Origin of the sequence: Streptomyces sp. NPDC007095, assembly GCF_040634475.1 — a bacterium.
In the GTDB taxonomy this organism is placed as follows: Bacteria; Actinomycetota; Actinomycetes; order Streptomycetales; family Streptomycetaceae; genus Streptomyces.
In genome coordinates this window covers 56,519-114,189 of record NZ_JBEYFS010000004.1, presented here as the reverse complement: position 1 = coordinate 114,189, position 57,671 = coordinate 56,519, and the positions used below count along the sequence as shown (strand labels likewise).

At 67.9% G+C, this 57,671-nt stretch carries 49 protein-coding genes (2 of these 49 running past the window's edge); 22 read left to right on the top strand and 27 right to left on the bottom strand.

Going from position 1 to position 57,671, the window contains the following annotated elements:
* From gyrA to dnaA, 7 genes are all read right to left on the bottom strand, one after another.
* Positions 1 to 2,263, bottom strand: partial view of a DNA gyrase subunit A gene (gene gyrA, locus ABZ656_RS02915; protein WP_101399104.1) — the 5' portion only. 332 nt of this gene lie to the left of the window's left edge; 2,263 of the gene's 2,595 nt are visible here — the first part of the coding sequence; it begins with the start codon at positions 2,261 to 2,263; its stop codon lies beyond the left edge, outside the window.
* A gap of 42 nt (positions 2,264 to 2,305) precedes the next feature.
* Positions 2,306 to 4,366: a DNA topoisomerase (ATP-hydrolyzing) subunit B gene (gene gyrB, locus ABZ656_RS02910; RefSeq protein WP_180361960.1), complete on the bottom strand. Its 2,061-nt coding sequence runs from the start codon at positions 4,364 to 4,366 to the stop codon at positions 2,306 to 2,308.
* Positions 4,367 to 4,731: 365 nt separating this feature from the next.
* Positions 4,732 to 5,313, bottom strand: coding sequence for a DciA family protein (locus tag ABZ656_RS02905; RefSeq protein WP_101399100.1), 582 nt, complete (start codon positions 5,311 to 5,313; stop codon positions 4,732 to 4,734).
* The gene (gene recF, locus ABZ656_RS02900) at positions 5,310 to 6,431 is read right to left on the bottom strand and encodes a DNA replication/repair protein RecF (protein ID WP_101399098.1); all 1,122 of its coding nucleotides are present in this window, start codon (positions 6,429 to 6,431) and stop codon (positions 5,310 to 5,312) included. The genes ABZ656_RS02905 and recF overlap by 4 nt, the downstream gene beginning before the upstream one ends.
* A 63-nt stretch (positions 6,432 to 6,494) precedes the next feature.
* Positions 6,495 to 7,370: a phosphogluconate dehydrogenase (NAD(+)-dependent, decarboxylating) gene (gene gnd, locus ABZ656_RS02895; RefSeq protein WP_067376663.1), complete on the bottom strand. Its 876-nt coding sequence runs from the start codon at positions 7,368 to 7,370 to the stop codon at positions 6,495 to 6,497.
* 188 nt (positions 7,371 to 7,558) lie between these two features.
* Positions 7,559 to 8,689, bottom strand: a complete 1,131-nt coding sequence (gene dnaN, locus ABZ656_RS02890; RefSeq protein WP_360263875.1) for a DNA polymerase III subunit beta — start codon at positions 8,687 to 8,689, stop codon at positions 7,559 to 7,561.
* Positions 8,690 to 9,747: 1,058 nt separating this feature from the next.
* Complete coding sequence (gene dnaA / locus ABZ656_RS02885) at positions 9,748 to 11,838, bottom strand: chromosomal replication initiator protein DnaA (protein WP_360263872.1); 2,091 nt, start codon at positions 11,836 to 11,838, stop codon at positions 9,748 to 9,750.
* A 399-nt stretch (positions 11,839 to 12,237) separates the two neighbouring features.
* Here dnaA and rpmH point away from each other — a divergent pair, with 399 nt between their 5' ends.
* The 9 genes from rpmH (at position 12,238) to ABZ656_RS02840 (ending at position 19,261) form a co-directional block, all read left to right on the top strand.
* On the top strand, positions 12,238 to 12,375 hold the full coding sequence (gene rpmH / locus ABZ656_RS02880; protein ID WP_006381191.1) for a 50S ribosomal protein L34: 138 nt from the start codon (positions 12,238 to 12,240) through the stop codon (positions 12,373 to 12,375).
* Positions 12,376 to 12,395: 20 nt separating this feature from the next.
* Complete coding sequence (gene rnpA / locus ABZ656_RS02875; RefSeq protein WP_075031495.1) at positions 12,396 to 12,767, top strand: ribonuclease P protein component; 372 nt, start codon at positions 12,396 to 12,398, stop codon at positions 12,765 to 12,767.
* Positions 12,764 to 13,129 (top strand): membrane protein insertion efficiency factor YidD, encoded by a 366-nt coding sequence (gene yidD, locus ABZ656_RS02870; protein WP_054236429.1) that lies wholly within the window; start codon positions 12,764 to 12,766, stop codon positions 13,127 to 13,129. Before rnpA ends, yidD begins: the two co-directional genes overlap by 4 nt.
* 3 nt (positions 13,130 to 13,132) lie before the next feature.
* Positions 13,133 to 14,425, top strand: coding sequence for a membrane protein insertase YidC (gene yidC / locus ABZ656_RS02865; protein ID WP_101399091.1), 1,293 nt, complete (start codon positions 13,133 to 13,135; stop codon positions 14,423 to 14,425).
* 15 nt (positions 14,426 to 14,440) lie between these two features.
* Positions 14,441 to 14,950 carry a R3H domain-containing nucleic acid-binding protein gene (locus tag ABZ656_RS02860; RefSeq protein ID WP_067376675.1) on the top strand — a complete coding sequence of 170 codons (510 nt, stop codon included), beginning with the start codon at positions 14,441 to 14,443 and terminating at the stop codon, positions 14,948 to 14,950.
* Between the two features lie 147 nt (positions 14,951 to 15,097).
* Complete coding sequence (gene rsmG / locus ABZ656_RS02855; protein ID WP_168493562.1) at positions 15,098 to 15,814, top strand: 16S rRNA (guanine(527)-N(7))-methyltransferase RsmG; 717 nt, start codon at positions 15,098 to 15,100, stop codon at positions 15,812 to 15,814.
* Positions 15,815 to 16,153: 339 nt separating this feature from the next.
* On the top strand, positions 16,154 to 17,227 hold the full coding sequence (locus ABZ656_RS02850; RefSeq protein ID WP_075031515.1) for a ParA family protein: 1,074 nt from the start codon (positions 16,154 to 16,156) through the stop codon (positions 17,225 to 17,227).
* Entirely contained in the window at positions 17,224 to 18,318 is a 1,095-nt protein-coding gene (locus ABZ656_RS02845) for a ParB/RepB/Spo0J family partition protein (protein ID WP_101399087.1), read from the top strand. The genes ABZ656_RS02850 and ABZ656_RS02845 overlap by 4 nt, the downstream gene beginning before the upstream one ends.
* Positions 18,319 to 18,643: 325 nt before the next feature.
* Positions 18,644 to 19,261, top strand: a complete 618-nt coding sequence (locus tag ABZ656_RS02840; protein WP_054236435.1) for a GNAT family N-acetyltransferase — start codon at positions 18,644 to 18,646, stop codon at positions 19,259 to 19,261.
* A 117-nt stretch (positions 19,262 to 19,378) separates the two neighbouring features.
* Here ABZ656_RS02840 and trxA read toward each other — a convergent pair whose 3' ends face one another.
* The 7 genes from trxA to ABZ656_RS02805 all read right to left on the bottom strand — a co-directional run bounded on the left by trxA (position 19,379) and on the right by ABZ656_RS02805 (position 29,233).
* The gene (trxA, locus tag ABZ656_RS02835) at positions 19,379 to 19,729 is read right to left on the bottom strand and encodes a thioredoxin (RefSeq protein ID WP_054236436.1); all 351 of its coding nucleotides are present in this window, start codon (positions 19,727 to 19,729) and stop codon (positions 19,379 to 19,381) included.
* Positions 19,730 to 19,771: 42 nt separating this feature from the next.
* Positions 19,772 to 20,734: a thioredoxin-disulfide reductase gene (gene trxB, locus ABZ656_RS02830; protein ID WP_360263866.1), complete on the bottom strand. Its 963-nt coding sequence runs from the start codon at positions 20,732 to 20,734 to the stop codon at positions 19,772 to 19,774.
* Positions 20,735 to 20,918: 184 nt separating this feature from the next.
* A complete protein-coding gene (locus ABZ656_RS02825) occupies positions 20,919 to 21,863 on the bottom strand; it encodes a hypothetical protein (protein WP_360263863.1) in 945 nt (314 codons plus the stop codon).
* Positions 21,860 to 22,591, bottom strand: a complete 732-nt coding sequence (sigM, locus tag ABZ656_RS02820) for an RNA polymerase sigma factor SigM (protein WP_360263860.1) — start codon at positions 22,589 to 22,591, stop codon at positions 21,860 to 21,862. Before sigM ends, ABZ656_RS02825 begins: the two co-directional genes overlap by 4 nt.
* Positions 22,592 to 22,616: 25 nt before the next feature.
* Positions 22,617 to 24,332, bottom strand: coding sequence for a protein kinase family protein (locus ABZ656_RS02815; RefSeq protein ID WP_360263857.1), 1,716 nt, complete (start codon positions 24,330 to 24,332; stop codon positions 22,617 to 22,619).
* A gap of 118 nt (positions 24,333 to 24,450) precedes the next feature.
* A complete protein-coding gene (gene murJ / locus ABZ656_RS02810) occupies positions 24,451 to 26,742 on the bottom strand; it encodes a murein biosynthesis integral membrane protein MurJ (RefSeq protein WP_101399077.1) in 2,292 nt (763 codons plus the stop codon).
* 46 nt (positions 26,743 to 26,788) lie between these two features.
* Entirely contained in the window at positions 26,789 to 29,233 is a 2,445-nt protein-coding gene (locus ABZ656_RS02805; protein WP_360263853.1) for a DUF6049 family protein, read from the bottom strand.
* A gap of 222 nt (positions 29,234 to 29,455) precedes the next feature.
* Here ABZ656_RS02805 and ABZ656_RS02800 point away from each other — a divergent pair, with 222 nt between their 5' ends.
* Positions 29,456 to 30,922, top strand: coding sequence for a CCA tRNA nucleotidyltransferase (locus tag ABZ656_RS02800; protein WP_360263850.1), 1,467 nt, complete (start codon positions 29,456 to 29,458; stop codon positions 30,920 to 30,922).
* Positions 30,923 to 31,047: 125 nt separating this feature from the next.
* Here ABZ656_RS02800 and ABZ656_RS02795 read toward each other — a convergent pair whose 3' ends face one another.
* From ABZ656_RS02795 to ABZ656_RS02780, 4 genes are all read right to left on the bottom strand, one after another.
* Positions 31,048 to 31,593: a hypothetical protein gene (locus ABZ656_RS02795; RefSeq protein WP_360263847.1), complete on the bottom strand. Its 546-nt coding sequence runs from the start codon at positions 31,591 to 31,593 to the stop codon at positions 31,048 to 31,050.
* A 112-nt stretch (positions 31,594 to 31,705) separates the two neighbouring features.
* Positions 31,706 to 32,968 carry an MFS transporter gene (locus tag ABZ656_RS02790; protein ID WP_360263844.1) on the bottom strand — a complete coding sequence of 421 codons (1,263 nt, stop codon included), beginning with the start codon at positions 32,966 to 32,968 and terminating at the stop codon, positions 31,706 to 31,708.
* Positions 32,969 to 33,092: 124 nt separating this feature from the next.
* Complete coding sequence (locus tag ABZ656_RS02785) at positions 33,093 to 34,175, bottom strand: inositol-3-phosphate synthase (protein ID WP_101399067.1); 1,083 nt, start codon at positions 34,173 to 34,175, stop codon at positions 33,093 to 33,095.
* Positions 34,176 to 34,219: 44 nt separating this feature from the next.
* Positions 34,220 to 34,951 carry a PadR family transcriptional regulator gene (locus ABZ656_RS02780; protein WP_075031483.1) on the bottom strand — a complete coding sequence of 244 codons (732 nt, stop codon included), beginning with the start codon at positions 34,949 to 34,951 and terminating at the stop codon, positions 34,220 to 34,222.
* A gap of 374 nt (positions 34,952 to 35,325) precedes the next feature.
* Here ABZ656_RS02780 and ABZ656_RS02775 point away from each other — a divergent pair, with 374 nt between their 5' ends.
* Both ABZ656_RS02775 and ABZ656_RS02770 read left to right on the top strand, forming a co-directional pair.
* Entirely contained in the window at positions 35,326 to 38,001 is a 2,676-nt protein-coding gene (locus tag ABZ656_RS02775; protein ID WP_360263839.1) for a transglycosylase domain-containing protein, read from the top strand.
* A 200-nt stretch (positions 38,002 to 38,201) separates the two neighbouring features.
* Positions 38,202 to 39,713 carry a glycosyltransferase 87 family protein gene (locus ABZ656_RS02770; protein WP_101399059.1) on the top strand — a complete coding sequence of 504 codons (1,512 nt, stop codon included), beginning with the start codon at positions 38,202 to 38,204 and terminating at the stop codon, positions 39,711 to 39,713.
* A gap of 121 nt (positions 39,714 to 39,834) precedes the next feature.
* On the opposite strand, the gene ABZ656_RS02765 is transcribed toward ABZ656_RS02770, so the two are convergent.
* From ABZ656_RS02765 to ABZ656_RS02755, 3 genes are all read right to left on the bottom strand, one after another.
* Positions 39,835 to 40,866 carry an alanine racemase gene (locus ABZ656_RS02765; protein WP_075031480.1) on the bottom strand — a complete coding sequence of 344 codons (1,032 nt, stop codon included), beginning with the start codon at positions 40,864 to 40,866 and terminating at the stop codon, positions 39,835 to 39,837.
* A gap of 169 nt (positions 40,867 to 41,035) precedes the next feature.
* Positions 41,036 to 42,157, bottom strand: coding sequence for a peptidoglycan bridge formation glycyltransferase FemA/FemB family protein (locus ABZ656_RS02760; RefSeq protein ID WP_101399058.1), 1,122 nt, complete (start codon positions 42,155 to 42,157; stop codon positions 41,036 to 41,038).
* Positions 42,158 to 42,393: 236 nt separating this feature from the next.
* On the bottom strand, positions 42,394 to 42,705 hold the full coding sequence (locus ABZ656_RS02755) for a hypothetical protein (protein ID WP_054236452.1): 312 nt from the start codon (positions 42,703 to 42,705) through the stop codon (positions 42,394 to 42,396).
* Between the two features lie 312 nt (positions 42,706 to 43,017).
* On the opposite strand from ABZ656_RS02755, the gene rpsF reads away from it, so the two are divergent.
* The 4 genes from rpsF to rplI all read left to right on the top strand — a co-directional run bounded on the left by rpsF (position 43,018) and on the right by rplI (position 44,744).
* On the top strand, positions 43,018 to 43,308 hold the full coding sequence (gene rpsF, locus ABZ656_RS02750) for a 30S ribosomal protein S6 (protein WP_004950685.1): 291 nt from the start codon (positions 43,018 to 43,020) through the stop codon (positions 43,306 to 43,308).
* Between the two features lie 77 nt (positions 43,309 to 43,385).
* Positions 43,386 to 43,985, top strand: coding sequence for a single-stranded DNA-binding protein (locus ABZ656_RS02745; RefSeq protein ID WP_101399056.1), 600 nt, complete (start codon positions 43,386 to 43,388; stop codon positions 43,983 to 43,985).
* 57 nt (positions 43,986 to 44,042) lie between these two features.
* Positions 44,043 to 44,279, top strand: a complete 237-nt coding sequence (gene rpsR / locus ABZ656_RS02740; protein ID WP_003949403.1) for a 30S ribosomal protein S18 — start codon at positions 44,043 to 44,045, stop codon at positions 44,277 to 44,279.
* Between the two features lie 18 nt (positions 44,280 to 44,297).
* A complete protein-coding gene (gene rplI, locus ABZ656_RS02735; protein ID WP_054236454.1) occupies positions 44,298 to 44,744 on the top strand; it encodes a 50S ribosomal protein L9 in 447 nt (148 codons plus the stop codon).
* Positions 44,745 to 45,002: 258 nt separating this feature from the next.
* Here the strand turns inward: rplI and ABZ656_RS02730 are convergent, their stop codons facing one another.
* On the bottom strand, positions 45,003 to 46,340 hold the full coding sequence (locus ABZ656_RS02730; RefSeq protein ID WP_360263831.1) for an MATE family efflux transporter: 1,338 nt from the start codon (positions 46,338 to 46,340) through the stop codon (positions 45,003 to 45,005).
* Between the two features lie 459 nt (positions 46,341 to 46,799).
* Between ABZ656_RS02730 and dnaB the strand changes: the two genes are divergently transcribed.
* Together dnaB and ABZ656_RS02720 are read left to right on the top strand one after the other, a co-directional pair.
* Entirely contained in the window at positions 46,800 to 48,275 is a 1,476-nt protein-coding gene (dnaB, locus tag ABZ656_RS02725) for a replicative DNA helicase (protein ID WP_054236456.1), read from the top strand.
* A 91-nt stretch (positions 48,276 to 48,366) separates the two neighbouring features.
* Positions 48,367 to 49,752, top strand: coding sequence for a serine hydrolase domain-containing protein (locus ABZ656_RS02720; protein ID WP_360263827.1), 1,386 nt, complete (start codon positions 48,367 to 48,369; stop codon positions 49,750 to 49,752).
* A gap of 61 nt (positions 49,753 to 49,813) precedes the next feature.
* Here ABZ656_RS02720 and ABZ656_RS02715 read toward each other — a convergent pair whose 3' ends face one another.
* Positions 49,814 to 50,266: a GNAT family N-acetyltransferase gene (locus tag ABZ656_RS02715; RefSeq protein WP_101399052.1), complete on the bottom strand. Its 453-nt coding sequence runs from the start codon at positions 50,264 to 50,266 to the stop codon at positions 49,814 to 49,816.
* A gap of 79 nt (positions 50,267 to 50,345) precedes the next feature.
* Complete coding sequence (locus ABZ656_RS02710) at positions 50,346 to 50,804, bottom strand: MarR family transcriptional regulator (protein WP_101399050.1); 459 nt, start codon at positions 50,802 to 50,804, stop codon at positions 50,346 to 50,348.
* Between the two features lie 141 nt (positions 50,805 to 50,945).
* Between ABZ656_RS02710 and ABZ656_RS02705 the strand changes: the two genes are divergently transcribed.
* On the top strand, positions 50,946 to 52,154 hold the full coding sequence (locus ABZ656_RS02705) for an MFS transporter (protein WP_360263822.1): 1,209 nt from the start codon (positions 50,946 to 50,948) through the stop codon (positions 52,152 to 52,154).
* A gap of 95 nt (positions 52,155 to 52,249) precedes the next feature.
* Complete coding sequence (locus ABZ656_RS02700) at positions 52,250 to 52,675, top strand: heme-binding protein (RefSeq protein ID WP_101399046.1); 426 nt, start codon at positions 52,250 to 52,252, stop codon at positions 52,673 to 52,675.
* Positions 52,676 to 52,783: 108 nt separating this feature from the next.
* Here the strand turns inward: ABZ656_RS02700 and ABZ656_RS02695 are convergent, their stop codons facing one another.
* Entirely contained in the window at positions 52,784 to 53,671 is an 888-nt protein-coding gene (locus ABZ656_RS02695; RefSeq protein ID WP_101399044.1) for a GNAT family N-acetyltransferase, read from the bottom strand.
* A gap of 157 nt (positions 53,672 to 53,828) precedes the next feature.
* Between ABZ656_RS02695 and ABZ656_RS02690 the strand changes: the two genes are divergently transcribed.
* The gene (locus tag ABZ656_RS02690) at positions 53,829 to 54,461 is read left to right on the top strand and encodes an HAD-IB family phosphatase (RefSeq protein ID WP_360263817.1); all 633 of its coding nucleotides are present in this window, start codon (positions 53,829 to 53,831) and stop codon (positions 54,459 to 54,461) included.
* Positions 54,462 to 54,858: 397 nt separating this feature from the next.
* Positions 54,859 to 56,682 (top strand): globin domain-containing protein, encoded by a 1,824-nt coding sequence (locus tag ABZ656_RS02685; protein WP_101399041.1) that lies wholly within the window; start codon positions 54,859 to 54,861, stop codon positions 56,680 to 56,682.
* 46 nt (positions 56,683 to 56,728) lie between these two features.
* On the opposite strand, the gene ABZ656_RS02680 is transcribed toward ABZ656_RS02685, so the two are convergent.
* Both ABZ656_RS02680 and ABZ656_RS02675 read right to left on the bottom strand, forming a co-directional pair.
* Positions 56,729 to 57,211: an NUDIX hydrolase gene (locus ABZ656_RS02680; protein WP_054236463.1), complete on the bottom strand. Its 483-nt coding sequence runs from the start codon at positions 57,209 to 57,211 to the stop codon at positions 56,729 to 56,731.
* Between the two features lie 116 nt (positions 57,212 to 57,327).
* On the bottom strand, positions 57,328 to 57,671 hold the 3' end of the coding sequence (locus tag ABZ656_RS02675; RefSeq protein ID WP_101399039.1) for a LysR family transcriptional regulator. The gene runs 562 nt beyond the window's last position; only the last 344 of its 906 coding nucleotides appear in the window; its start codon lies beyond the right edge, outside the window; its stop codon occupies positions 57,328 to 57,330.

The following is a 57,671-nucleotide window of genomic DNA, read 5'->3' as shown; positions in this document are numbered from 1 at the left end:
CACGACCCTGAACGCGGTACTCGTCAACGGCGGTCCGCTTCGCGTACCCGCCGTCCGTAGCAGTGAACACGAACGTACCGGGTCGAACAACATTCATCGAGAGCAGCTCGTCGCCCTCACGGAAACTCATCCCCTTGACGCCCGAGGTCGCACGGCCCATCGGCCGCAGGGCATCGTCCGTCGCCGTGAACCTGATCGACTGCGCCTTCTTACTGATCAGCAGCAGATCGTCCTCGGCCGAGACGAGTTCGGCTCCGATCAGTTCGTCGTCGGAACCGTCCTCCGTCTCACGGAGATTGATCGCGATGACACCGCCGGAGCGCGGGGAATCGTAATCCTTCAGAGGCGTCTTCTTCACGAGGCCGCCCTTGGTGGCCAGCACCAGATAAGGCACCGCCTCGTAGTCACGGATCGCGAGGATCTCGGCGATCGCCTCGTCCGGCTGGAAGGCCAGCAGGTTCGCGACGTGCTGTCCACGCGCGTCACGCCCGGCGTCCGGGAGCTCGTACGCCTTCGCGCGGTAGACGCGGCCCTTGTTGGTGAAGAACAGCAGCCAGTGGTGCGTCGTCGACACGAAGAAGTGGTCGACGATGTCGTCCTGCTTCAGCTTCGCGCCGCGTACGCCCTTGCCGCCCCGCTTCTGCGAGCGGTAGTCCTCGGTCTTGGTCCGCTTGATGTAGCCGCCACGCGTGATGGTGACGACGATGTCCTCTTCGGCGATCAGGTCCTCGATGGACATGTCACCGTCGAAGGGCACCAGCTTGGAGCGACGGTCCTCGCCGAACTTCTCGACGATCGCCGCGAGTTCCTCGCTGATGATGGAGCGCTGGCGCTCCGGCGAGGCGAGGATCGCGTTGTACTCGGTGATCTTCGCCTGGAGCTCGTCGTGCTCCTGGATGATCTTCTGACGCTCCAGGGCGGCCAGTCGGCGCAGCTGCATCTCGAGGATGGCGTTCGCCTGGATCTCGTCGATCTCCAGGAGGCCCATCAGGCCCTCGCGCGCGATCTCGACGGTGTCACTGCGCCGGATCAGCGCGATGACCTCGTCGATGGCGTCCAGGGCCTTCAGGAGGCCACGCAGGATGTGCGCGCGCTCCTCGGCCTTGCGCAGCCTGAAGCGCGTACGCCGGACGATGACCTCGATCTGGTGCGTCACCCAGTGGCGGATGAACGCGTCGAGCGACAGCGTGCGCGGAACGCCGTCCACCAGCGCCAGCATGTTGGCGCCGAAGTTCGACTGCAGATCGGTGTGCTTGTAGAGGTTGTTCAGGACGACCTTGGCGACCGCGTCGCGCTTCAGGACGATGACCAGCCGCTGTCCCGTACGGGACGAGGTCTCGTCGCGGACGTCGGCGATGCCTCCGACCTTGCCGTCCTTCACCAGGTCGGCGATCTTCTGCGCGAGGTTGTCGGGGTTGGTCTGGTACGGGAGCTCGGTGACCACCAGGCACTGGCGGTTCTGGATCTCCTCGACCTCGACGACCGCGCGCATCGTGATGGAGCCACGGCCCGTGCGGTACGCCTCCTCGATGCCCTTTCGGCCCACTACAAGGGCGCCGGTCGGGAAATCGGGGCCCTTGATGCGCTCGATCAGGGCGTCGAGCAGCTCCTCGTGGCTGGCCTCGGGGTTCTCGAGGTACCACTGGGCGCCGGCCGCGACCTCACGGAGGTTGTGCGGCGGGATGTTGGTGGCCATGCCGACCGCGATGCCCGCCGAGCCGTTGATCAGCAGGTTCGGGAACCGGGCCGGCAGAACCGTCGGCTCCTGGTTGCGGCCGTCGTAGTTGTCCGTGAAGTCGACGGTCTCCTCGTCGATGTCACGGACCATCTCCATGGACAGCGGCGCCATCTTGCACTCGGTGTAGCGCATGGCGGCCGCGGGGTCGTTGCCCGGAGAGCCGAAGTTGCCGTTGGAGTCCACCAGCGGCATCCGCATCGACCACGGCTGCGCGAGGCGGACCAGCGCGTCGTAGATCGAGGAGTCGCCGTGCGGGTGGTAGGTGCCCATGACGTCACCGACGACACGGGCGCACTTGTAGAAGCCCTTCTCGGGCCGGTAGCCGCCGTCGTACATGGCGTACAGGACGCGGCGGTGGACGGGCTTGAGGCCGTCCCGGACATCGGGCAGCGCGCGCGACACGATGACGGACATCGCGTAGTCGAGATACGAGCGCTGCATCTCCGTCTCGAGCCCGACGGGCTCGACGCGCAGGGTGATCTCGCCGCCTTCTTCAGGCGTGCTCGGAGTGTTCTCGTCGGCCATTGCTGGTGAAGATCCTTTCTGCTGCGGTCAGCTGAGACCGACTCAGATGTCGAGGAAGCGGACGTCCTTGGCATTGCGCTGGATGAACGCGCGGCGGGCCTCGACGTCCTCGCCCATGAGGACCGAGAACAGGTCGTCGGCCTGGGCGGCGTCGTCGAGCGTGACCTGGCCGAGGACCCGGTGCTCCTGGTCCATGGTCGTGATGCGCAGCTCCTCGGCGTTCATCTCGCCGAGGCCCTTGAAGCGCTGGACCGAGTCGTCGCGGATGCGCTTGCCGGCCTGCTTGCCCAGCTCGATCAGCGCGTCCCGCTCACGGTCCGAGTACGCGTACTCGAAGTCGTCCCGGCCCCACTTGATCTTGTACAGGGGGGGACGCGACAGGAACACGTGCCCGGCCTCGACCAGCGGCCGCATGAAGCGGAAGAGGAAGGTCAGCAGCAGGGTGTTGATGTGCTGGCCGTCGACGTCGGCGTCCGCCATCAGGATGATCTTGTGATAGCGGAGCTTCTCGATGTCGAAGTCCTCGTGGACCCCGGTGCCGAAGGCCGAGATCAGCGCCTGGATCTCCTGGTTCTGCAGGATCTTGTCGATCCGCGCCTTCTCGACGTTGAGGATCTTGCCTCGGATCGGGAGGATCGCCTGGTACTGCGGGTTGCGGCCGGACTTGGCCGAGCCGCCGGCGGAGTCACCCTCGACGATGAAGATCTCGCACTTGGTGGGGTCGTTCGACTGGCAGTCGGACAGCTTGCCCGGCAGGGACGCCGTCTCCAGGAGGCCCTTGCGGCGGGTGAGGTCGCGGGCCTTGCGGGCCGCCACGCGCGCGGTGGCCGCCTGGATGGACTTGCGGACGATGTCCGCGGCCTCGTTCGGGTTGCGGTCCAGCCAGTCGTTGAGGTGCTCGTAGACGGCCTTCTGGACGAAGGTCTTCGCCTCCGTGTTGCCCAGCTTGGTCTTGGTCTGGCCCTCGAACTGGGGCTCACTCAGCTTGACCGAGATGATCGCGGTCAGACCCTCGCGGATGTCGTCACCGGTGAGGTTGTCGTCCTTCTCACGCAGCAGCTTCTTGTCGCGCGCGTACTTGTTGATCAGCGAGGTCAGCGCCGCACGGAAGCCCTCCTCGTGCGTACCGCCCTCGTGGGTGTGGATGATGTTGGCGAAGGAGTACACGCCCTCGCTGTAGCCGCTGTTCCACTGCATCGCGACCTCGAGGGACAGGCTCTTGTCCTTGTCCTCGGCCTCGAGATCGATGACGGTGGGGTGCACCACGTCTCCCTTGCGGGAGTTCAGGTACTTCACGAAGTCGACGATGCCGCCCTCGTAGTGGTACGTGACGGTCTTGACCTCGGCCTTCTCGTCCGCACCCGCCTCGTCCGCACCGGCCGTGGCCTTCGCCGACTCGCGCTCATCAGTGAGTTTGATCGTCAAACCCTTGTTGAGGAACGCCATCTCCTGGAAACGCCGCGAGAGCGTCTCGAAGGAGTACTCGGTCGTCTCGAAGATGTCGCCGTCGGCCCAGAAGGTGACCGAGGTACCGGTCTCGTCGGTGACCTCGTGCTCGACGAGGGGGGCGGTCGGGACGCCCATCTTGTAGTCCTGCGTCCAGCGGCGTCCGTCGGTCTTGACCTCGACGGAGACCTTGCTCGACAGGGCGTTCACGACGGAGACGCCGACGCCGTGCAGACCACCGGAGACCGCGTAGCCGCCGCCACCGAACTTACCGCCCGCGTGCAGGACCGTCAGCACGACCTCAAGGGCCGGCTTCCCTTCGGAGGGGACGATGCCCACGGGGATGCCGCGGCCGTTGTCCACGACACGCACGCCGCCGTCGGCGAGGATCGTGATGTCGATCGTGTCCGCGTGGCCGGCCAGCGCCTCGTCGACGGAGTTGTCGACGACCTCGTACACGAGGTGGTGCAGTCCGCGCTCGCCGGTCGAGCCGATGTACATACCGGGTCGCTTGCGAACCGCGTCCAGACCCTCGAGGACGGTGATGGCGCTGGCGTCGTACGAGGCTGTGACCTCGCCGTTCGAGGTCGTGGCCTCGGCGTTGTCGCCGGCGTCGGTGGACGGGGTGTTCTCGTTGGGGTTGCCGGAATCGGCCACGAAGCGCCCTTTCTGGCACAGCACAAGCCAAGCTCGTCGGCGGGTTGCCGGAGCGGCTGCGGCACGTTGCGTTGGTAAGCCTTGATCAGCGTTGCTCAGCTTTTCCCGGACGGTCCCCGCAAGCGGGGCGGGATTAGCTTCCAGTCTACCGGTAGCGCCGACAGTGATGGGGGTTTGCCGGTACCTGAGTCCGCATGTGCCGCCCTGAACCGGTCTCTCCCGACTCCCCATATGTGGACCCGGGCTCAAAGAGGCTTACAGCGGCACTCAGCGCTTCCGGGTGTCAACCCTTGGCTACCGCGGAGTCAGGTCGGTGTTCGCAACCGCGTGCACTCCCGCGCAGGGGCCGCTCGATGTGGCCTCTGTCACCCGTAGGTGTCGCCGGGACCCGTGCTTCCAGGGGCGCGCAGGGGGCCGAAGCGGCGCGCGGGACCGCCGGGGCCCTGCACCTTGATCAGCCGCACCGTGCCGTGCCCGAGGTCCTGGTTCAGCCGCGCGACCACCTGCGGAGCGAGCAGCCGCAACTGGGTGGCCCAGGCGGTCGAGTCGCACTGCACGGTCAGCACCCGCTCGTCCTCGTCGTACTTCTGCGGGACGCAGTGCTTGGCCAGATCCTCGCCGACGATCTGCGGCCAGCGGCCCATCACACCGCCCACCGCGGCCGGGGTCTCCCAGCCGCGCTCGGTGAGCAGCCGGTTGATCGCGGCGCCGAGCGCCATCGGATCACGCCCGTCGGCGCGCGCGCCGGAACGCAGGCCGCCGCGCCGCGCCTGCTTCTTCTGCTGTGCCGCGTCCCCCCGCGCGCGTGCCTGCTCCTTCGCGGCGCGCAACGCCACGCGCGCGAGGTCGACGCCGGAGTGCTCGGGGGTCTTCTTGGAGGCCGTCTCCAGGCCCTTCTCCGGGGTTCCCTCGGAGGCGGCCGATCCGCCGGATGTGTTCTCCGTCATACCCGCTCCACCGTGCCCTCGGAGACGGCGTACCGCGTCCCCGTCAGTACGTCCGGTACGTCGTCGTCGACCGCGGCCGTCACGAGGACCTGCTCGCCGGGAGCGACGAGTTCCGCGAGGCGCTCTCTTCTGCGGCTGTCCAGTTCGGCGAAGACGTCGTCGAGGACCAGCACCGGTTCATTGCCCTCGGCCCTCAGAAGGTCGTACGAGGCCAGGCGCAGCGCCAGCGCGTACGACCAGGACTCGCCGTGGGAGGCGTATCCCTTGGCGGGCAGTTGACCGAGTTTGAGGACCACATCGTCCCGATGGGGTCCTACGAGGGTCACGCCCCGCTCGATCTCCTGCTTGCGGACCTCGGCGAGCGCCGCCATCACCTGCTCGTACAGGTCCTCGCGGGTGTGCGCCTCGCCGGGCGCGGACGGCTTGTACTCCAGGGCGACGGGTCCGCCGCCGGGGGCCAGCTGCTCGTACGCCTTGTCGGCCAGCGGCTGGATCGCGGCGACCAGGTCGAGCCGCTGGGCGAGCAGTTCGGCGCCCACGCGCGCGAGGTGCTGGTCCCACACGTCGAGCGTGGAGAGGTCCATGGTGCGGCCGCCGTGACGGCGGGCCAGCGCGGCCGACTTCAGGAGAGTGTTGCGCTGCTTGAGGACCCGCTCGTAGTCGGAGCGGACGCCCGCCATCCGCGGGGAGCGGGCCGTGATCAGTTCGTCGAGGAAGCGGCGCCGCTCACCGGGGTCACCCTTGATCAGCGCGAGATCCTCGGGCGCGAACAGCACGGTCCGCACGATGCCGAGCACGTCACGGGGTCTGACCTGCGAGGACCTGTTGATGCGGGCACGGTTGGCCTTGCCGGGGTTCAGCTCGAGCTCGACGAGCTGCTGGCGTTCGCCCTGACGGACATTGGCCCGGATGATCGCCCGGTCCGCGCCCATGCGCACCAGCGGCGCGTCGGAGGAGACGCGGTGGCTGCCGAGGGTCGCGAGATAGCCGACCGCCTCGACCAGATTCGTCTTGCCCTGTCCGTTGGGGCCCACGAACGCGGTGACGCCCGGGTCGAGCGGGACCTCGACCCGGGCGTACGAGCGGAAGTCGGCCAGCGACAGATGCGTGACGTGCATGGTCGTTCGCCGACCTCCCCCAGGGTTGTGGATCCACCGCCGCACGGCGTGTGGATCTGTGGATTACTTCGTCTCGACCGCGTGGCCGCCGAACTGGTTGCGCAGCGCCGCGACCATCTTCATCTGCGGCGAGTCCTCCTGCCGCGAAGCGAACCGCGCGAACAGCGACGCGGTGATCGCGGGCAGCGGCACCGCGTGGTCGATGGCGGCTTCCACGGTCCAGCGGCCCTCGCCGGAGTCCTGTGCGTAACCGCGCAGCTTCTCCAGGTGCTCGTCCTCGTCCAGGGCGTTCACCGCCAGGTCCAGCAGCCAGGAACGGATGACCGTGCCTTCCTGCCAGGAGCGGAAGACCTCTCGCACGTCGGTGACGGAGTGGACCTTCTCCAGGAGCTCCCAGCCCTCGGCGTAGGCCTGCATCATGGCGTACTCGATGCCGTTGTGGACCATCTTGGAGAAGTGGCCCGCGCCGACCTTGCCGGCGTGCACCGCGCCGAAGTCGCCCTCCGGCTTGAGTGCCTCGAAGATCGGCTGCACCTTGGCGATGTTCTCGGCGTCGCCGCCGTACATCAGCGCATAGCCGTTCTCCAGGCCCCAGACGCCGCCGGAGACGCCGCAGTCGACGAAACCGATGCCCTTGGCGGCCAGCTCCTCCGCGTGCTTCTCGTCGTCCGTCCAGCGGGAGTTGCCGCCGTCCACGACGACGTCACCGGGCTCCAGGAGCTCGCCGAGCTGGTCGACGGTGGACTGCGTGGCGGCACCGGCCGGGACCATCACCCAGACCACGCGCGGACCCTTGAGCTTGCCCACAAGCTCTTCCAGGCTGTGGACATCGGCGAGGTCCGGGTTGCGGTCGTATCCGATGACGGTGTGGCCTGCGCGGCGGATCCGCTCGCGCATGTTGCCGCCCATCTTGCCGAGGCCGACGAGACCGAGCTCCATCAGGTTGTTCCTTAGGTTTGCGACGTGGCGTGAGGGCACTTTCGTACCTGTGTCTGAGCCTAAACCCGGACGCTCACGCACACCTGTGGGCATAGCCGCTCAGGCGTACACCCCACCTGTGGAGGCGCCCGCCGGACGACCGGTCCGATCAGACCGACCGTCCGGCGGGCCCGTTGGGCTCACATCGCTCAGCCGCTCAGACGCACCGGCATGATCAGGTACTTGTAGGCCTCGTCCGCCTCGGCGTCCACGGCGGGCTTGCCGCTCAGCAGCGCGGGCTTCGTGGACGTCGTGAAGGAGAGCTGCGCCACCGGTGAGTCGATGGCGCTCAGGCCGTCAAGCAGGAACGTCGGGTTGAAGGCGATCGAGACGTCGTCGCCCTCCAACTGCGCGTCGACCCTTTCCACAGCCTGTGCGTCGTCGCTGGAGCCCGCCTCCAGGATCAGCACGCCCTGCTCGAAGCTCAGACGCACCGGGGTGTTGCGCTCGGCGACCAGGGCCACACGCTTGACGGCCTCCACGAAGGGGGCGGTCTCGATCACGGCGATGGAGTTGAACTCCGTCGGGAACAGCGAGCGGTACTTCGGCAGGTCGCCCTCCAGCAGGCGGGTGGTCGTACGCCGGCCCGCGCCCTCGAAGCCGATCAGGCCCTCGCCGGCGCCCGAGCCGGACAGCGCCAGGATCACGCTGTCGCCGCTCGTGAGGGCCTTGGCGGTGTCCAGGAGCGTCTTGGCGGGCACCAGGGCCACCGCGGACGCCTCGGGGTTCTCCGGCTTCCACAGGAACTCACGGACCGCGAAGCGGTAGCGGTCGGTGGAGGCCAGGGTGACCCTGTCGCCCTCGATCTCGATGCGCACGCCGGTGAGCACGGGCAGCGTGTCGTCACGGCCCGCCGCAATGGCCACCTGGGCGGCCGCCGAGGCGAAGACCTCACCGGGGACGGTGCCGGTCGCCGACGGCATCTGCGGCAGCGCCGGGTACTCCTCCACAGGCAGGGTGTGGAGTGTGAATCGCGAGGAGCCGCAGACCACGGTCGCCCGTACACCGTCTGTGGAAATCTCCACCGGCCTGTTGGGGAGGGCGCGGCAGATGTCCGCGAGCAGGCGGCCGGAGACGAGGACCGTGCCCTCCTCGTCGACCTCCGCGTCCACGGAGACGCGTGCCGAGACCTCGTAGTCGAAGCTGGAGAGGCTCAGGGAGCCCTCCTCGGCCTTCAGAAGGAGGCCGGCGAGCACAGGCGCCGGCGGACGGGCCGGGAGGCTGCGTGCCGCCCAGGCCACTGCCTCCGCGAGTACGTCGCGTTCCACCCGGATCTTCACCGTTGCCGCCTCCGTCTGTTGCCGGCGCTCTCGCCCTGCTGGCCTTCGTCGTCTGACTCGGTGTCGTTCAGCCCTGTGGCGGGAAGGACACCGGGGACCAGTCTGACGCACCGCGCTGACAGTCGGTGCCCCTCGGGGTCAAGTCGTGCCGAGCGGCACCTGAGCCTCCGAGGGCGAGTTGTGCACAGCCCCGTCTTCGAAACGATTCCCAGCCTCTATCTAGTTGGTCTTAGTAGTAGGGCCTGTGGAAACCGTGGATAACCGCGTTTTCGCAGGTCAGCCGGGATTTTTTGTCCACTGACCCTGTGGGCGGAGGCGGTGGACAACCGGGGGTCTCTGTGGACGACGAAAAGTTCTGCACACTCGATGCACAGCCTCGGGCCAGTTCTCCCCAGATCCGTCCCCAGCTTTACCCACGTTCCCCACAGGCCAATCCGGCACCTTGGTGTGACGCCTTTCACTCGACATAGTGATCGGGCGCGTCACGTTGCCGAACAGTGGACAGGGGTGTGGAGAAGCTGGGGACGGCTGGGGACAACCGGCTCCAGCCTGTGGGCCGTCGGTGGACAACTTCGTGCACACCCTGTGGATCTTTTCTTCGTCCACAGTCTGTGGAGAGTCTTCGTCCACGAATCCACAGGGGGTTGACCTGGTCTGATGGTCTTTCGACAGTGGCCCCTGTGGACACGATCGGGAAAACTTTGCGGTCCCCAGGGTGTGGACGCCAGAAAGTCACCGAATCTGTGGAGAGTGGCCGTAACCAGGCCCGTATTCGAACGCCCGATGTCGTTCCGGTAGCGGTGAAACGAGAGCCGACGGCCTCGGAACGGGTCTCAGAAGCTCTCTGAGGCCCCTTGGAACGGGTCTCAGCAGCCCTCGGAGGTCCCTCGGCGCGAGGTCCAGAACCTTCCGGGGCCCTCTCTGAGTGGCTGCCGGAAGGTTCTGGGACGGCTGCCGGAATCCCTCTCGGCGCGCATGCGAGCTCCGCGGGCCGGAACAGCGAAAGGCGCCCTCGGGACGTGTCCCGGGGCGCCCTCGGCGGCGTACCGCCGCGCCTGTCAGCCGTTCTTGATGCGGTTGGTGAGCTCGGTGACCTGGTTGTAGATGGAGCGGCGCTCGGCCATCAGCGCGCGGATCTTGCGGTCGGCGTGCATGACGGTCGTGTGGTCGCGGCCGCCGAACTGCGCGCCGATCTTCGGCAGCGAGAGATCGGTGAGCTCGCGGCACAGGTACATGGCGATCTGCCGCGCGGTCACCAGGACGCGACTGCGTGAGGACCCGCACAGGTCGTCCACCGTGAGGCCGAAGTAGTCCGCGGTGGCCGCCATGATCGCGGTCGCGGTGATCTCCGGCGCGGAGTCCTCGCCGCCCGGGATCAGGTCCTTCAGGACGATCTCCGTCAGCCCGAGATCCACCGGCTGCCGGTTGAGTGACGCGAACGCCGTCACCCGGATCAGCGCGCCCTCCAGCTCGCGGATGTTGCGCGAGATCCGGGACGCGATGAACTCGAGCACCTCCGGCGGAGCGTTGAGCTGCTCCTGTACCGCCTTCTTACGAAGGATGGCGATACGGGTCTCCAGCTCGGGCGGCTGGACGTCCGTGATCAGGCCCCACTCGAAACGGTTCCGCAGCCGGTCCTCCAGGGTCACCAGCTGCTTGGGCGGACGGTCGCTGGAGAGCACGATCTGCTTGTTCGCGTTGTGGAGCGTGTTGAAGGTGTGGAAGAACTCCTCCTGCGTCGACTCCTTGTCCGCCAGGAACTGGATGTCGTCGACGAGCAGGATGTCCATCTCGCGGTACCGCTTGCGGAAGCTGTCGCCCTTGCCGTCGCGGATGGAGTTGATGAACTCGTTGGTGAACTCCTCGGAGCTCACGTACCGCACACGCGTGCCCGGGTAGAGGCTGCGCGCGTAGTGCCCGATCGCGTGCAGCAAGTGTGTCTTGCCGAGACCCGACTCCCCATAGATGAAGAGGGGGTTGTACGCCTTCGCCGGCGCCTCCGCGACGGCGACCGCGGCGGCGTGCGCGAAGCGGTTGGAGGCGCCGATGACGAAGGTGTCGAAGAGGTACTTCGGGTTGAGGCGCGCGGTGGGCTCGCCCGGACCGGACGCCGGCGCGGGCTTCGCGCCCAGTGGGCCGGGCGCGCCACTGGAGGACGGCAGCGAGGAGCCGCCGCGATGCAGCGGCGCACCGCCCGAGGACGGCTCCTGGAGGTCTCGGCGGTCGGGGCGCTCGTATTCGGAGCGCGGCTGGTCGTAGTCCTGGCGCTGTTGCTCGTAGGGCGGGCGCTCCATCGACTGCGGCCGGTAGTCCTGTGAGGGCGAGGCATACGGGTCACGGTCGGGGAAGCCGAGGCGCTGCTGCTGCCAGCCGTAGTCGTCCTGGGCGTGCCGCGGCCAGGCGCCGGGCTCGGGGCGCTGGTAGTCCGGGTAGGCGGGGCGGGCGGTCGGCAGGTGGTCCGCGCGGGACGAGGGCAGCTGGTCGGAGCGGCCGGACGGCAGCTGGTCGCCGGGGGCGCCCGGGAGCTGGTCGGAGCGACCGCCTCGGTGATCACCCCGGTGGTCTTCGGCGCGGTGGCGGCCGTACCCCTCGTATCCGTCGCGGCGCTGTGCGTCATAGGGGTTGCGCTCGTCACGGCCCGGGGAGTCGTAGCCGCCCCGGTCTTCGCGGCTCTGGGAGTCGTAACCGTGGCGCTCGTCACGGCCCTGGCCGCCATAGCTGTTGCGGTCCTCGCCGCCCTGGCCGCCGTAGGGGTTTCGCTCGTCGCCGCCCTGACCGTCGTACGCGTCACGGCCCTGGCCCGATCCTGAGGGGAGCTCGTGCTCCTCGTACCGGGGCTGGGGGGCGGGCGGCGCCGGAGACTGGGGTTCCCCTGCCGAGTCGTCGACGGTGATCGCGATGCGGATCGGGCGGCCGCACTCGCGGCTCAGCGTGTCGCTGACGATCGGTGCGAGACGTCCTTCGAGGACGCCCTTCGCGAATTCGTTCGGAACCGCGAGCAGCGCGGTGTCCGCGACCAGCGCCAGCGGCTGGCAGCGCTTGATCCAGTGCTCGTCCTTCGCCTCCACACCCTGACCGCGGCCCTCACCGAGGAGCTGTTCCAGTACTCGTGGCCACACTGCGGCAAGATCGGCAGGTACGTCAGCCACAGGGCACGCTCTCTCATGGGTCCCACGAACGTGTGGTTCTGGGAACAGGTTGGGAAGTCAGTCGGGTGGGGCGGTGGGAACAAATCCGCTGGGGCGGTGGGAAGGGAACGAATCGGAGTTCAGCCACGGTAGTCAGGGCGACCGCTGCGGTTCAAGTTGTTGTCCCCAGCCTGTGGATAGTGTCTCCCGCCAGGAGCCGGTTTGACCGGATGGCGTAGCCGCGCGTACCGTGACCAGGTCGAGTTGTCGATGGCTGCTGCCGCCTGCCTCCGATGGGCACAGGTCACGTCGAGTGATCGGGAAGCGGTGCACTCGGGCGTAATTACGAGCTACCTCGTGGGCGCACGGTGACAGCCAAGGCGGCACCCCGCCACCACCGATTCTTTCTGGAGCCCCCGAGTGAGCAAGCGCACCTTCCAGCCGAACAACCGTCGTCGCGCCAAGACCCACGGCTTCCGCCTGCGGATGCGCACCCGTGCCGGCCGCGCGATTCTCGCGAACCGCCGTGGCAAGGGTCGCGCCAGCCTGTCCGCCTGATAACAACAGGTCATGATGTCGTGCTGCCTACCGAGCATCGGCTGAGGCGGCGCGAGGACTTCGCGACCGCGGTACGCCGAGGACGCCGGGCCGGACGCCCGCTCCTCGTCGTCCATCTACGTAGCGGTGCAACGGACCCGCACGCGCCTGGGGAGAGCGCTCCCCCGACGCGTGCGGGTTTCGTCGTGAGCAAGGCCGTGGGTGGAGCGGTTGTCCGCAACAAGGTGAAGCGCAGACTTCGCCATCTGATGCGTGACCGAGTCGCCCAGTTGCCCCCCGGTAGCCTGGTAGTCGTACGAGCGCTGCCCGGTGCGGGCGACGCCGACCATGAACAGCTGGCCCGAGACCTGGATGCCGCCCTTCAGCGGCTACTGGGAGGGGGCGCGCGATGAAGTACCCGCTGCTGGCTCTTATCAAGCTGTACCAGTGGACGATCAGCCCGCTGCTCGGGCCGGTGTGCAAGTACTACCCGTCGTGCTCCCACTACGGCTACCAAGCCATCGACCGGCACGGTGCGATCAAGGGAACGGCACTCACCGCCTGGCGCATCCTCCGGTGCAATCCGTGGTCGCTGGGCGGCGTGGACCATGTTCCGCCGCGCAAGCGTCCGCGGTGGCACGAAATGCTGCGTAACGCCTGGCGCGCACGCAAGGGCGGGAACTCCGCCGCCGAACCGGCCATTGAGGGTCATGGAATGTCCGACCATCCCTCGAGCCCGGCCGCCGAGACCCCGTCCCATGCTCAAGGAGCCTGATTAGTGGACACGATTGCCAGTCTTTTCAGCTTCATCACGACACCCGTTTCCTGGGTCATCGTCCAGTTCCACTCTGTGTACGGGAAGATCTTCGGTCCCGATACGGGCTGGGCCTGGGGCCTGTCCATCGTGTCCCTGGTGATCCTGATCCGTATCTGCCTGATCCCGCTCTTCGTGAAGCAGATCAAGGCCACCCGGGCCATGCAGACGCTGCAGCCCGAGATGAAGAAGATCCAGGAGCGCTACAAGAACGACAAGCAGCGCCAGTCCGAAGAGATGATGAAGCTGTACAAGGAGTCGGGCACCAACCCGCTCTCCTCGTGCCTTCCCATCCTGGCGCAGTCGCCGTTCTTCTTTGCTCTGTACCACGTGCTCAACGGCATCGCGACCGGCTCGACGATCGGTGTCATCAACGAATCGCTGCTGGCCAGCGCTCGTAAGGCGCACATCTTCGGCGCCCCGCTGGCCGCGAAGTTCACGGACGGCCAGGCCAAGGTCGAGGCGCTCGGTGCCTCGCTGACCGATGTCCGGGTCGTCACCGCGATCATGATCGTGATGATGTCGGCGTCGCAGTTCTACACGCAGCGCCAGCTGATGACGAAGAACGTCGACACCACGGTGAAGACGCCCTTCATGCAGCAGCAGAAGATGCTGATGTACGTCTTCCCGGTCATGTTCGCCGTCTTCGGCATCAACTTCCCGGTCGGTGTCCTCGTCTACTGGCTGACCACCAACGTGTGGACCATGGGCCAGCAGATGTACGTCATCCGCAACAACCCGACCCCGGGTTCCAAGGCTCAGGCCGCGTACCTCGAGCGCCTGCAGAAGCACGTCACGCACCACGAGAAGACGCGCAGCCGTGGTGAGAAGGCGATCGTCAAGGCGATCGTCTCCAAGGGCCGCGACCGCAACGAGTTCGAGCGCAAGTTCATCAACAGCCTGACCAAGGTGGGCCTGGTGGCCCAGGCCGACGGCACCGTGGTGAAGGGTCAGGCCGAGGTGGCTGTCGAGGCCGAGGACGGCACCACGACCATCTCCGGCGGCGCTCCCAAGCGTCAGCAGCCGAAGCGCCAGTCCAAGTCCCAGCGCCAGTCGGGCACGGCGGCCGGTGGGGCGAAGGCGGCGGGTGAGCCCGAGCCGAAGACCTCGCTGACCAAGTCCGACGAGCCGCAGGACGCCAAGCCCGCCCCCAAACCGGCAGGCGGCGGCAACACGCCGGGCACCGGTACCCGCAGCAAAGCCCAGTCCGGACAGCGCAAGGGTCCGCAGCGGCCCAAGTCCCCGTCCAAGAAGTAAGAAGGAGTCCATCCCGTGACGGAAGGCACCACCTCCGCCGCCGCTGAGGGCGACACCCTGACCCGCCTTGAGCAGGAAGGCGAGATCGCGGCGGACTACCTCGAGGGTCTGCTGGACATCGCCGATCTCGACGGCGACATCGACATGGACGTCGAGGCCGACCGCGCCGCTGTCTCGATCATCAGCGACGCCGGCAGCCGTGACCTGCAGAAGCTGGTCGGTCGCGACGGCGAGGTGCTCGAGGCCCTCCAGGAGCTCACGCGCCTGGCCGTTCACCGGGAAACCGGGGACCGCAGTCGTCTGATGCTGGACATCGCGGGCTACCGGGCCAAGAAGCGCGAGGAGCTCTCCGAGCTGGGCGCCAAGGCCGCGGCCGAGGTGAAGAGCTCCGGCGAGCCGGTGAAGATGAAGCCGATGACGCCCTTCGAGCGCAAGGTCGTCCACGACGCGGTCAAGGCCGCGGGTCTGCGCAGTGAGTCCGAGGGCGAGGAGCCGCAGCGCTTCGTCGTCGTGCTTCCCGCCTGATCGGTACGAAGGTTCCTTCGGCCCCGTCTGTTGAGCAGGCGGGGCCGAACTTTGTCAGCCTGATAGTCCCTCGTAGTTCCTGGTAATCCCTGATAGCCCTGGTGGTCAGCGCTCAGCGCGCTTATGCGGTACGGAAGGACGGTCCCCGTGACGGAGGCAGCGGAGCTTCCCCCTGCGCCCGAGCAGGCGCGCGAGGTATTCGGCGATCGCTTCGCAGACGCGGTCCGGTACGCGGAGCTGTTGGCCGAGACGGGGGTGCAGCGAGGGCTGATCGGCCCCCGCGAGGTGCCCCGGCTGTGGGAGCGGCACCTGCTGAACTGCGCGGTGCTCTCCGAGGTCGTGCCCGAGGGCGTGACCGTGTGCGACGTCGGCTCCGGCGCGGGGCTGCCCGGCATCCCGCTGGCCCTGGTCCGGGAAGACATCAAGATCACTCTGCTGGAACCGCTGCTGCGGCGGACCAACTTTCTCACCGAGGTCGTCGAGCTCCTCGGCCTCCACCATGTGACCGTCGTGCGTGGCCGGGCCGAGGAGGTCATGGGCAAGCTGCCGGCCGTCCACGTGGTGACGGCCCGGGCCGTCGCTCCACTGGACCGGCTGGCGACGTGGGGCATCCCCCTTCTCCGCCCGTACGGCGAGATGCTGGCTCTCAAGGGCGACACCGCTGAGGAGGAGCTGAAGAGCGCCGCGACGGCCCTCAGTAAGCTCGGCGCCGTGGAGACGTCCATCCTGCACGTCGGCGAGGGCATTGTGGACCCGCTGTCGACCGTGGTGCGGGTGGAGGTCGGGGAGAGCCCAGGCGGCGTGCGCTTCGCCGCGAAGAGGGCGAAGGCGGCCCGGACGGGGCGGACGCGCCGACGGCGCTGATCCCGAGCGCGAAATGGATCGTGGACTCCCGGTTCTGCAGGGTGGAGCCGGGAGTTCTTTGTCACTCTGACTGATCCGTCCTGACGACGAGCCGTACTCCACACAAGCTGCCAAACCTACGCATCTCGGAGTGTCGCGCCGCGATGGCCCCGGCCGCTAGGCATCGTGTTTCACGTGAAACGTCGCTCACTGCTGCACGGCATCATCAGTCGCGGCCGCGCCGCGGCCGAACCCCGCGACCGGAAGCCTCTCGGTTCACTCGCGGAGGGTGCGGAGTTGTCCACAGAGGTGGATTTCTCCACAGAAGAACGGGCCTCGCTGGTTCACGACCCCGAAGACATGGGAGGCTCTGTTCATTGCGAGCCTGAAGTCGAGGAGAGTGAATCCTTGCGGTCCGACGCCAACATCGCGGGACCGATGACCGATCCGGTCCCCGGTCCCCGTACCGAGTCGATGGGGGAGGATGTTTCACGTGAAACACCGCCCCCAATGGACGACACTCCTATTGGTCGTGCTGCCCAACTGGCGGTGGAGGCGCTGGGTCGCGCCGGTGAGGGCCTGCCACGGCCCGAACAGACCCGCGTCATGGTGGTCGCCAACCAGAAGGGTGGGGTGGGCAAGACCACGACCACGGTCAACCTTGCCGCCTCGCTTGCCCTGCATGGCGGCCGTGTCCTGGTGATCGACCTCGACCCTCAGGGCAACGCCTCCACCGCGCTGGGTATCGACCACCACGCCGAAGTGCCTTCCATCTACGACGTGCTGATCGACAGTAAACCGCTCTCCGAAGTCGTCCAGCCGGTCCCCGATGTCGAGGGCCTCTTCTGTGCGCCTGCCACGATCGATCTCGCCGGTGCGGAGATCGAGCTGGTGTCCCTCGTGGCACGGGAGAGCCGGCTGGAACGAGCGATTCAGGCGTACGAGCAGCCGCTGGACTACATCCTCATCGACTGCCCACCGTCGCTCGGCCTCCTCACGGTCAACGCGCTGGTCGCCGGTGCGGAGGTCCTCATTCCTATCCAGTGTGAGTACTACGCGCTGGAAGGCCTGGGCCAGCTTCTGCGTAACGTCGACCTGGTGCGAGGGCATCTCAACCCCAACCTCCATGTCTCGACGATCCTGCTCACCATGTACGACGGCCGGACGCGCCTCGCGTCCCAGGTCGCGGACGAGGTGCGCAGCCACTTCGGTGACGAGGTGCTGCGGACGAGCATTCCTCGCTCGGTCCGTATCTCCGAGGCCCCGAGCTACGGCCAGACGGTGCTGACCTACGATCCAGGGTCTAGCGGCGCCCTCTCGTATCTTGAGGCTGCACGAGAAATCGCCCTCCGCGGAGTCGGAGTGGCGTACGACGCGCAGAACGCCCATGTGGGCGTACAGAACAGTCAGAACATGGTGGAGGGGATCCAGTGAGTGAGCGACGACGAGGGCTGGGGCGGGGCCTCGGCGCACTGATCCCCGCGGCTCCGACAGAGAAGACGGTTCCCTCGCCGGCAGGCGGATCATCCGCCTCGTCGGCTGCTGTACCCGTGCTCACGGCGGAGCGCGGTGTGGCTGCGGCGAAGGTGACCACACTGCCGCCTGTTTCACATGAAACAGAGGAGTCGTCGGCGTTCGGAACCCCGGAGGTGGCCTCCGCGCCTGTCGGCGCTCACTTCGCTGAACTGCCCCTCGACTACATCACCCCCAACCCACGTCAGCCCCGTGAGGTGTTCGACGAGGATGCTCTTGCCGAGCTGGTTACCTCCATCAAGGAGGTCGGGCTTCTCCAGCCGGTCGTCGTGCGGCAGGTGGGTCCGGCACGCTACGAGCTCATCATGGGTGAGCGGCGCTTCCGTGCCTGCCGTGAGGCGGGGCTTGAGGCCATTCCTGCGATCGTGCGGGCCACGGAGGACGAAAAGCTTCTCCTGGACGCGCTGCTGGAGAACCTGCATCGGGCCCAGCTGAACCCGCTGGAAGAGGCGGCCGCCTACGACCAGCTGCTCCAGGACTTCAACTGCACGCACGACCAGCTGGCGGACCGTATCGGCCGCTCGCGCCCGCAGGTCTCCAACACCCTGCGGCTGCTGAAGCTCTCGCCCTCGGTTCAGCGTCGTGTCGCCGCCGGAGTGCTCTCCGCAGGTCATGCCCGGGCACTGCTCTCCGTCGCGGACTCGGAGGAACAGGACCGACTGGCCCACCGCATCGTGGCCGAGGGACTGTCGGTGCGGGCCGTCGAGGAGATCGTCACCCTCATGGGATCGCGCCCCCAGACCGCTTCGCGCTCCAAGGGACCGCGGGCCGGCACCCGGCTCTCCCCGGCGCTGAGCGATCTCGCCACCCGCCTCTCGGACCGCTTCGAGACCCGCGTGAAGGTCGACCTGGGGCAGAAGAAGGGAAAGATCACGGTCGAGTTCGCCTCGATGGACGACCTCGAGCGGATCCTCAGCTCTCTCGCCCCGGGTGAGGGAGGAGTTCTCCAGAGGAGCCTCCTGGACGACGACTCCGAGGACACAGAGGCCTGAGTCGCCCGGCGACGGGGCGGTCCCCGTGGCCGACCACAAGAGCGGGCCGTGTCCGGTGTGTACCGGAACACGGCCTGCTCTTTGCTTTCAGGCAGTATCGATGCAATCGCATCGTGGATACGATGCGATCAGGTATGGCGCATCCACCTGGCGGCACCTTCATCGGGGAGGCGGGGGCCATGCAAACCGTGAGCCGTACCGGACTCGTGACCGCGGGCCTGGGACTGGGGGCGGTCGGTGGCTTCATCGGCAGCCTGCTCAGGGAGCGAAGCGCTCTGACAGCCGCTCGCGACGCTGCGGGCGAAGGAAGCGAGGAACATCCTTCATGGGGCGCCGGCTCGTACCGCTCACGCTGGACAACCTTCCGGACCTTCCCAAGCGCTGTCGCGCGTGTGTCTTTTGGGAACTGGATCCCGTCAGTGGGGAAGCCGCGGTAAAGGCGGGAAGGCCCGAACTCGAGAAGGAGGCGTGGATCTCCGCCGTCCTGCTGGAGTGGGGATCCTGCGGCCGCGTCGTCTACGTGGACGACGTACCGGTGGGCTTCGTGCTGTACGCACCCCCCGCCTATGTACCCCGCTCCACGGCGTTCCCCACGAGCCCGGTCTCACCGGACGCCGTCCAGCTGATGACCGCCTTCATCATGCCGGGCTATCAGGGACAGGGACTCGGCCGGGTGATGGTCCAGACGGTCGCCAAGGATCTGCTGCGGCGAGGCTTCAAGGCGATCGAGGCTTTCGGGGACGCACGGTGGAAGGAACCGGCCTGTGTGCTCCCCGCCGACCATCTCCTCGCGGTCGGCTTCAAGACGGTACGCCCCCACCCCAGGTACCCCCGCCTGAGGCTGGAGCTGCGGACGACGCTCTCCTGGAAGGAAGATGTGGAGTTGGCTCTGGACCGCCTCCTGGGAGCGGTACAGAAGGAACCGGCGCTTCGTCCTCTGTAGCCGTGGTGCTGCCTGCCGACGCGCCCCCCTCCGTCACGCGAATGGGCCAGCCCTTCCGGGCTGGCCCATTCGCGTTTCACGTGAAACATCGCCGCCGTTGTAGGACGGCGCTTCCGGTCAGACGGTCTTCTCGGCGCCCTCGGTGATGAAGTCCTCCAGGTCGCGGACGATCGCGGCCTTCGGCTTCGCACCCACGATGGTCTTGGCGACCTCGCCACCCTGGTAGACGTTCAGGGTCGGGATGGACATGACCCCGTACTTGGCAGCAGTACCCGGGTTCTCATCGATGTTGAGCTTGACGACCTCGATCTGGTCGCCGTACTCCGCGGCGATCGCCTCGAGGGACGGCGCGATCTGGCGGCACGGACCGCACCAGGCGGCCCAGAAGTCCACCAGGACGGGCTTGTCGCTCTTGAGGACGTCCTGCTCGAAAGAGTCGTCGGTCACATTCTTCAGGGTGCCGGCCACGGCGGGCTCCTTAACTGGTTGGTGCGGTGGGGCGGACGGGGGTCAGACGGTGGCAGCCGCGGCGGTCTCGCTGTCCGCGAGGGCAGCGAGGTAGCGCTCGGCGTCGAGGGCGGCGGAGCAGCCGGTGCCGGCTGCGGTGATCGCCTGGCGGTACGTGTGGTCGACGACATCACCGGCGCCGAAGACACCGGTCAGGTTCGTCCGGGTCGAAGGCGCCTCGACCTCGAGGTAGCCCTCCTCGTCCAGATCGAGCTGGCCCTTGAAGAGCTCGGTGCGCGGGTCGTGGCCGATCGCGATGAACAGGCCGGTCACCCCCAGGTCGGAGATCTCACCGGTCTTGAGGTTGCGCAGCTTCAGGCCGGCAAGCTTGGGGTCGCCCTCGATCGAGGCGATCTCACTGTCCCAGACGAAGTTGATCTTCGGGTCGGCGAAGGCACGCTCCTGCATCGCCTTGGAGGCGCGCAGGGTGTCACGGCGGTGCACGATCGTCACGGACTTGGCGAAGCGGGAGAGGAAGGTGGCTTCCTCCATCGCGGTGTCGCCACCGCCGATCACGGCGATGTCCTGGTCCTTGAAGAAGAAGCCGTCACAGGTCGCGCACCACGAGACGCCGCGTCCGGAGAGGGCGTCCTCGTTGGGCAGACCGAGCTTGCGGTGCTGCGAGCCCGTCGTGACGATGACGGCCTTGGCACGGTGCACGGTGCCCGCGGTGTCCGTGACGGTCTTGATCTCGCTCGTCAGGTCGACGGCGACGACGTCGTCCGGGATCAGCTCAGCACCGAAGCGCTCGGCCTGGGCGCGCATGTTGTCCATGAGCTCGGGGCCCATGATGCCGTCCTGGAAACCGGGGAAGTTCTCCACCTCCGTGGTGTTCATCAGCGCACCACCGGCGGTGACGGCGCCTTCGAAGACCAGCGGCTTCAGCGACGCGCGCGCGGTGTAGAGCGCTGCCGTGTAGCCGGCAGGCCCGGATCCGATGATGATCACGTTACGGACGTCGCTCACGGCTTGATTCCTCGTCTCTGGAGACTGCTACGTACTACCGGTGGGAGCCTCTCTCAGAACTCTCACCCCACCCAACGGATCCTAAGGGGCTTGCATTCCCTGTGTGTCCGGGCACGCGGAGACGAGACACCGCACAGAGATGCCATGGGGTTACTGGGGAGGCGGCCGGTCGAGGCGGAGGCGCTCAGGAACGGGCGTACGAGTGCGTCAGCAGGAGCTTGCCAGGGGACGCCGAAGCCTGCTTTACGCACGCGGCTTCGACGATGTACGCCGTTACCTTCGTGCTGTCGGAGGCGTCCGGCACTACCACGAGATACACCGTCGTCCCCTTGTACGTGCCTTGTTGCGCCGCGAGGATCGCTGCGCTGCTCCCGGTCCCCTTCTGAATGCAGTCGGGGACCTGCACGGTCGGTGTGATCAAGGTGTCGACCCCGGCGGACCCGTTGCCCGCGTCGTTGGACTGGACTCCCCAGGGATGCTTCGGGCTGGCGGAGGGGGTGGTCGCGTTCCTGTTCTTCGCGAGGAGATCCGCCACCTGAGTCTTCAGCTCCCCCTCGGAAAAAGTGTCCTTCGCTCCCTGCTGCGTCACCGTCTGTGGGCTCTTGCCGGAGCCGTCGCCCAGCGACTGCACGAGGATCGCGCCCAGCCCGAGAGCGGCGGCCGTGAACACGGTGCCGAGAACGACCACCCTGCGGCGCCCACGGCGGCCCCGACGCGAGCGGCCGGGGCCGGTGGCAGCGTGGGGACGTCCCGAGGGACGGTCCGTCAGGGAAGCAGGGCTCGGTTCGCCCGAGGTGTGTGAAACACCGGCGACCGATGTTTCACGTGAAACACTCGCGCGGTCGTCCTCGGCCGCTTCGCGGTCGGGCGCCGTGGCACTCAGCAGAGCTTCCGCGGCAAGGGCGGCATCGATACGGCCGGCCACATCATCGGGCATGCGCGTGGGTCCCGGCAGAGTGCCGAGCAGCCCCCGGATCTCCTCCAGGGAGTCGTACACGTCGGCGCAGAGCACGCACTCGTCGAGGTGTCGCCGTACGTCCGCGGTGCGGGAAGCCGGGAGCAGCCCCTCGGAGAGGTCGGAGATCTCCGCGACATCCGGGTGCCCGGCCATATCCGTCGTGGATGTCACGCTCGCCCACCTCCGCCCTTCACAGCAGCTGAATCGCTTGGTCCTGCATCGCGTGGGCCTGCATCGTGCGGTCCCGCTGCCGGTGGGACGGATGCCCCCGACGTCCGGTTCCTTCCGCCGCCCGACTTGTTGCCGCCCCCGCCGCTTCCGTCGTCCGCACGGAGATGGGCGAGCAGCGGGAGCAGTCTGGCTCTGCCCCTTGCGCAACGGCTCTTCACCGTGCCGACGGGTACATCGAGGACGCGGGCTGCCTCCGCCACTGGGTAGCCCTGCATGTCCACCAGGACGAGAGCGGCGCGCTGGTCGGCCGGGAGCGTACTCAGTGCCGTCAGCAGCTCGCGGTGCAGATCGTTGCGCTCGGCCGGGGCGGAGGCGGACTCGTGCGGTTCGAGGAGCTGTTCCAGGCGTTCGGTGTCCTCGACGGGAGACGTCTTCCTGGACGCGGCTTTGCGGGCGCGGTCCAGACAGGCGTTCACCGTGATGCGGTGCAGCCAGGTCGTGACGGCCGACTGGCCGCGGAAGGTGTGAGCGGCCCGGTAGGCGGAGACCAGTGCGTCCTGGACGGCGTCAGCGGCCTCCTCGCGGTCTCCCAGCGTCCGCAGGGCGACTGCCCAGAGCCGGTCGCGATGACGCCGCACGATCTCGCCGAAGGCCTCGAGGTCGCCCGCTACGTGACGGGCGAGGAGGTCCTGATCGCTTGCGTCGCCGTATTCGGTTTCATCGGCCATCGGACCCCCCCTTCGTCGACGAACGTCAGCCGGTGAACTTCACGTCCGTGATGGCTTGCTTGTAGCCGGCGCCGCTGTACTGATCACCGGACGCGTAGGGCATTGCCGTGATCCAGAGCAGCACGTACTGGGTCTTCGCCTTCTTGCTGACCGTGATCTTCGCGCTGGTGCCGGTCGTCGTGATGGTCCCGATCTTCGTCATCGAATCCACCGACGTCGAGGGACTCATCGAGTCAGTCCCATAGAGGGTGATCGTCGTGTGATCACCGGGGTACCGGAGCCCTATCGAAGCCGCTGTGACGGTCTGCTGCGCACCGAGGTCGTAGACGATGCCGACGCCGGGCTTGAAGGCCGGCTTCATCTCCGGACCGTCCACGAAGCTCTTGCTCCGCCAATACGTCGAGCTGTCGCCGTCGTACGTCTTGTCCACGTCCCTGGGCGCCTGGGCGTCACCCTTCGCGACGTACTCCTGCGCGCCCTTGATGGCGATCGGCGCGGCCGGCTTGGTCTTGTCGGTGCCCTTGCCGTTGCCGTCCGTCGTCTTGGTCTTCTGCGTGTCGTCGGACTTCTTGTGGTCCATCAGGGCATCCGCGAGCTGCCAGCTGCCGAGGCCCAGGGCGGCGATCAGGAGGGCCGACACGGCCCACTTGAGGGCCTTGCCGGTGCGGCTCTGCAGCGGGGGCGGCGGGGCCGGTACGGGCTGCGTGGCGCCCATGTGGGGCGCGGGGCGGCCGTAGCCCTGCTGGTACGAGGTGCGCTGGTACTCCGGCGGGGCCGTGAACGTGGGCTCCGGCGGGCGGATGCGGGGCATCTCGGCGATCGCCTTCACCAGTTCCTCCGGCGTGGTGCACGGAGTCTCGTGGCGGGAGGCGGTCGCGCCGTCGTTGGCGAGCGCGCGCATGGCGAGCTCCGACAGGCCGCGGTGGACGCCGGCGCGTACCTGGTCGGGGGCGATCAGGCCGACCCCCTTGGGCAGCCCGGACAGACCGTAGGCGTCGTTGTCGTAGGGCCAGCGCTGGGTGAGCGTGGCGTAGAGGAGCGCCCCGATCGCCTCCGTGTCGGTGCGCTGCGGGGTGTCCGAGCTGATGCCGCGCAGCGCGGCATTCACGGCGAGCCCACGGATACGCCACTGGCCGGTCGAGGTGCGCAGCACGGCGCTGGGCGTCAGCCGCAGATGCGCGAGGCCCTCACGGTGCGCGGCGGCCATGGCCTGGGAGACCTGGCTGACCATCTGGTAGGCCTCGTGCACCTCCAGCGGGCCCGAGGCCAGCAGCGCGGTCAGCTCCGTGGCGTCCGGCAGCCATTCGTGCACTACATAGACGAGGTCGTTCTCCTCGACCGCGTCCAGGACCTGGACGAACCGGGGATCGCCCAGCAGGGCCGAGGAACGGGCCGCCGCCAGTACGGAGCGGGCCCGTGGATGGTCGGCGGGCAGGAGATGCACACCGACGGCGCGGCGGAGTTTCTCGTCCACCGCACGCCAACTGCTGAAACCGTCCAGACGGGTGACACACTCCTCGAGGCGGTAACGCCCGGCGAGTTTGTGACCACTGTGCAGTTCGGGCGGTGAGGCCTTTCCGGGACTCTCGGTCCCGCCGCTCCCCTGTGCCTCTTCGCTGTCCGTCTCCCGCTCCCGGTTCTGGGCCACCCCGTCGGACGTGGACTGGCCCGCCTTGGCGGTCAGCGGCTCGTCGCCGCTGTTGTCTGCCACGTCGACGGCAGCCGTGCTCCGTTCCGCCACCGTCGTTCCCGCCTCCCCATTCGTTGCGCGCTGTCCGACGCAGAAACCAATTGTGCCCACAGTCCGGCGCTATGCACGACACACGGCGACGGACGATGGTTGTGCGCGTACCCCCGCCTCAGCGCCCCAGGCGCCCGCGGACCATTCCGACCATTGAGTTGAGTTCTTCGATGCGCATCTTCCGCGCGGCGACGTAGAAGACGCCGAGCAGGGCGATGCCGCCCGCGAGGAGGGCTGCCAGGGATCCCCCGACGCCCTGTCCGAGGGTGTGGCCGATGCCGTAGCAGGCCGCGCCGCTCAGCAGGGCTGCGGGCACCGAGGCGATGCCGAGACGGGCGTACGTCCGCAGGACGCGATTGCCGTCCAGGTCCCCGCCGAGCCGCTTGCGCAGCCGGCTCCAGGCGACACCGACGCCGATCGCGTAGGCGAGACCGTATGAGGCCGCCATGCCTGCCACGGCCCAGCGGGAGGGCAGAGCGAAGTAGCAGAGTGCCGAGGCGCCGGCGTTGACGGCGGCCACGATGACCGTGTTGTAGAAGGGCGTGCGGGTGTCCTCGTACGCGTAGAAGGCACGCAGGACGACGTACTGCACGGAGTAGGGGATCAGGCCGAGGCCGAAGGCCATCAGCATGTAGCCCATGTTCGTGGCTTCGCTGGTGCCCGAGGAACCGAAGATCAGGGTGCACATCGGGATGCCGAGCGAGACGAAGCCGAAGGAGACGGGCACGATCGCCACGGCCGTGGTGCGCAGACCCTGGGAGATGTCGTCGCGGACGGCTCCGGCGTCGCCCTCGTGGGCCGAGCGTGCGAGGCGCGGCAGCAGGGCGGCCATCAGGGACACGGTGATGATGGCCTGTGGCAGGCCCCAGATGAGCTGGGCGTTGGCGTAGGCCGCGAAGCCGGTGCCGTCGACGGGTGAGTCCTTGCCGGCTGCGGTGGACAACTGCGAGACCACGATCGCGCCGGCCTGGTTGGCGAGGACGAAGAGCACGGTCCACTTGGCGAGCATCGCCGCCTTGCCCAGCCCGTGGCCCTTCCAGTCGAAGCGCAGTCGCAGTCGGAATCCGGTCTCCCGCAGGTACGGGATCATCGCGAGGGACTGGACGACGAGGCCGAGCAGAACACCGACGCCGAGGAGCCGCTCGCCCTCCGGCGGGATGGTCGTGACCTTCATGCCGGAGCTCGCCGCAGAGCCGTACACCCAGATGAACATGCCGAGCGTCACGATGATGACGATGTTGTTGAGGACCGGGGTCCACATCATCGCGCCGAACTTGCCGCGCGCGTTGAGGATCTGGCCCATCACCACGTGGATGCCCATGAAGAAGATCGAGGGCAGGAAGTAGCGGACGAAGGTGATGCCGACCTGGTTGGCCGCCGGGTCGCTGGCGACCGGGTTCGACAGCAGCCGGATCAGGAGAGGCGCGGCGAGGATGCCAAGCGCGGTCAGTGCGCCGAGGGCCACCATCACGACGGTGAGCAGCCGGTTGGCGTAGGCCTCGCCGCCGTCGTCGTCCTCCTTCATGGCACGCACGAGCTGCGGTACGAAGACGGAGTTGAGGCCACCGCCGACGGTCAGGATGTAGATCATCGTCGGAAGCTGGTACGCAACCTGGAAGGTGTCGCCGAGGAGGCCGACGCCGAGGGCCGAGACGATCAGCGCGGAGCGGATGAAGCCGGTGAGCCGGGACACCAGCGTGCCCGCCGCCATCACCGCGCTCGACTTCAGCAGGCCCGACGCGCGTCCGCCGGACTTCTTCGCGGCGGGCGCCGGTTCGGGCGCGGGGGTCTGCGGGGCGGCCGGAGCCGGCTCGTGGGCCGGCGACGGTACACCGGGCGCGGCGACGGACGTACGGGTGCCTGCCTGGCCCTGGTCGCGGAAGAGGTGGGCGAAGGCGTCAGGCTCGTGCTGCTGCTCGCCGGCCTGGGTCACGAGGTCGTCCACGCCGACGAACTGGGTCGTGCGGGCGTCCTCGCCGTAGGGGAGGTGCCGCGTCGGGCCCGCGGGCTCCGGCGGGGGCGTCTGGGCCCACACACGGGGGTCGGGGGTGTATTGCGAGGTGGGCGGCTGGGCGTAGAGCGGCTGCTGCGGGTAGTAGGAGCCCGGGGGCGGCGGGGGGTGTGCCGCCCGGTCGTAGAGCGCCTCGGTCACCGGATCCTGGGCGGCGAGGTCCTGCGCCCGGTACGGGTCCTGGGTGTAGGCGTCCTGGAAGTACATGTCCTGGTACTGCCCCTGCAGCTGCTGGGCGGGGTCGGCCGGTGGCCCCTCCGGGTACCCCTCGGGGTAGCCGGCGTCGGCCATGCCCCGGTCCGGGTAGCCCGAGCCGCCCGCGGCCTGGTCCGGGTAGCCCTCGGGGTAGCCCGAGTTGCCCGCGCCCTGGCCGCGGTCACCGTCGTACGGCGCGTTCATGGTTACCCCACCTCATCGTCCCCGGGCCCACCGGCCACGACATCGCTCAACGGTCCACTCTCTCACCCGTGCCGGACGGGTCGGTGCTTTCCGGTGCGGTGTCCGGTGTCGGGTCACTCGGGTGCTCCGGGTCGTCTGCCCCGGACTCCGTCGTGGACTCCCCGTCGGGACCGTCCTTGGAGCGCTCGGTGTCCTCAGTAGTGTCTACGGCGCCCTCGGCGTCCTTGTTCACGCCGTTCAGGGCCTCGGCCCCGCCCTCGGTGTCGGGGCTGTCCTCCTGCTCTTCCTCGGCCTGGCGGGCTGCCGCGCGCTTGCGCTGGGTGTACATCCGGAATCCGGCGAGCACGAGCAGCAGGACGCCACCGCCGATCACCAGCATCACCGTGGGAGTGATCTCGGTGACCTTCACTTCGAACTTGACGGGGGGACCGTACGCCTGGCCGTCGTCCGTGAACAACTGCGCGACGACCGTCACCGGACCGTTGGCCTTGGCGGAGGTGGTGAACTTCACCGACTGGCTGTGCTCGCCCGCGACCTGGATCGGCCGCTCGTCGAAGGCGTCGTCGCCGATCTTGAGCCGGGTCGGCTGCTGTGAGGTGAGACGCAGCACCAGGTGGTGGACGCCTTGTACGAGGTTGTTCTGCACCGTCACGGGGATCGTGGCGCTGCGGCCCGACAGCTTCGCGTCGGACTTGTCGATCAGCCTGACGAGACCGGTGAGGTCGTCGAGGTAGGACTCGACGCCTTCGCGGAAGGTCGCCGCCTGGTCGGCACGGCCGCGCCAGGACGTCGACATCCCCCGGTCTATGGCCCGACCGAAGGGGGTGACCACGCGGGACTTGTCGGTGAGGATGACCTTGAAGTTGTCGAGCATGCCCTGCGTGCGCTGGATCTGCTCGAAGGCCGACCGCGGCAGCTCCTGCTTGCGCAGCGAGGAGGGGTACGAGGACGCCGGGGGCACCTTCGTCGTGGCGCTCGGGTCCGGCTTGGCCTTGGCCGCCGCGGAGAGGTTCTGGGAGTCGGACCAGTTCCCGCCCTGGAGGGCCCTCACCGCCGTCGCCATGGTCTGGGCCTGGCTCACGGAAGGCGTGCGCTGCGGGGCGACGACGATGCTCCGCTGCCTGCTCGGCTCCTGCAGATCGACCATCAGGCTCTGGGCCAGGAATTCCTGCACGGCGAGCGTCGAGTTGTCGGCCTTCGCCATGTCGCCCTCGAACGCGGTCGACAGCCTGGAGTCCGCGACCACCGCCGTCGTGCCGCCCCCGATGGGGCGGGCGGCGGTGGGCGTGTAGGTCAGCCCGCCGGTCTCGCGCAGGCTGTCGCTGCGGGCGATCACCTTGTCGGCACCGGCGGAGGTGGCGACCTTGACGATCGACGGATCGACGGCGCCCTCGGCGGGCCAGGCGAAGTCCGTGTTCGGCTTCACATGGAGGATCGTCTGCACCGTGCTGGAGGCCACGTCCGTGGCGTCCTTGAGGTGGCTCAGGGAGCCCGTGACGTCCTTGCCGTTGTGCGCCAGCGACGCGAGGTCGGGGTCGGCGAAGGGGAGAGCGACGACTTCCTTTTCCTTGTCCGCGACGGTCTTCTCGAGCTTGTCGAGCCACGCCTTGGCGACGGCCTGGTTCTTGCCTGCCGTCGTGGTGTCGCCGTTCTTGATCTGGTAGCTGCGCGTCATGGCATCGACGGAGGCCAGCAGGTCCGGGTCGAGGACCCAGGTGACGTCGAGGTCGCTGCCCAGGGACAGGAGCTGGTCCAGGCGGCCGCCGGGGGAGATCTCCTTGGCCAGGTCGTCGTTCTGGAAGACGGGCGTCTGCTGCGCGTCCGAGCCGGTCTCCGCCCGCAGGTGGACCGTCGAGATCAGCGGCCAGAGGTACGTCGTCTTCGTCTTCGTGTCGGCGCCGGCGGGCTGCCAGGGCAGGAACGTCCGCTCGATGCCGAGCACCTGGTCCCACGGCTGCGCGGCGGTCTGGCCGGTGAGGGAGACGCCGAGCTGGTACACGCCGTCGGAGTCGAGGTTCAGGTCCTTGACGGGCACCGAGATGCTGAAGTGCTGCGAGACGCCCGCGGCGAGCTTGGAGAACTTCTCGACGTATTTGCCGCCGACCTCCAGGGGGTCCGGACCCAGCTGGAACCCGGTGCGCTGCTCCGCGTCGTCGATGGCGACCCGGCCCTGGAGGGTCGGGCCCACCCGGAGGCCCACGTGTGCGCCCGTGACCGTCTGCTTGCCCTTGTTGGTGACCGAACCGGAGACGGTGATCGTGTCGCCGTCCGTGGGCGCGCTGGGGGTCAGTGAGTCGAGGGAGACGTCCACCGTGCCGGACCCGGTGGCATCGGCCACAGCGGCCGTCTGAGCGGCGTGTGCGGCCGGGGAAGCGGGCAGCTGGAGCACGCCCGCCAGCAGGGGCGCACCGGCCAGCAGTGTGCCGGTGCGCCGCAGCCACCGGCGGGCAGGTGAGGGACTCATCCCCTGGAAGTCTGCCGCCTCGGCCACGCGCTCGCCCGTCCCTCGTCATTGTCAGTGGTCGTCGGAATGTGCGTCCACGCATGGTAACGATGCGCGCTGAGGGTAAGTGCCGCGGACCGCTTCACAAGATCAGGAGACAGGGTCGAGTGTCCTGTATGCGTAAGTATTGATCCCCCCATGAGAAGGGGATGGCTGTGCACGTTTTATGGAGGCGCCCGCGAGTGCCTCGGCCACGTACCCTTTTCTGTTGTGCCGAACGCCAACGAAGACAACCCCAGTGCCCTGAGTCAGGTGCAGCGCCGCGCGGTGAGTGAATTGCTGCGGGTGTCCCCTGTCGCCGACGACCTCGCCCGCCGTTTCCAGGAGGCGGGGTTCTCACTCGCCCTGGTCGGTGGCTCGGTCCGGGACGCGCTCCTTGGCCGGCTCGGCAATGATCTGGACTTCACGACCGACGCTCGCCCGGATGACGTACTGAAGATCATGCGGCCCTGGGCGGATGCCGTCTGGGAGGTCGGGATCGCCTTCGGCACCGTCGGCGCGCAGAAGGAAGCTCGCGTGGACGACGTGCAGCAGTCCTTCCAGATCGAGATCACGACGTACCGCTCCGAGGCGTACGACCGGACCTCGCGCAAGCCCGAGGTGTCCTACGGCGACTCGATCGAGGAAGATCTCGTGCGCCGTGACTTCACCGTGAACGCGATGGCCGTGGCGCTGCCGGAGAAGGCGTTCATCGATCCGTACGGCGGTCTGGACGATCTGTCCGCGCGGGCGCTGCGCACTCCGGGTACGCCCGAGGAGTCCTTCTCCGACGATCCGCTGCGGATGATGCGGGCCGCGCGGTTCGCCGCGCAGCTCGACTTCGAGGTGGCCCCCGACGTCGTCGCCGCGATGACGGACATGGCCGGGCGCATCGAGATCGTCTCGGCGGAGCGGGTGCGGGACGAGCTGAACAAGCTGATCCTCTCCGCTCACCCGCGCAAGGGTCTGACGCTGCTCGTGGACACCGGTCTCGCCGACCATGTGCTGCCGGAGCTTCCCGCGCTGCGGCTGGAGCGTGATGAGCACCACCGGCACAAGGACGTCTACGACCACACGCTGATCGTCCTGGAACAGGCCATGGCGCTCGAAGAGAATGGTCCGGACCTGACGCTCCGGCTCGCCGCGCTGCTTCACGACATCGGCAAGCCGAGGACGCGGCGCTTCGAGAAGGACGGGCGGGTCTCCTTCCATCACCACGAGATGGTGGGCGCGAAGATGACCAAGAAGCGGATGACGGCGCTCAAGTACTCGAACGACCTCGTGAAGGACGTCTCGCGTCTGGTCGAACTTCATCTGCGTTTTCATGGATACGGCACCGGCGAGTGGACGGACTCCGCGGTCCGTCGCTATGTACGTGACGCGGGTCCGCTCCTCGACCGCCTCCACAAGCTGACCCGCTCCGACTGCACTACGCGCAACAAGCGCAAGGCGACAGCGCTCTCTCAGGCGTATGACGGCCTGGAGAAGCGCATCGCCGAGCTCCAGGAGCAGGAGGAACTGGACGCGATCCGTCCCGACCTCGACGGCAACCAGATCATGGAGATCCTGGGCGTCGGCCCCGGCCCGGCGATCGGCCAGGCGTACAAGTACATGCTGGAGCTGAGGCTGGAGAACGGGCCGATGGAGCACGACGCGGCCGTGACGGCACTCAAGGAGTGGTGGGCCGAGCAGGGCTGAGGCTCACAGAACGGGCCGTGGGGGGTCATGTTTCACGTGAAACATGACCCCGGGGTCTGTACCGGAGAACGCCGAGGGGCGGTGTTTCACGTGAAACACCGCCCCTTCGAGCATGGCTGAGCCGCTTACTTGGCGGAGTATTCCGACAGGCAGAGGGTGAAGTCGTCCTTACCGGTCTCGGTGTACTCGGCGTACTTGGTCCGGTCGCAGCCGGAGTTGTCGCTCTTCTTCTCGGCGACCTTGTACTTGGCCTTGGAGCTGGTGCAGTCCACGACCTTGAGGCCGGGGTCCGTGGAGTTGTTCGGGTTGCTGATGCTCATGCAGTCGCCGACCTTGGCGGTGTCGGGGTCGTGGCGGCTCGTTATGTAGCCGATGCCCGCAGCTACGAGGGCACAGACCACGACGACGATGCGCAGGTACCACTTGACGCCGCGCTTCGGCCGCTGCGGTGCGACCGGAGCGTAGGGAATCGTTCCCTGCTGCGGGAAGCCGGGCTGGCCGGGCTGCTGGGGGTACCCCGGCTGCTGCGGGTAACCCTGTGGCGGCTGCTGTCCGTAGGGCGCCTGCCCCTGCGGCGGCGGTCCGTACGGAGCCTGGCCCTGGGGCGGCTGTCCGTAGGGCTGCTGGCCCTGGGCGAACGGGTTCTGGCCCTGGGGCGGCGGAGTAGTCACTTAGGGGTCCCCCTGGAACGTAAGCGCGTGGCGTGAATAAGACGCACGTAAGTTATCGGGACCGACTGACAACGCAGTAGCCCAGAGAGGCTCTGTGGCCCTGATGTGACACTTACTGCATCTCAAAGCGGGCCATAGCAACAGCAATTGCCGCGTAGAGCGCGGCCAGCGTGACGACGAGGAGAGCTGAACGCCCGTCAGGAGGCAGCATCAGGGCGGCTACTGCGGCCGCGCCGACGAAGGCGACGTTGAACAGGACGTCGTAGACGGAGAAGATCCGGCCGCGGTAGCCGTCGTCGACCGAGGACTGCACGATCGTGTCGGTGGCGATCTTCGCGCCCTGTGTGGTCAGGCCGAGAACGAAGGCGGCGGCCAGCATGGGCGCCGCCTCGAAGGGGAGGCCGAGCGCGGGTTCCAGGACCGCCGCTGTGGCCGCGCACGCGGCGATCCAGCCGCCGGGGCCCAGTCGTCCCACCGCCCAAGGCGTCACCACGGCCGCGACGAAGAAGCCCGCCCCGGAGATGCCCACCGCCAGGCCCAGCAGGGCGATCCCGCCGTCGGAGCCGGACGACCAGGCGTACCGGCACAGCATCAGCACCATGACGGTGAGGGCGCCGTAACAGAAGCGCATCAGGGTCATCGACAGGAGCGCCCAGGCCGCCTCCCGCCGCGCGGGCTCGGCGAGATGGCGCACACCGGCCGCGAGGCCGCGCGCGGTGCCGGTGAGCGCCGTGCGCAAGCTCGGATGCACCAACTCCTGGTCGGGGCCGAGCAGTTCCGGTGCCATGCGCAGTGAGGCGAGTGCCGCGCACAGGTAGAGGGCCGCGCCGAGAAGGACGACCGCCGCGTCCGAGTCCGAGGCGACCAGTCGTACGACGAACGCGAGACCGCCGCCCGCGGTCGCGGCGAGTGTTCCGGCGGTGGGCGACAGGGCGTTGGCCATGACCAGTCGGTGGGAGTCGACGACGCGGGGCAGGGCGGCCGAGAGCCCTGCGAGGACGAACCGGTTGACCGCGGTGACGCACAGCGCGGAGGCGTAGAAGAGCCAGTCGGGGACCTGGCTCAGCATCAGCACGGCCGTCACACAGGCCAGCGCGGTCCGCAGCAGATTGCCGTACAGGAGGACCTGGCGCCGCCGCCAGCGGTCCAGCAGGACTCCGGCGAAAGGGCCGACCAGGGAGTACGGCAGGAGCAGTACCGCCATCGCGGAGGCGATCGAGGCCGCTGAGGTCTGCTTCTCCGGTGAGAAGACGACGTACGTGGCGAGCGCGACCTGGTAGACGCCGTCGGCGCCCTGGGACAGCAACCGGACACCGAGCAGGCGTCTGAAGCCCTGGAAGTGCAGGAGGACGCGCAGGTCACGCACGACAGCCATGGGGCACAGCCTCACATACGAGGAGGGTCCCCGAGTCAAAGACCCAGGGACCCTCGACGGGCAGGAGCGAAAAGCCCCTCGGCGCTCCGCGCCGTGTCTCGCCGGCGCTCGGAGGCCTGTCTCGTTAGCGCTCGACCTCGCCCTTGATGAACTTCTCGACGTTGGCGAAGGCCTCGTCGTCGAAGTACTGGACCGGCGGGGACTTCATGAAGTACGAGGACGCCGACAGGATCGGGCCGCCGATGCCGCGGTCCTTGGCGATCTTCGCGGCGCGCAGGGCGTCGATGATGACACCCGCGGAGTTCGGGGAGTCCCAGACCTCGAGCTTGTACTCCAGGTTCAGCGGGACGTCACCGAAGGCGCGGCCCTCGAGACGGACGTACGCCCACTTGCGGTCGTCGAGCCAGGCCACGTAGTCCGAGGGACCGATGTGGACGTTCTTCTCGCCCAGGTCGCGGTCGGGGATCTGCGAGGTGACGGCCTGCGTCTTCGAGATCTTCTTCGACTCGAGGCGGTCGCGCTCCAGCATGTTCTTGAAGTCCATGTTGCCGCCCACGTTGAGCTGCATCGTGCGCTCAAGACGGACACCGCGGTCCTCGAACAGCTTCGCCATCACACGGTGCGTGATGGTGGCGCCGACCTGCGACTTGATGTCGTCGCCGACGATCGGGACGCCCGCCTCGGTGAACTTGTCCGCCCACTCCTTGGTGCCGGCGATGAAGACCGGGAGAGCGTTGACGAAGGCGACCTTGGCGTCGATGGCGCACTGGGCGTAGAACTTCGCCGCGTCCTCGGAACCGACGGGCAGGTAGCAGACGAGGACGTCGACCTGCTTGTCCTTGAGGATCTGGACGACGTCGACCGGCGTCTCGGCGGACTCCTCGATGGTCATGCGGTAGTACTTGCCGAGACCGTCGAGGGTGTGGCCGCGCTGGACCGTGACGCCCTTGTTCGGGACGTCGCAGATCTTGATGGTGTTGTTCTCGCTGGCACCGATGGCGTCGGAGAGGTCGAGGCCGACCTTCTTCGCGTCGACGTCGAAGGCGGCGACGAACTCGACGTCACCGACGTGGTAGTCGCCGAACTGGACGTGCATCAGACCCGGGACCTTGGCCGCCGGGTCGGCGTCCTTGTAGTACTCGACGCCCTGCACCAGCGAGGCGGCGCAGTTGCCCACGCCGACGATGGCTACGCGAACCGAACCCATTCCGGTTGCTCCCTGTGTGTACGAGGTGAAGCCCCGACTGGACCTCACGTGGTGGTGTCGTCGGACGGATCCGGCCGGGACTGGTCCCGGTGCCGGGGCAGGCCGCCCGTCTCTCCAGATGTGCTGTTCTGCTGAGCGGAGCCTTCGAAGGCGCCCGGGGAGCTGCCTTCGGGGACACCTCGGGAGGTGCCTTCGGAGGCGGAATCCTTGACGTCCCGTCCCGCTCGCTCGCTCTCGATGAGCTCGTTCAGCCAGCGCACTTCGCGCTCCACGGACTCCATTCCGTGGCGCTGGAGCTCAAGGGTGTAGTCGTCGAGGCGCTCCCTGGTACGTGCCAGAGAGGCACGCATCTTCTCCAGGCGCTCCTCGAGCCGACTGCGGCGGCCCTCCAGTACGCGCATGCGCACGTCGCGTGACGTCTGCCCGAAGAACGCGAACCGAGCCGCGAAGTGCTCGTCCTCGTACGCGTCGGGTCCCGTCTGCGAGAGCAGCTCCTCGAAGTGCTCTTTACCTTCTGCCGTCAACCGATAGACGATCTTGGCGCGGCGCCCCGCGAGCGGAGCGGCGAGGGCGTCCTCGGTGGTGCTCCCCGATTCCTCGATCAACCAGCCGCTCGCGACCAGCGTCTTGAGGCAGGGGTAGAGCGTCCCGTAGCTGAACGCACGGAACACACCCAGTGACGTATTGAGTCGTTTGCGCAGCTCGTAGCCGTGCATCGGAGACTCGCGAAGCAGGCCGAGGACGGCGAACTCGAGGATCCCGGAACGCCGGCTCATATCGCCTCCTCGCTGTCGCGGCCTCCTCGGCACGTTCTTTATGCCGAGCTGATGTATCGACTCGATACATCAGCACGATAGATCGGCCGTCCGTCTGCGACAAGGGGGGCCATGGTGAACGGCGTCACATCACCGATTCATACGAAGCAAGTTGCCTGATTTGGGGTGAACTTCAGAGATAGGGGGGTTTTGACGGTGCGTAGTCTGTGCGCCATGCAAAACCACCGGGAACCGAGTGACGCCTGAGGGCGTCCTCGTCCCTGGTGCAGTACGGGTGAATGCGCAAACGACCGCATCCGTACTTCGGGGGGACCGGAAACCAGCTGCCGTTTCCAGGCGCGCACGGGTGCGCCTGCCCGAGGAGTAATCGTTCGATGAGCGAGCACCGTCGCAAACCGTCGCAGCCACAGGGCGGCGGACGTGCCGCGGCCCGACGCGGCCAGACCGGCCCGTCCTCCGGCCGCCGTGCGGCACCGCGAGGCGCCACCGGGTCCCCTTCCGACTCCTATGAGTCGGGAGGTGAGGAGGAGCGCCCGTACACCGGCCGCGCCGAGGCCCGGCGTGCGGCCCAGAGAAGCAGCGGTGGCGGCCGGCGCAGAGGCGCCGACGCCACAGGGCCCGGCGGCCGCCGCGGCGGTCCTGACGGACCCGGGCGCGCGCGGGCCTCTGGGCCTGTAAAGAAGCGTTTCATCGACTACCCGCGCGCGGGCAAGTCCGGGGCCCGGCGTTGGATGCCCTCCTGGAAGCTGGTGACGGGACTGTTCATCGGCTTCTGCGGGAGCCTGGTGGCCGTGGCCGGTATCGGGTACGCGATGGTGAGTGTCCCGAACATCGCGGATACCGCCACGGCGCAGAACAACGTCTACTACTGGGCGGACGGCAGCCAGATGGTCGCCACCGGTGGTGAGACGAACCGCCAGATCATCAACTACGAGCAGATTCCCCCGGCGATGCGGTACGCCGTCATCTCACAGGAGAACAAGACCTTTGAGACCGACAGCGGCGTCGACCCGAGGGGTATTGCGCGCGCCTTCTTGAATATGGCCAAGGGCGGCCAGACGCAGGGTGGCTCCACCATCACCCAGCAGTACGTCAAGAACGCGATGCTGGACGACCAGTCGCAGACGATCTCCCGGAAGTTCAAGGAGATCTTCGTCGCGATCAAGGTTGGCGCCACGGTCGACAAGAAAAAGATCATGGCTGGCTACCTGAACTCCGCGTACTACGGTCGCGGGGCCTACGGGATCCAGGCGGCCGCGCGCGCGTACTTCAACAAGGACGCCGAGTACCTCGACCCGAGCCAGTGCGCCTTCCTGGCGGCGATGCTCAAGGGCGCCACGTACTACGACCCGGCGGGTGCAACATCGCTCGACGCTGCCGCCACTCCCGAGGCCAACACGAGGCGGGCCACGGCCCAGTGGTCGGACACTCTGAACAAAGAGGTCAAGTACGGCCACCTGAGCGCCACGGAGCGGGCCAAGTACAAGACGCTCCCCAAGGCTCAGAACCCGCGGTCGAACACTCGACTCAGCGGCCAGATCGGCTATCTCGTCGATCTCGCCAAGGCGTACGTCATCAACAACACCAAGATCACCGCGAACCAACTTCAGCGGGGCGGCTACTCGATCAAAACGACCTTCGACAAGAAGAAGGTCAATGCGCTCGAAAAGGCCGTGGAGGAAGTCCGCAAGAAGAAGATAGACCCCAAGTTGCGGCCGAAGACGGACACGTACGTCCAGTTCGGCGGGGCCTCCGTCGACCCATCCACGGGCGCGATCAAGGCCATCTACGGCGGTGAGGACGCGACCAAGCACTTCACGAACAACGCCGACCAGACCGGTGCCCAGGTGGGTTCGACGTTCAAGCCGTTCGTGCTCGCGGCCGCCATGCAGTGGGGTGTGAAGGATCCCGACCTGGGGCCGTCGCAGTCGCAGGACGAACGCACGGTGGTCTCTCCGAAGAGCCTGTACAGCGGCAAGAACAAGCTCAAGATCAAGAACTACGATCACTCCGTCTGGACCGACAAGGACGGCAAGGAGTGGCTCCAGACCAACGACGGAAACGAGTCGTACAACCCGCCGAGTTACAAGATCGATCTCCGCGAGGCGATGAGGGAGTCCGTGAACTCCGCCTACGTGCAACTCGGTATGGACGTGGGCCTGGACAAGGTCGAGCAGGCCGTGCTGAACGCGGGCATCCTCAAGACCAGTCTGGCGAGCTCCAACTTTCCCTCGTTCTCCATTGGTACCTCCGACCCCAGTGCGATCCGTATGGCCGGCGCGTACGCCACCTTCGCGGACAGCGGCCAGCAGCACGATCCGTACTCGGTCGAGAAGATCACCAGCAAGGACGGCACGGTGTTCGAGCACAGTAGTGTCGCCAAGGCGAAGGACGCCTTCTCTTCGCAGGTCGCGGACAACGTCACCGACGTGCTGAAGACGGTTGTCGATAAGGGAACCGGCACCGCCGCCCAGCTGACAGGCCGTGAGGTGGCCGGCAAGACCGGTACGACCGACGGCAACAAGTCGGCGTGGTTCGTCGGATACACCCCGCAGTTGTCGACCTCGATCGGCATGTACCGCTTGGACGACGACGCGTCCAACAAGAGCCGCACGTTCCTGGAGATGTACGGCACGGGCGGCGAGAAGAAGATCCACGGCGCCTCGTTCCCGGCTCAGATCTGGCACGACTACATGGAGCAGGCGCTCAAGGGCACGAAGGCGGAGCCCTTCCCGACGCCCGAGCCCATCGGAAAGGTCCTCAACGACACCCCGAGTCCGTCCGCGATCCCGTCGACCACACCGTCGCCGTCGGCGAGCCCGACGCCGAGTACCTCGCCCAGCCCGTCCCTCAGCAGCTCTCCCACGGCCTCGCCGACCGACACCTGCGGCAACTTCGGTTGGAACTGTGGGAACAACGGCGGGACGAACGCGGGGAGCACCGGCGGTGCGACCGGAACCACCTCACCCACACCGACGGTGACCAATACCAGCGGGAACACCAGAGGTAATAGCAACGGCGGCATCTTCGCCGGACAGAATGGCGGATAGATAGACGCGAAGCCCGATGAACAGGGGCCGTCAGCTGTGGCTGACGGCCCCTGTTCTGTGCGTGCGGGTCGAACGTTCTGCGCGTGCGGGTCGAAATGCGCAGCCGCGCCTCGCTCACCCGGCGGCATCGTGGGCGCCGGACGGTAAGAGCTTCACTGCCCCTGCGGCCATTCTCAGACGCGTACGGCAGGATGTGCGCCATGCCCAGTGCAGAGACGACGCGAACGAGCGTGCGCGAGCCGGAGCCGGTGCGGCCGACCAAGGACGACGAGGTCGCCGCGGCCGGAAGTGAGCTGATCGGCGGCCCCATCGGACGGAGAGCGCTGCTGGGGGCGTCCTGGTGGACCCCGGTACGGGTGATCGCGCTCGTCGCGATCGGCATGTTCGCCCTCGGTATGGTGCAGAAACTGCCCTGCTACGACAGCGGCTGGTTCTTCGGGGCCAGCACGCAGTACACGCACGCGTGCTACTCGGACATCCCGCACCTCTACCAGGGACGCGGTTTCGCCGACGGGCTCGTGCCGTACTTCGACAAGCTCCCCGGCGACATGGACTACCTCGAGTATCCGGTCCTGACCGGTCTGTTCATGGAGGTCGCGGCCTGGCTCACGCCGGGCGGCGGCAGCATCCAGCACCAGGAGCAGATCTACTGGATGGTCAACGCCGGGATGCTCATGGTGTGCGCGGCGGTCATCGCCGTATGCACCGCGCGCACCCACCGCCTGCGCCCCTGGGACGGCCTCCTGGTCGCCCTCGCGCCCGCCTTCGCGCTCACGGCCACCATCAACTGGGACCTCCTCGCGGTGGCCCTGCTGGCCGCCGCGATGCTCATGTGGTCGCGTGGCCGCTCCCTCGCCTTCGGCATCCTGCTCGGGCTCGCCACGGCCGCCAAGTTCTACCCGTTCCTGCTCATGGGACCGCTGCTCGTGCTGTGCTGGCGGGCGGGCAAGTGGCGGGAGTTCGGGAACGCGCTCATGGGCGCGGTCGGAGCCTGGCTCGTGGTGAACCTTCCCGTGATGTACCTCGCGCCGGAAGGCTGGGCGAAGTTCTACAGCTTCAGCCAGACCAGGGGGATCGACTTCGGTTCGGTCTTCCTGTTCATCTCCACCTGGTGGAAGGTCCCGATCAGCTATCAGACGGCGAACGCGTGGGCGCTGGTCATGATGCTGCTCGTCTGCGTGGCCATGGCCGTGCTCGCGCTCACCGCCCCGCGCCGCCCCCGCTTCGCCCAGCTGGCCTTCCTGATCGTCGCGGCCTTCATCCTCACCAACAAGGTCTACTCGCCCCAGTACGTGCTGTGGCTGATCCCCCTGGCCGCGCTGGCCCGGCCGAAGTGGCGGGACTTCCTGATCTGGCAGGCGTGCGAGGTCGCGTACTTCCTGGGGATCTGGATGTACCTCGCGTACACGACCAGTGGGGAGGCCCACAAGGGCCTCTCCTCCCACGGGTACCAGTTCGCGATCGCCGCGCACCTCGTGGGCACGCTGTACCTGTGCGCCGTGGTCGTACGCGACATCCTCATGCCGGAGCGGGACGTCGTGCGCAGGGCGGGCGAGGACGATCCCTCGGGAGGCGTCCTGAACGGCGCGGAGGACGTCTTCGTGCTCGGCGCGGCGGCCCATCCACCGCGGCACGCGGCCCACTTCGAGGGGCCCCAGGTGGAATGGGGCGGCAACGGCGGAGGGCCGGCCCCGGAGGACAGTTCGCTCTGAGCGAACAGAGCTCGGCCCGGCTCCGACGGGCAACGCGAAAGGCCGTACACGGTGTGTGTGTACGGCCTTTCGCGTTGTGTCCCCAGGGGCAGGAGCGCGGGCAGGTGCTCGTTTGCCGGGATCAGCGTTCCACGATGCGGTCGAACTGCGTGGTGGTGTGCCGCAGATGGGCCACCAGCTCGTCGCCGACCTGAGGCTCCGTGGCGTCCGACGGTACGAAGAGGATCGACACCTGCATGTGCGGCGGCTCGGCGAACCAGCGCTGCTTGCCGGCCCAGACGAACGGAGAAAGGTTCCGGTTGACCGTCGCCAGGCCGGCCCGGGCGACGCCCTTGGCGCGCGGCATGACGCCGTGCAGAGCCTTCGGGGCCTCCAGGCCCACTCCGTGCGACGTACCGCCCGCCACGACGACCAGCCAGCCGTCGGAGGCCGTCTTCTGCTGCCGGTAGCCGAAGCGGTCGCCCTTGGAGACACGGGTGACGTCCAGGACGGCTCCGCGGTACTCGGTCGCCTCGTGGTCCCCCAGCCACAGCCGGGTGCCGATACGGGCGCGGAAGCGGGTCTGCGGGAACTGCTGCTGCAGCCGCGCGAGCTCATCGGCCTTGAGGTGGCTGACGAACATCGTGTGCAGCGGCAGCCGGGCCGCGCGCAGACGGTCCATCCAGCCGATGACCTCCTCGACGGCGTCCGACCCGTCGGTGCGGTCCAGCGGCAGGTGGATGGCGAAGCCCTCCAGTCGGACGTTCTCTATGGCGGAGTGCAGATGCGGCAGATCCTGCTCGCTGACACCGTGCCGCTTCATCGAGGACATCACCTCGATGACGACACGGGCGCCCACGAGGCCGTACACGCCGTCGATGGACGACACCGAGCGGATGACACGGTCGGGCAGCGGTACGGGCTCCTCGCCACGCCTGAACGGCGTCAGGACCAGCAGATCGCCGCCGAACCAGTCCTTGATCCGGGCGGCCTCGTACGTGGTGCCGACGGCCAGGATGTCCGAGCCGAGGCGGGTGGCCTCGTCGGCGAGCCGCTCGTGGCCGAAGCCGTAGCCGTTGCCCTTGCAGACGGGGACGAGCCCCGGAAACTGCTCGGACACCTGCTTGTGGTGTGCCCGCCAGCGCGCGGTGTCGACGTAGAGCGTGAGCGCCATGGCCGGTCCCGGAACCTTTCTCGTGGCTGCGGTGAATCAGAGGTAGGGAAATTGTGGCGGATCCGCCGGACCGACGGGGCGACGCCGGGCCGGACGGGGGCTCGGCATGCGCTCCGGACTGACTCAGCGGCGCGACGTGTACAGGCTCAGTGTCGCGGCATGTACTGGCTCAGCGTCGCGACATGTAGATGTCGAGTGCCTTGTGGAGCAGCTTGTTGAGCGGGAAGTCCCACTCGCCGAGGTACTCGGCGGCCTGCCCGCCCGTACCCACCTTGAACTGGATCAGACCGAAGAGGTGGTCCGTCTCGTCCAGAGAGTCGGAGATGCCGCGCAGGTCGTAGACGGTCGCGCCCAAGGCGTACGAGTCGCGCAGCATCCGCCACTGCATCGCGTTCGAGGGCCGGAACTCACGCCCGATGTTGTCCGATGCGCCGTACGAGTACCAGACGTGCCCGCCGACGACCAGCATCGTGGCCGCGGACAGGTTCACGCCGCCGCGCCGGGCGAAGTAGAGCCGCATCCGGTTGGGGTCCTCGGTGTTGAGGGCCGACCACATGCGCTGGAAGTACGACAGCGGGCGCGGCCGGAAGTGGTCGCGGATCGCCGTGATCTCGTACAGCCGCTGCCACTCCTCGAGGTCGTGGTAGCCGCCCTGGACGACCTCGACGCCCTCCTTCTCGGCCTTCTTGATGTTGCGCCGCCACAACTGGTTGAAGTTCTTGTGGACCTCTTCCAGGGAGCGGTTGGCCAGCGGCACCTGGAAGACGTAGCGGGGCTGTACGTCGCCGAAGCCGGCGCCTCCGTCCTCACCCTGCTGCCAGCCCATGCGGCGCAGCTTGTCGGCGACCTCGAAGGCGCGCGGCTCGATGAAGTCCGGCTCGATGTCACGCAGGCGCTTCACGTCCGGGTTCTGGATGCCGCCCTTGATGGACGTGGCCTCCCAGCGCCGGATGATCACCGGCGGGCCCATCTTCACGGAGAAGGCGCCCTGCTGCTTGAGGTGCGCGAGCATCGGCTGCAGCCACTCGTCGAGGTTCGGCGCGTACCAGTTGATGACCGGGCCCTCGGGGAGGTACGCGAGGTAGCGCTTGATCTTGGGCAGCTGGCGGTACAGCACCAGCCCGGCGCCCACCATCCCGCCGGTCCGCTCGTCGAACCAGCCGAGGCTCTCGGAGCGCCACTCCGCCTTGACATCGGCCCATGCCGGAACCTGCATGTGGCTCGCCGCGGGCAGGCTCTGGATGTAGGCCAGATGCTGCTCTCGGCTGATGGTCCTCAGGGTCAGGCTCATTCGGGGCGCTCCTCGGGCTGGTGTGTCCCCATGGGTACAGGGGCTCCGGCTCTCGCGCCGAAGCCTACTGCGCCCTGGGAGCGCCCCGACTGGCCGCACTGAACCTGCGTCCCGACCGAAGCGTGGTCAGGACGTTCTGGGGTGATGTGTCCGGCTGTTTCGGCAGGAGGTGGTGCCTCCGGCCGTCCGGACGAGGTTGTGTCGGCTGCCCGGCCCGCGGAACGGGTCCGGGTGCCTCAGCCGATGATGCCGCCGAAGAGGCCGCCGTGCGCCATGCCGAGGAAGAAGCCGACGGCCGAGGCACCGAGACCCAGGATCAGGCCGAAGCGTTCCCGGGTCGTCTCCGAGATGAACTGCCCGGAGGCGCCGGTGATGATCCCGATCAGACCTGCCCACGAGCTGATGAGATGCAGGCTGTTGAAGGCTGCCGTGATGAGAGCGGTGACTCCGAGCACCAGAGTCACCGCGAGCAGCGTGTCTTGGAGGGGGTGGGGCTTGTGGTCCGTCGCGAACAGAGAGCCGGCAACGGTGGGTCGCGTCTGTGCCATAGGGCACCTCCTGCGGAAGGCGGCGCATCGTAGCGCCATACACACCCGATGTGTACAGATTGACGGTGACCCCGGCCGGATTTCAACCGGAAGCGGGTGTGCAGGTACTCTGTACCCTCTGCACCGGTGTCTGCCCAGGCCATGGCCAGGTCACGACAAGGATTCCCCGTCGGTTCACCGATCACTCGGTACATCGACGGACTCTTCTTGTCCGTGGCGTTGTCAGTGGCGGCGGATACCGTTGCGAACGCATCACAACCCTCCTGCCACGGAACCGCCGTGGCCGTTGAGTCCAAAGGAGGTGGGTTCCACATGCGTCACTACGAGGTGATGGTCATCCTCGACCCCGATCTCGAGGAGCGCGCTGTCTCCCCGCTGATCGAGAACTTCCTCTCCGTCGTCCGTGAGGGCAACGGAAAGGTCGAGAAGGTCGACACCTGGGGCCGTCGTCGTCTCGCGTACGAGATCAAGAAGAAGCCCGAGGGCATCTACTCGGTCATCGACCTGCAGGCCGAGCCTGCGGTCGTCAAGGAGCTCGACCGCCAGATGAACCTGAACGAGTCGGTCCTCCGGACCAAGGTCCTCCGTCCCGAGACCCACTGAGCTCTGCAGCTCAGCTGATCTCGGGCATCGAGTAGCAGCACTAGCAGCCAGCAGCAAACCCGCCGAGAGGTTCCCCCATGGCAGGCGAGACCGTCATCACGGTCGTCGGCAATCTTGTCGACGACCCCGAGCTGCGCTTCACCCCTTCCGGTGCGGCGGTCGCGAAGTTCCGTGTCGCGTCCACCCCCCGCACCTTCGACCGTCAGACCAATGAGTGGAAGGACGGCGAGAGCCTGTTCCTGACCTGCTCGGTCTGGCGTCAGGCGGCGGAGAACGTCGCCGAGTCGCTCCAGCGAGGCATGCGCGTCATCGTGCAGGGCCGACTGAAGCAGCGGTCCTACGAGGACCGTGAGGGCGTCAAGCGCACGGTCTACGAGCTGGACGTCGAGGAAGTCGGCGCCAGCCTGAAGAACGCCACGGCCAAGGTCACCAAGACCACCGGTCGCGGTGGCCAGGGCGGTTACGGCGGCGGCTCCGGCGGCGGCCAGCAGGGCGGCGGCTGGGGCGGAGGCTCCGGCGGCGGCCAGCAGGGCGGCGGCGGAGCTCCCGCGGAGGACCCCTGGGCGACCAGCGCTCCTGCCGGTGGCAATCAGGGCGGCGGCGGTGGCGGCTGGGGTGGAAACTCCGGCGGCTCCGGCGGCTCTGGCGGCGGCTACTCGGACGAGCCCCCCTTCTAGGCCCCCGGGCCGAGGGTGGGCCGTACCCCCACTTCTTGATCACACAGGAGATACACCATGGCGAAGCCGCCTGTGCGCAAGCCGAAGAAGAAGGTCTGCGCTTTCTGCAAGGACAAGGTCACGTACGTGGACTACAAGGACACGAACATGCTGCGGAAGTTCATTTCCGACCGCGGCAAGATCCGTGCCCGCCGCGTGACCGGCAACTGCACGCAGCACCAGCGTGACGTCGCCACGGCCGTGAAGAACAGCCGTGAGATGGCGCTGCTGCCCTACACCTCCACCGCGCGATAAGGGAAGGGTGACCGACTAATGAAGATCATCCTCACCCACGAGGTCTCCGGCCTCGGTGCCGCGGGCGACGTCGTCGACGTCAAGGACGGTTACGCTCGCAACTACCTGATCCCGCGGAACTTTGCGATCCGCTGGACCAAGGGCGGCGAGAAGGACGTCGAGCAGATCCGTCGTGCTCGCAAGATCCACGAGATCGCGACCATCGAGCAGGCCAACGAGATCAAGGCCCGCCTCGAAGGCGTGAAGGTCCGTCTGGCCGTCCGCTCCGGCGACGCCGGTCGTCTCTTCGGTTCCGTCACCCCGGCCGACATCGCTTCGGCGATCAAGGCTTCCGGTGGCCCCGAGGTCGACAAGCGCCGCATCGAGCTGGGCTCGCCGATCAAGACCCTGGGCGCCCACGAGACGTCCGTGCGTCTTCACCCCGAGGTTGCCGCCAAGGTCAACATCGAGGTCGTCGCGGCCTGACCGCTGCGCTCGGCATAGCTGAGAGAAGGGCCGTACCCGCTGGGGTACGGCCCTTTTTCGTTCTGTAGGGGCGAGCTGTCCTGTGTTTCACGTGAAACGGGGGTTTCACGTGAAACAGGTCTGAGGGCTAGGGCTAGGGCTAGGGCGGGGGTGGGGGTGGGGACGGGGCGACGGCCAGGGAGAGGGGCAGGGGGGCAGGACCAGGTCGGGTTGGCCGGCTGTACCGGCCGTTTCACGTGAAACGGCCGGTGTGCTGGTTCAGCGTGTCGCGCCCGTGACGATCCAGCGTCCCGAGCGGGAGCGCAGCCACAGGGTCAGCATCCGCACCGTCATCATCAGCGTCATCGCTCCCCAGAGCGCGGTGAGCCCACCCCCGAGCGTGGGCACCAGCAGCGCCACGGGAGTGAAGAGCGCCAGGGTGAGCAGCATGGCCCACGCCAGGTAGGGTCCGTCTCCCGCGCCCATCAAAACTCCGTCCAGGACGAAGACGACTCCGCTGATCGGTTGCGAGACGGCCACCAGAACCAGGGCGGGAAGCGCCGTGCTCTGGACGGCCGAGTCGCTGGTGAACAGGGGAAGGAAGATCGGGCGGGCGGCGATCACCAGCAGGCCGAGGACGACGCCGGAAGTGATGCCCCACTGGATCATGCGGCCGCAGGCCTCGCGAGCACCCTGAGCGTCGTTCGCACCGAGATAGCGTCCGATGATGGCCTGTCCGGCGATGGCGATCGCGTCGAGCGCGAAGGCGAGCAGACTCCAGAGGGACAGGATGATCTGATGTGCGGCCATGTCGGCGTCCCCGAGCCGTGCGGCGACAGCCGTGGCGATCATGAGGATCGTCCTCAGCGACAACGTGCGCACGAGCAGGGGCGCACCGGCCTGAGCGCAGGCCCGTATCCCGGCGGTGTCCGGGCGTAGTGAGGCCCCGTGCTTTCGGGCCCCGCGGACGACGACGAAGAGATACACCGCGGCCATACCGAACTGGGCGATGACGGTGCCCCAGGCGGAGCCGGCGATACCCAGTCCGGCGCCGTAGACGAGGCCCGCGTTGAGCGCGGCGTTGGCGACGAAGCCCCCGACGGCGACATAGAGAGGGGTCTTCGTGTCCTGCAGTCCGCGCAGGACCCCGGTGGACGCGAGCACGATGAGCATGGCGGGGATGCCGAGCGAAGAGATGCGCAGATAGGTCGTCGCGTACGGGGCCGCGGTGTGCGAGGCGCCGAAGAGTTCCACAAGAGCGGGTGCCGTGGGCAGGACGGCGGCTATGACGACCGCGCCGAGTAGCAGCGCGAGCCAGATGCCGTCCATGCCCTGGCGTATCGCGGCCCGCAGATCACCGGCGCCGACCCGTCGGGCGACGGCGGCGGTGGTGGCGTACGCGAGAAAGACGAAAACACTGACGGCGGTCGTGAGGAGGGCGGAAGCGACACCTAGGCCGGCCAGTTGCGCGGTGCCGAGGTGTCCGACGATGGCGCTGTCGGCCATCACGAAAAGAGGCTCGGCGACGAGTGCGCCGAAGGCCGGAACGGCCAGCGCGACGATCTCTCGGTCGTGCCGACGTCGGGCGGCCTCGGGTGCCGGGGGAGCCTGTGTCATGGGCACCAATCTAATCTTCCACAGGTAAGAGATGCAACGTGATAGTGACCATTACCCGTGCTCTCGTCGGGCGTGTCGCCGTGTACCGTTTGCAGCGATCTTGGTCCTGTCGGGAAAGTTTTTCTTCTGCACAGCCGGTGGATGGTAAACGAGCAGGTCAGGGCGGTTTCTGTCGAGTGGTTGAGGGCTTGTTCACAGGCCTGTCCACCGGGTCGTGCACAGGTTTTGTGGAGTTCTCCACAGCATCGGGGCCGTCGTCCACATGGCCTGTGGATAACCAGATTGGCTGACGGTGCCCGCGGGCCTAACGTGGTGCGGCGCCCGCTCTCTTCTCTGCCCTCGGAAACCTCGCAAAACCGACGTGTCAGAACCGGAGTTGGGCCTCTTAGTTGTCAGTGCCGTGCCGTAGAAATGAAGGGCACGGTTAGGTCCGCTCGGCGGACGGGAGGAGGTGGCTCGGTGAGTATTTCCGAGCCCTTGGACGACCCGTGGGCCGACAGCGGTCCCAGTGATCGTCTGCCCGCTTCCCGCCGAGGCCGCGAGGGTGGCCGGGGCCGCGACGAACAGCACGACCGCGACCGGGACAACGGGCCGTGGGAAGGCGGAGGTTCGTCCTTCGAGCGCGTACCTCCCCAGGACCTCGACGCCGAGCAGTCCGTTCTCGGTGGCATGCTCCTGTCCAAGGACGCCATCGCCGACGTCGTCGAGGTCATCAAGGGCCACGACTTCTACCGGCCCGCGCACGAGACCATCTACACCGCGATCCTCGATCTGTACGCGAAGGGTGAGCCGGCCGACCCGATCACGGTCGCAGCCGAGCTCACCAAGCGAGGTGAGATCACCAAGGTCGGTGGTGCCTCCTATCTGCACACCCTCGTCCAGACGGTCCCCACGGCGGCGAACGCCGAGTACTACGCGGAGATCGTCCATGAGCGCGCGGTCCTGCGCCGCCTGGTCGAGGCCGGTACGCGCATCACACAGATGGGATACGCGGCCGACGGCGACGTGGACGAGATCGTCAACACCGCCCAGGCTGAGATCTACGCGGTCACTGAGCAGCGCACGACAGAGGATTACCTGCCGCTCGGCGACATCATGGAAGGCGCGCTCGACGAGATCGAGGCGATCGGTTCACGGTCGGGCGAGATGACCGGTGTGCCGACCGGCTTCACCGACCTCGACTCCCTCACGAACGGTCTGCACCCGGGCCAGATGATCATCATCGCGGCTCGTCCCGCCATGGGTAAGTCGACGCTGGCGCTGGACTTCGCACGGGCCTGTTCGATCAAGCACAACATGCCCAGCGTGATCTTCTCGCTCGAAATGGGGCGCAACGAGATCGCGATGCGTCTGCTGTCAGCCGAGGCCCGTGTCGCCCTGCACCACATGCGATCCGGCACGATGACCGACGAGGACTGGACGCGGCTCGCGCGCCGGATGCCCGACGTCTCGGCCGCGCCGCTCTACATCGACGACTCCCCGAACCTGTCCATGATGGAGATCCGCGCCAAGTGCCGGCGCCTCAAGCAGCGCGCCGATCTGAAGCTCGTCGTCATCGACTATCTCCAACTGATGCAGTCGGGCGGCAAGCGGTCCGAGAGCCGGCAGCAGGAGGTCTCGGACATGTCGCGAAACCTGAAGCTGCTGGCCAAGGAGCTGGAGCTGCCGGTGATCGCGCTCTCGCAGCTCAACCGTGGTCCCGAACAGCGCACGGACAAGAAGCCCATGGTCTCCGACCTGCGTGAATCCGGATCGATCGAGCAGGACGCGGACATGGTGATCCTGCTGCACCGTGAGGATGCCTACGAGAAGGAGTCGCCGCGCGCGGGCGAGGCGGACATCATCGTCGGCAAGCACCGTAACGGCCCGACGGCCACGATCACCGTGGCCTTCCAGGGCCACTACTCGCGCTTCGTGGACATGGCACAGACCTGATCCGCCCTCTTGGGCGCGGTGTGGAAGACATGTGCCCGGTCTTCGGGGAAATGCACTCGACGTGCGGTGCCCGGCCGGGTGGACTGAGGGCATGACGACACCTCAGGAAAAGCTCCTTCCCGGCACGCGCCGGGCTCTGTTGCGCCGTATCGCCGCCGCTCAGGCCGAGGGGCGGGCGCCGTCGCTGGTCGCGGCGGTCGTCCGTGGTGGGGAGCCGGTGTGGCACGGGTCGCGCACCTCGGTGGACGGGCACGGACCGGACGAGAACGTGCAGTACCGGATCGGTTCGATCACCAAGACCTTCACGGCCGTGCTGGTGCTGCGGCTGCGCGACGAGGGACTGCTCGACCTGGGCGACCCGCTGGAGAAGCATCTGCCGGGCACCGGTGCGGGGGAGGCCACCATCGCCCAGCTTCTTGCGCACACCGGCGGGCTGGCGGCCGAGACGCCCGGCCCCTGGTGGGAACGCACACCTGGTTCGCTGCGTCCCGAGCTCTCCGACGTGCTTGGTGAGCAGCCCTTCCTGCACCCGGCCGGGCGGCTGCACCACTATTCGAACCCCGGCTACACCCTGCTGGGCGCACTGATCGAGGAACTGCGGGGAGTCCCCTGGGAAGAGGCCCTGCGGCGCGAGGTGCTCGACCCGCTCGGCCTGCACCGCACGAGTGGGCAGCCGCAGGCACCCCACGCGGGTGGCTGGGCCGTGCATCCGTGGGCGGACGTCATGATGCCGGAGCCTGCCGAGGACCTCGGCCGGATGGCTCCGGCCGGGCAACTGTGGTCCACCACGGGGGACTTGGCCCGTTTCGCCGTCTTCCTGGCCGCGGGGCACGCGGCGGTGCTCAGCGCGGAGTCCCTGCGGGAGATGCGTACGCCCGCGGCCCCCCTGGAAGCCGACCAGCTCGCCTCGGGAGACTCCTACGGGCTGGGACTACAGGTGCTGCATCGGTCGGGCCGGATCCTGGTGGGTCACTCAGGGTCTCTGCCCGGCTTCCTCGCGGCGCTCGCGATCGGTGTGGAGGACGACGTGGCGGCGGTGGTGCTGACCAACTGCACCTCCGGTCCGCGAGCGCTGACCGTGGCCACCGATCTCGTACGGATCGTCGCCGAGGCCGAGCCGCGGATTCCCGCGCCATGGCGTCCGGCCGCCGAAGTCGATCAGTCCGTCCTGGAGTTGGCCGGCCCCTGGTACTGGGGTACCCAGGCGTGCGCGCTGCGTCTGAGGGCCGACGGCATGGTCGAGCTGGGCCCGCTGGCCGGGGGTGGCCGCGGGTCGCGCTTCCGGGCGAACGGTGACGGGACCTGGACGGGGCTCGACGGCTACTACACGGGGGAGCCGCTACGGGCCGTACGGCGCCCGGACGGGTCCCTGAGTCACCTCGACCTCGGGTCGTTCGTCTTCACGCGTCAGCCGTACGACGAGGGCGCCCCTGTGCCGGGAGGAGTGGACCCAGAGGGCTGGCGAGGGATTCAGTAGCCGCTGTCCTGCTGCAGGGGTCTGTTTCACGTGAAACAGACCCCTGGCGCACACAGGTGGCTCAGAGCGCCAGCTTGAAGCCCACGTGTGAGGCCGTGAAGCCGAGCCGCTCGTAGAAGCGGTGGGCGTCAGTGCGGGTGGCGTCGGAGGTCAGCTCGACCAACTGGCATCCCTGGTTCCGGGATTCTTCGATCGCCCACTCGATGAACCGGGAGCCGAGGCCGCTGCCGCGCTCGTCGGAGTGGATGCGCACGCCCTCGATGAGGGAGCGGGTCGAGCCCTTGCGGGACAGCCCGGGTATGACCGTGAGCTGCAGGGTGCCGACGACGCGTCCCTCACGCACCGCGACCACCAGGTGCTGATTCGGGTCGGCACTCAGCCGCTCGAGCGCGGCCAGGTAAGGGGTCAGGTCGTCGGGTGACTCCCGCTGGGCGCCGAGCGGATCATCGGCGAGCATCGCGACGATGGCGGGGACATCGTCCGAAGCTGCCGGTCGAATCTCAAGATCTCCCATGGCCACAGCGTATCCAGGCCCTGTGCGGGCTGTGCGGGCTGTGCGGGCGCCCGGCGGGGGACGGGAGGTCATCTCGCGCCTAGGCGGACACGCTCGCCGATTCCACTACATGGACCAGTGGGGCCAGTTCGGGGGACTTGGCCGCTTCGTCGAGCGCCTCGCGCAGGGCGCTGTCATTGGTGGGCCGCGCCTCTTCGAGGAGCTTGAGGCCGGCCTCGCTGACATTCGTGTAGATGCCGCGGCGGTCGGTCGGGCACAGATAGCGGGCGAGCAGACCACGGTCCTCGAGCCGGGTGACGAGCCGTGTGGTGGCGCTCTGACTGAGCACGACCGCGTCCGCGACCTGCTTCATCTGCAAGTGACCACCCTCGCCGTCGTGCTGTCGGCTGAGCACGTCGAGCAGGGAGTACTCCCGCACGCTGAGGTCGTGCTTGGTCTGCAGGGCGCGCTCGATGTGGGCCTCGATCCTCCCGTGCAGCAGGGAGAGGGCGCACCACCCCTGGGCAAGGGCGGTGAGCGCGGGGTCCGTGGCTGTCATGGCGTGTTCCTCCGTCCCGGAGCAGCTGACACCAGGGTAGAGCACGAGCGCAATAGTCCGCCCTTGCATATAGCCCGCGTGTGCAACTATTGTGAACGCACGCAAAGCGCTCCTGCAATCGTTTGGGAAGGTGTCCCCACCATGCCTCTCGCGCTTCTGGCCCTCGCGATCGGGGCCTTCGGAATCGGAACCACCGAGTTCGTGATCATGGGTGTGCTGCCCGAGGTCGCCGGTGCCTTCGGTGTCTCCATCCCCATGGCCGGACTGCTGGTGACCGGCTACGCCCTCGGCGTGGTGATCGGCGCCCCGATCATGACCGCGCTCGGCACGAAGGTGTCCCGCAAGCGGATGCTGATGCTGCTGATGGGGCTGTTCGTCGTCGGCAACCTGCTCTCCGCCGTCGCTCCGGCCTTCGGGCTGATGCTGGCGGGCCGAGTCGTCGCATCTCTCGCCCACGGCGCCTTCTTCGGTATCGGATCCGTCGTCGCCGCCGAGCTTGTCGCGCCGGAGAAGAAGGCCGGGGCGATCGCCATGATGTTCAGCGGTCTCACCATCGCCAATGTGGTCGGTGTCCCCCTGGGCACGTTGATCGGGCAGTCCGTGGGCTGGCGGGTCACCTTCGCCGGAGTCGCCGCGCTCGGAGTGATCGGTCTGCTCGGTATCGCGAAGCTGGTCCCCGAGATGCCGAAGCCCGAGGGCGTACATCTCCGCCACGAGCTCGCCGCCTTCAAGAACGTCCAGGTCCTGCTCGCCATGGCGATGACCGTGCTCGGCTTCGGCGGCGTCTTCGCGGCCATCACCTACATCGCGCCGATGATGACCCACGTCGCCGGCTTCGCCGATACCTCCGTCACCTGGCTGCTGGTTCTCTTCGGCCTCGGCATGGTCGGCGGAAACCTCATCGGCGGCAGGTTCGCCGACCGCGCCCTGATGCCGATGCTGTACGTGTCCCTGGGCGGCCTCGCCATCGTGCTCGCCCTGTTCACCGTGACCGCGCACAACAAGATCCTGGCGGCCCTCACGATCGCGCTGATCGGCGCCCTCGGGTTCGCGACCGTGCCGCCGCTGCAGAAGCGCGTCCTCGACCAGGCGCACGGTGCCCCCACCCTGGCCTCGGCCGTGAACATCGGTGCCTTCAACCTCGGCAACGCCCTTTCGGCCTGGCTCGGTGGCCTCGTCATCGCAGCCGGCCTCGGCTACACCGCCCCCAACTGGGTCGGTGCGGTGCTCGCCGCGGGGGCCCTGGTCCTCGCCGTCGTCTCGGCAGCCCTGGAGCGCCGAGCCGATACCGCCGGCACCATCGCGGACGCGAGCGCGCCCGTCGAGCAGCGGACCGCCGTCCACCACTGAGCCAGTGAGCCACCGAGTAGCAGTCGGCCCCTCACGGCTGAGCCCAGCCCCCTGATCGGCCACAGCCGAACAGCACCTCAAGGAGAAAGTCCCTCATGACCACCACCACCGTCGCCGTTGCTCCGCTGACCATCCAGGACGCCGAGGTCCTCGTCTCTGCGGCCCGTCGCGCCGCCGAGGCCGCCGGGGTCACGGTCAGCGTCACCGTTCTCGACGCCGGCGGCCATCTGCTCGCCTTCCGGCGTGACGACCGCGCCGTACTGATTTCCGGCGAGACCAGCACGCGCAAGGCCTACACGGCCCTCCAGCTGGACTCCGCCACCAGGGAACTGGTCGACGCAGTCCAGCCCGGCGGCCTTTTCCACACCCTGCCCACCGCGCTCGACCGTCCGCTCCTGTTCATCGCGGGCGGTGTTCCGGTCCGTCGCGACGGTCGTCTGATCGGGGCGATCGGGGTCGGTGGCGGAGCGCCCGACCAGGACCACGACTTCGCCACGGCGGCGGTGGAGGCGCTCGTCTGACCGCACCCTCCTGGACAAGCGCCGGTCCCCCACAGACATCGGGACCGGCGCTTCTCTACGCGGTGAGCGACTCTCTGCGCGATGGACGCGACTGCACCCCGGCGGCTCTCAGCCCGCTGCCACCGTGAGCGGAGCGAAACGTCGCGTCCAGTCCCCGGGCAACTCCGAGATCCCGTATGTCATCACCGCGTTGAAGCCCGTGGGCTCCAGGCCGTGTTCCTTCGCCCAGGACAGCAGCTCTTCGTGCCGTACGTCGATGTCGGTGCGCAGCGTGCGGTCGGTGTGGGCTGCGAGCGAAGTGATGAGTGCCTTCGCCGTCTCGGTGTCACGGGCGAGCAGCGGACCCACCACATGGGTGTCCATGTTGGGCCAGGCCGCCGCGTAGCCGATGATCCGGCCGTTCTCCACAGCGACGCGCAGCTGGTCGGAGAAGGCGGGCAGCCGCGTGATCACATGGGTGCGGTCGGAGCCGAAGACTTCCGCGTCGAGCCGAAGAATCGTGGTGAGGTCCTCGGCAGTGGCCGGGCGCGTGGCCACCTTCGGGTCCGGCCGGCCAGGGACGAAGTGTCCACGGACCATCTCGGCGCGGCCCGTGACCTTGAAGCCCAGCTCCTCGTAGAGCGGTCGGCCATAAGGAGTCGCGTGCAGGGTCAGCGGGGTGGTGCCCATCTCTGCCACGACGTGCCGCATCAGGCGCCGGCCGACACCCTGGCGGGCATGCCGCTCGGCGACCAGCACCATTCCGATCGCTCCCAGTTCGCGCCTCTCCGGCGTTCCGTACTCGGTCACGACACAGGCGGTGACAAGACCGCCGTCGGGGTCGTCGATGCCGTAGCCCGTCCCGGCGGTGAGGAGCAGACCCCACTTGTGTTCCTCGCGGGGCCACCCCCGGTTCTCTGACAAATCGGCGCAGGCGGTGAGATCGCGAAGCGTCAGTCGGCGGATGGGCAGAACGGCGGGGGAAAGTGTCGACACGCAGGTCAGGCTGTCTGACATACACCACTGACGTCCACCCGTTTGCCCAGGGACCTATGCGCTTTTGGCCATGTCATACCCCATGTGTGGCATGGGGACAGCGACGCTTCCCACAGCACACGGACAGATGTTTCACGTGAAACGGCGAAGAGTGCCCGGACCGCTAACCTCGGCTTCCATGCCACGCCTTCATCTCTTCGACCTTGACGGAACGCTGCTGTACGGGAGTTCCGCGCCCCAGGAGATCTCGCGGCAGATCGGTCTGGAGGCCGAGACCGTTGCGCTTGACCAAGCGATCTCAGCAGGACGGATCGGTCCGCCGGAGTACGCCACACAGGTGCACGCCTTGTGGGCGGATCTCAGGGAGGAACATGTGGCGGCGGCCTTCGAGGGCGCGCCGTGGCTGTCCGGCATCGAGGATGTCTGGGCGGAGATCAGAGACAACGGCGACTACTGCGCCGTCGTCTCCCTCTCGCCCTCGTTCTTCGTCGAGCGACTGACGGCGTGGGGTGCGCATGCGGCATACGGTTCGCGTTTTCCCGCTCTGCCGTTCGGTGAGCCCGTTGATCTCGCGGGCATTCTCAGTGCCGCGGCGAAGGTGCAGATCGCGGACCGGCTCTGTGAAGAGTTCGGGGTGATGGGGGTCGATTGCGTCGCCTATGGCGACTCGCTGTCCGACAAGGACCTGTTCGAGACGGTGCCGGTATCCGTCGCGGTCAATGCGGATCGGCATCTGGCGGGCCTTGCCACGCACTCCTACATGGGACGGGACCTGTGGGATGCCTATGAATTGGTCCGACGCGCCTTGTAATTACTGCAGTTGAGAGTGGGCCCTCGCTTCTTCGGGCGGAAGGAAGGGGGTACTTGTGTGTGGGACAGCTGCCGGTATGGTCGACTCCGGTTCGCGTCCGTCGTGATGTACGCACGTCTCGTGGGGCACGAACGCAGGCCAATGCAGCGTAACGGGACGGAGAGATCGAAGACCCGTATTTTCCGTTATGCGGCCGGGTGTTGACTCGGAGTGGGATGCTGCGGTGAGAGCGGTGCGGCCAATGTCACATTCTCGCCTTACTTGTCCGTACAGAGCGGGAATCCGGGTTGAATGTGGCCGCATTGGCCGGTGGGGACTGAACGGGGCAGGAGAGCAAGTCGTCTACGGGGGAAAGTAGGCATCTTCCGACCGCGGAAGTGCGCAGACCGACCGAAAGATGTTCGAGGCGAGGCACACCATGGACGCTCCGACCACCACGTCGGCCGACAACGGCACTTCCGGAGGCAATGGCGGAGGCGGCTGGTTCACGCCGCGCAAGGAACCACTGCCGTCCGGTGGGGAGAGAGAGCCCGCCGACGGCCGCCGTCTGGCAGCGATGCGCCCGGTCGGCCGACCCGCCGCGGGTCGGGGAACGACAGAGCAGGAGCGAATATCCTCCGCCGTGGAGGCGGAGGCGACTTCCCAGCAGGCCGCGCCCGCTGAGGCCCCACGTCCCGAGCCGGAGCCCGCCCACGCATCCGCTCGGCCGCTGTCAGGTCCGGCCGGGCCCGACCACGGCGCTGCGCAGTCCGATGCCGGCCCGGAGCAGTCCGTGTCCGGACGGGAGTGGACGGATCCCGGGAGTGAGCAGTCCGGCCCCGGCCCGCAGCCGCGTGTACCCGTCCAGGAGCAGCGCCTTGCCGAGCCTCGGGTCCCGGTCCAGGAGCAGCGGTTCCGCGAGCCTTCCGAGCCCTTCGACAGGCCACGGTTGCCTGAACCTCCCGCTCCCTTTGACAGGCCGCGGTTGCCCGAGCCTCCCGAGCCCTTTCAGAAGCCGCTGTCGCCCGAGCCTCCCGCGTTCCGTCAGACGCCCCCGCTGCCCGCGTCGGGACCGTCCGGCCCGGAGCCGCGGATGCCCGCCCGGAGGTCCGCTCCCACTCCGCAGCCGTCTCCGGACGCCGTGCTCATCCGCCGGACCATGGCCGAGGTCGGCCCCGTCGCCGACAAGGTCACTTCTTACTTCTACGCACTGCTCTTCGTGCGCCACCCGGATCTGCGGCCGCTGTTCCCCGCGGCGATGGACACCCAGCGAGACCGACTGCTCAAGGCGCTGCTGACCGCCGCCGAACACATCGACAACACCCCGGTTCTCGTCGACTACCTGCAGAACCTCGGCCGTGGCCATCGCAAGTACGGCACCCGGCCCGAGCACTACCCGGCCGTCGGTGAGTGCCTCATCGGCTCGCTCAGCCGGTTTGCCTCGGCGATCTGGGACTCCGAGACCGAGGCGGCCTGGGTGCGCGCGTACACGACGATCTCCCAGGTGATGATCGACGCGGCGGCCGCGGACGAGCTGCGCGCCCCGGCCTGGTGGTACGCCGAGGTCGTCGCGCACGACCTCAGGACGCCGGACATCGCTGTCATCACGGTCCGCCCCGACCAGCCGTACCCCTTCCTCGCCGGGCAGTACACGAGCCTGGAGACGCCGTGGTGGCCGCGCATATGGCGGCACTACTCCTTCGCTTCGGCGCCGCGGTCAGACGGACTGCTGTCGTTCCATGTGAAGGCGGTTCCGGCGGGCTGGGTTTCCAACGCGCTGGTGCACCGTGCCCGTCCCGGCGACATCATCCGGCTCGGCCCGCCGGCCGGATCGATGACCGTCGACCACACCACCGACAACGGACTGCTCTGCCTCGGCGGCGGCACCGGCATCGCGCCCATCAAGGCACTGGTCGAGGACGTCGCCGAGCACGGGGAGCGGCGGCCGGTCGAGGTCTTCTACGGCGCCCGCACCGATCACGACCTGTACGACATCGACACCATGCTGCGGCTGCAGCAGAGCCACCCATGGCTTGCCGTGCGCCCGGTCGTCGACCAGCGGGCGCATCTCCATCTGCCCGACGCCGTACGCGAGTACGGGCCGTGGAACGAGTACGACGCCTATCTCTCGGGGCCACCCGGCATGATCCGCAGCGGGGTGGACGCTCTGAGGGAAGCGGGCATCCCGTCGGACCGCATACGCCACGACTCGGTCGAGGAACTCGTCGCGGCCGGGGACTGACCGGGCTCACCCGGCAGAGGGGGCCAGGACCCCGGCCTGAAGAGCCTCAGCCCAGGTCCGGTGCGTGCATCGCCCGTACGCCTTCGATGTTCCCGTCGAGGTAGTGCCGCAGGGACAGCGGTACGAGGTGGACGGAGGCGATGCCGACCCGGGTGAACGGCACCCGCACGATCTCGTACTCGCCGCAGGGCTCGTCCACCTCGGGGCCGTGCCGCTGGGACGGATCCATGGACTCCAGACGGCAGACGAAGAAGTGCTGCACTTTTACGCCGGTCGCGCCGCCGTCATCGCCGATGTGCTCGACGGTGTCGACGAAGCAGGGCACCACATCGGTGATCTTGGCGCCGAGTTCCTCGTGCACCTCACGATGGAGTGCGTCGACGACAGTCGTGTCCTCCGGTTCGACCCCTCCACCCGGTGTGAGCCAGTAGGGGTCGACGCCGGGTTTGGTGCGCTTGATCAAGATCAGGTCGTTGCCATCGAGCAGGATGGCGCGGGCGGTGCGCTTGACCACGGGTCGGACGGTCATGGGAGAAATGTGGCCCGGCTGGTTCCACGTGAAACATCGCGGAGCCCCGAGGGGCTCAGGAAGGGCTCAGAAACCCCCCTGGGAGGCTCAGGGAGCCCGGGAAGGCTCAGGGGGCATCAGGACCAGTCGGCCGCGGCGTGGAGCAGCCAGTCGTGCGCTCGTGCGATGTGCGGCATGGCCAGCGTGCCGGTGCGGACCACCAGGAAGTACGTACGCAGCGGAGGCACCGCCGGGTCGAGAAGCGCGACCACGTCACCCCGTTCCAGGGCTTGGGCGCACAGATACCGGGGCAGCACCGCGAGGCCCGCGCCCGTGGCGGCGCAGGCGAGCACGGCGCGCAGATCGGGGACGACGACGGTGCCCGAAGTGGCCGGGTGGGAGTCGAAGACGGACGCCCAGTAGCGGGCGACGAGCGGTAGCGACTCGTGCACTTCGACCACGGGGAAGTTCTCCAGCGCCG

Bases quoted from the DNA above. Each gene is read 5' to 3' on its own strand.
- ABZ656_RS02680 (WP_054236463.1), bottom strand. From the start codon at position 57,211: ATGACCGTCCGACCCGTGGTCAAGCGCACCGCCCGCGCCATCCTGCTC.
- ABZ656_RS02790 (WP_360263844.1), bottom strand. From the start codon at position 32,968: ATGGCTGTCGTGCGTGACCTGCGCGTCCTCCTGCACTTCCAGGGCTTC.
- ABZ656_RS02850 (WP_075031515.1), top strand. From the start codon at position 16,154: ATGGGAGGCTCTGTTCATTGCGAGCCTGAAGTCGAGGAGAGTGAATCC.
- rpsR (WP_003949403.1), top strand. From the start codon at position 44,043: ATGGCGAAGCCGCCTGTGCGCAAGCCGAAGAAGAAGGTCTGCGCTTTC.
- rpsF (WP_004950685.1), top strand. From the start codon at position 43,018: ATGCGTCACTACGAGGTGATGGTCATCCTCGACCCCGATCTCGAGGAG.
- ABZ656_RS02730 (WP_360263831.1), bottom strand. From the start codon at position 46,340: ATGACACAGGCTCCCCCGGCACCCGAGGCCGCCCGACGTCGGCACGAC.
- ABZ656_RS02765 (WP_075031480.1), bottom strand. From the start codon at position 40,866: ATGGCGCTCACGCTCTACGTCGACACCGCGCGCTGGCGGGCACACCAC.
- murJ (WP_101399077.1), bottom strand. From the start codon at position 26,742: ATGAACGCGCCGTACGACGGTGACCGCGGCCAGGGCGCGGGCAACTCG.
- ABZ656_RS02705 (WP_360263822.1), top strand. From the start codon at position 50,946: ATGCCTCTCGCGCTTCTGGCCCTCGCGATCGGGGCCTTCGGAATCGGA.
- ABZ656_RS02785 (WP_101399067.1), bottom strand. From the start codon at position 34,175: ATGGGTTCGGTTCGCGTAGCCATCGTCGGCGTGGGCAACTGCGCCGCC.
- ABZ656_RS02770 (WP_101399059.1), top strand. From the start codon at position 38,202: ATGCCCAGTGCAGAGACGACGCGAACGAGCGTGCGCGAGCCGGAGCCG.
- ABZ656_RS02755 (WP_054236452.1), bottom strand. From the start codon at position 42,705: ATGGCACAGACGCGACCCACCGTTGCCGGCTCTCTGTTCGCGACGGAC.
- yidD (WP_054236429.1), top strand. From the start codon at position 12,764: ATGAAGTACCCGCTGCTGGCTCTTATCAAGCTGTACCAGTGGACGATC.
- ABZ656_RS02775 (WP_360263839.1), top strand. From the start codon at position 35,326: ATGAGCGAGCACCGTCGCAAACCGTCGCAGCCACAGGGCGGCGGACGT.
- ABZ656_RS02710 (WP_101399050.1), bottom strand. From the start codon at position 50,804: ATGACAGCCACGGACCCCGCGCTCACCGCCCTTGCCCAGGGGTGGTGC.
- ABZ656_RS02905 (WP_101399100.1), bottom strand. From the start codon at position 5,313: ATGACGGAGAACACATCCGGCGGATCGGCCGCCTCCGAGGGAACCCCG.
- ABZ656_RS02840 (WP_054236435.1), top strand. From the start codon at position 18,644: ATGGGGCGCCGGCTCGTACCGCTCACGCTGGACAACCTTCCGGACCTT.
- ABZ656_RS02715 (WP_101399052.1), bottom strand. From the start codon at position 50,266: ATGGGAGATCTTGAGATTCGACCGGCAGCTTCGGACGATGTCCCCGCC.
- ABZ656_RS02720 (WP_360263827.1), top strand. From the start codon at position 48,367: ATGACGACACCTCAGGAAAAGCTCCTTCCCGGCACGCGCCGGGCTCTG.
- recF (WP_101399098.1), bottom strand. From the start codon at position 6,431: ATGCACGTCACGCATCTGTCGCTGGCCGACTTCCGCTCGTACGCCCGG.
- ABZ656_RS02695 (WP_101399044.1), bottom strand. From the start codon at position 53,671: ATGTCAGACAGCCTGACCTGCGTGTCGACACTTTCCCCCGCCGTTCTG.
- ABZ656_RS02780 (WP_075031483.1), bottom strand. From the start codon at position 34,951: ATGAGCCGGCGTTCCGGGATCCTCGAGTTCGCCGTCCTCGGCCTGCTT.
- ABZ656_RS02685 (WP_101399041.1), top strand. From the start codon at position 54,859: ATGTTCGAGGCGAGGCACACCATGGACGCTCCGACCACCACGTCGGCC.
- gnd (WP_067376663.1), bottom strand. From the start codon at position 7,370: ATGGAGCTCGGTCTCGTCGGCCTCGGCAAGATGGGCGGCAACATGCGC.
- rplI (WP_054236454.1), top strand. From the start codon at position 44,298: ATGAAGATCATCCTCACCCACGAGGTCTCCGGCCTCGGTGCCGCGGGC.
- sigM (WP_360263860.1), bottom strand. From the start codon at position 22,591: ATGGCCGATGAAACCGAATACGGCGACGCAAGCGATCAGGACCTCCTC.
- ABZ656_RS02745 (WP_101399056.1), top strand. From the start codon at position 43,386: ATGGCAGGCGAGACCGTCATCACGGTCGTCGGCAATCTTGTCGACGAC.
- ABZ656_RS02700 (WP_101399046.1), top strand. From the start codon at position 52,250: ATGACCACCACCACCGTCGCCGTTGCTCCGCTGACCATCCAGGACGCC.
- ABZ656_RS02760 (WP_101399058.1), bottom strand. From the start codon at position 42,157: ATGAGCCTGACCCTGAGGACCATCAGCCGAGAGCAGCATCTGGCCTAC.
- ABZ656_RS02690 (WP_360263817.1), top strand. From the start codon at position 53,829: ATGCCACGCCTTCATCTCTTCGACCTTGACGGAACGCTGCTGTACGGG.